The sequence below is a fragment of the Dactylosporangium sp. McL0621 genome (genome assembly GCF_049995355.1).
GTDB lineage: Bacteria > Actinomycetota > Actinomycetes > Mycobacteriales > Micromonosporaceae > Dactylosporangium.
Genome location: NZ_CP188259.1, coordinates 6048137 through 6105807, shown reverse-complemented (window position 1 = coordinate 6105807; position 57671 = coordinate 6048137). Strand labels below are relative to the sequence as shown.

At 71.9% G+C, this 57671-nt stretch carries 50 protein-coding genes (1 of these 50 cut by a window edge); 20 read left to right on the top strand and 30 right to left on the bottom strand.

All coding sequences use genetic code 11. The features are described 5' to 3' along the window. The first annotated feature begins 839 nt into the window (after positions 1–839). The 3 genes from ACPPVO_RS28920 (at position 840) to ACPPVO_RS28910 (ending at position 7439) form a co-directional block, all read left to right on the top strand. Positions 840–2138, top strand: a complete 1299-nt coding sequence (locus tag ACPPVO_RS28920) for a glutamate-cysteine ligase family protein (RefSeq protein ID WP_426514292.1) — start codon at positions 840–842, stop codon at positions 2136–2138. A gap of 29 nt (positions 2139–2167) precedes the next feature. Continuing rightward, the gene (locus tag ACPPVO_RS28915; RefSeq protein WP_426514291.1) at positions 2168–3106 is read left to right on the top strand and encodes a ribose-phosphate diphosphokinase; all 939 of its coding nucleotides are present in this window, start codon (positions 2168–2170) and stop codon (positions 3104–3106) included. A 529-nt stretch (positions 3107–3635) separates the two neighbouring features. Beyond that, positions 3636–7439: a BTAD domain-containing putative transcriptional regulator gene (locus tag ACPPVO_RS28910; RefSeq protein ID WP_426514290.1), complete on the top strand. Its 3804-nt coding sequence runs from the start codon at positions 3636–3638 to the stop codon at positions 7437–7439. 16 nt (positions 7440–7455) lie between these two features. On the opposite strand, the gene ACPPVO_RS28905 is transcribed toward ACPPVO_RS28910, so the two are convergent. Both ACPPVO_RS28905 and ACPPVO_RS28900 read right to left on the bottom strand, forming a co-directional pair. Then, positions 7456–8103, bottom strand: a complete 648-nt coding sequence (locus ACPPVO_RS28905) for a hemerythrin domain-containing protein (RefSeq protein ID WP_426514289.1) — start codon at positions 8101–8103, stop codon at positions 7456–7458. 83 nt (positions 8104–8186) lie between these two features. Further along, a complete protein-coding gene (locus tag ACPPVO_RS28900; RefSeq protein ID WP_426514288.1) occupies positions 8187–8585 on the bottom strand; it encodes an SRPBCC family protein in 399 nt (132 codons plus the stop codon). Positions 8586–8651: 66 nt separating this feature from the next. Here ACPPVO_RS28900 and ACPPVO_RS28895 point away from each other — a divergent pair, with 66 nt between their 5' ends. Beyond that, the gene (locus ACPPVO_RS28895) at positions 8652–10016 is read left to right on the top strand and encodes a cytochrome P450 (protein ID WP_426514287.1); all 1365 of its coding nucleotides are present in this window, start codon (positions 8652–8654) and stop codon (positions 10014–10016) included. 4 nt (positions 10017–10020) lie between these two features. Here the strand turns inward: ACPPVO_RS28895 and ACPPVO_RS28890 are convergent, their stop codons facing one another. The 4 genes from ACPPVO_RS28890 to ACPPVO_RS28875 all read right to left on the bottom strand — a co-directional run bounded on the left by ACPPVO_RS28890 (position 10021) and on the right by ACPPVO_RS28875 (position 12748). Then, complete coding sequence (locus tag ACPPVO_RS28890; RefSeq protein WP_426514286.1) at positions 10021–10620, bottom strand: hypothetical protein; 600 nt, start codon at positions 10618–10620, stop codon at positions 10021–10023. A gap of 70 nt (positions 10621–10690) precedes the next feature. Further along, complete coding sequence (locus ACPPVO_RS28885) at positions 10691–11047, bottom strand: tetratricopeptide repeat protein (RefSeq protein ID WP_426514285.1); 357 nt, start codon at positions 11045–11047, stop codon at positions 10691–10693. Between the two features lie 201 nt (positions 11048–11248). Beyond that, on the bottom strand, positions 11249–12079 hold the full coding sequence (locus ACPPVO_RS28880; protein WP_426514284.1) for an alpha/beta hydrolase: 831 nt from the start codon (positions 12077–12079) through the stop codon (positions 11249–11251). A gap of 282 nt (positions 12080–12361) precedes the next feature. Further along, complete coding sequence (locus tag ACPPVO_RS28875; RefSeq protein WP_360371122.1) at positions 12362–12748, bottom strand: VOC family protein; 387 nt, start codon at positions 12746–12748, stop codon at positions 12362–12364. A gap of 50 nt (positions 12749–12798) precedes the next feature. On the opposite strand from ACPPVO_RS28875, the gene ACPPVO_RS28870 reads away from it, so the two are divergent. Both ACPPVO_RS28870 and ACPPVO_RS28865 read left to right on the top strand, forming a co-directional pair. Next, complete coding sequence (locus tag ACPPVO_RS28870) at positions 12799–15159, top strand: hypothetical protein (protein ID WP_426514283.1); 2361 nt, start codon at positions 12799–12801, stop codon at positions 15157–15159. Positions 15160–15773: 614 nt separating this feature from the next. Next, complete coding sequence (locus ACPPVO_RS28865; protein ID WP_426514282.1) at positions 15774–17261, top strand: FAD-binding monooxygenase; 1488 nt, start codon at positions 15774–15776, stop codon at positions 17259–17261. A 163-nt stretch (positions 17262–17424) separates the two neighbouring features. On the opposite strand, the gene araA is transcribed toward ACPPVO_RS28865, so the two are convergent. From araA to ACPPVO_RS28830, 7 genes are read right to left on the bottom strand one after another with little or no spacing between them, the layout of a single operon-like run. Then, the gene (araA, locus tag ACPPVO_RS28860; RefSeq protein WP_426514281.1) at positions 17425–18909 is read right to left on the bottom strand and encodes an L-arabinose isomerase; all 1485 of its coding nucleotides are present in this window, start codon (positions 18907–18909) and stop codon (positions 17425–17427) included. Then, on the bottom strand, positions 18906–19565 hold the full coding sequence (locus ACPPVO_RS28855; protein WP_426514280.1) for an L-ribulose-5-phosphate 4-epimerase: 660 nt from the start codon (positions 19563–19565) through the stop codon (positions 18906–18908). The genes araA and ACPPVO_RS28855 overlap by 4 nt, the downstream gene beginning before the upstream one ends. Then, the gene (gene araB, locus ACPPVO_RS28850; protein ID WP_426514279.1) at positions 19562–21175 is read right to left on the bottom strand and encodes a ribulokinase; all 1614 of its coding nucleotides are present in this window, start codon (positions 21173–21175) and stop codon (positions 19562–19564) included. The genes ACPPVO_RS28855 and araB overlap by 4 nt, the downstream gene beginning before the upstream one ends. Continuing rightward, positions 21172–22179 (bottom strand): galactofuranose ABC transporter, permease protein YjfF, encoded by a 1008-nt coding sequence (gene yjfF, locus ACPPVO_RS28845; RefSeq protein ID WP_426514278.1) that lies wholly within the window; start codon positions 22177–22179, stop codon positions 21172–21174. The genes araB and yjfF overlap by 4 nt, the downstream gene beginning before the upstream one ends. Then, positions 22176–23201 carry an ABC transporter permease gene (locus ACPPVO_RS28840; protein ID WP_360371104.1) on the bottom strand — a complete coding sequence of 342 codons (1026 nt, stop codon included), beginning with the start codon at positions 23199–23201 and terminating at the stop codon, positions 22176–22178. Before ACPPVO_RS28840 ends, yjfF begins: the two co-directional genes overlap by 4 nt. After that, complete coding sequence (locus ACPPVO_RS28835) at positions 23198–24700, bottom strand: sugar ABC transporter ATP-binding protein (protein WP_426514277.1); 1503 nt, start codon at positions 24698–24700, stop codon at positions 23198–23200. Before ACPPVO_RS28835 ends, ACPPVO_RS28840 begins: the two co-directional genes overlap by 4 nt. A 16-nt stretch (positions 24701–24716) precedes the next feature. Beyond that, the gene (locus ACPPVO_RS28830) at positions 24717–25712 is read right to left on the bottom strand and encodes an ABC transporter substrate-binding protein (protein ID WP_426514276.1); all 996 of its coding nucleotides are present in this window, start codon (positions 25710–25712) and stop codon (positions 24717–24719) included. A gap of 306 nt (positions 25713–26018) precedes the next feature. Here ACPPVO_RS28830 and ACPPVO_RS28825 point away from each other — a divergent pair, with 306 nt between their 5' ends. The 3 genes from ACPPVO_RS28825 (at position 26019) to ACPPVO_RS28815 (ending at position 28824) form a co-directional block, all read left to right on the top strand. Continuing rightward, positions 26019–27005: a LacI family DNA-binding transcriptional regulator gene (locus tag ACPPVO_RS28825; RefSeq protein WP_426514709.1), complete on the top strand. Its 987-nt coding sequence runs from the start codon at positions 26019–26021 to the stop codon at positions 27003–27005. 27 nt (positions 27006–27032) lie between these two features. After that, complete coding sequence (locus ACPPVO_RS28820) at positions 27033–27428, top strand: carboxymuconolactone decarboxylase family protein (protein ID WP_426514275.1); 396 nt, start codon at positions 27033–27035, stop codon at positions 27426–27428. A gap of 502 nt (positions 27429–27930) precedes the next feature. Next, positions 27931–28824: a phosphotriesterase family protein gene (locus tag ACPPVO_RS28815; protein WP_426514274.1), complete on the top strand. Its 894-nt coding sequence runs from the start codon at positions 27931–27933 to the stop codon at positions 28822–28824. Positions 28825–29591: 767 nt separating this feature from the next. Here ACPPVO_RS28815 and ACPPVO_RS28810 read toward each other — a convergent pair. Next, on the bottom strand, positions 29592–30626 hold the full coding sequence (locus ACPPVO_RS28810; protein WP_426514273.1) for a LacI family DNA-binding transcriptional regulator: 1035 nt from the start codon (positions 30624–30626) through the stop codon (positions 29592–29594). Between the two features lie 317 nt (positions 30627–30943). On the opposite strand from ACPPVO_RS28810, the gene ACPPVO_RS28805 reads away from it, so the two are divergent. Beyond that, entirely contained in the window at positions 30944–32227 is a 1284-nt protein-coding gene (locus tag ACPPVO_RS28805) for a hypothetical protein (protein ID WP_426514272.1), read from the top strand. Between the two features lie 18 nt (positions 32228–32245). On the opposite strand, the gene ACPPVO_RS28800 is transcribed toward ACPPVO_RS28805, so the two are convergent. The 10 genes from ACPPVO_RS28800 to ACPPVO_RS28755 form a co-directional block, all read right to left on the bottom strand. Beyond that, positions 32246–32842, bottom strand: coding sequence for an HIT family protein (locus ACPPVO_RS28800; protein ID WP_426514271.1), 597 nt, complete (start codon positions 32840–32842; stop codon positions 32246–32248). Positions 32843–32850: 8 nt separating this feature from the next. Further along, the gene (locus tag ACPPVO_RS28795; RefSeq protein ID WP_426514270.1) at positions 32851–33756 is read right to left on the bottom strand and encodes a formylglycine-generating enzyme family protein; all 906 of its coding nucleotides are present in this window, start codon (positions 33754–33756) and stop codon (positions 32851–32853) included. 2 nt (positions 33757–33758) lie between these two features. Next, positions 33759–35165, bottom strand: a complete 1407-nt coding sequence (locus ACPPVO_RS28790) for a sulfatase family protein (protein ID WP_426514269.1) — start codon at positions 35163–35165, stop codon at positions 33759–33761. Next, positions 35149–36651: a sulfatase-like hydrolase/transferase gene (locus ACPPVO_RS28785; protein WP_426514268.1), complete on the bottom strand. Its 1503-nt coding sequence runs from the start codon at positions 36649–36651 to the stop codon at positions 35149–35151. Before ACPPVO_RS28785 ends, ACPPVO_RS28790 begins: the two co-directional genes overlap by 17 nt. Continuing rightward, positions 36648–37637 carry an aliphatic sulfonate ABC transporter substrate-binding protein gene (locus ACPPVO_RS28780; protein WP_426514267.1) on the bottom strand — a complete coding sequence of 330 codons (990 nt, stop codon included), beginning with the start codon at positions 37635–37637 and terminating at the stop codon, positions 36648–36650. Before ACPPVO_RS28780 ends, ACPPVO_RS28785 begins: the two co-directional genes overlap by 4 nt. Beyond that, a complete protein-coding gene (locus tag ACPPVO_RS28775; RefSeq protein WP_426514266.1) occupies positions 37634–38404 on the bottom strand; it encodes an ABC transporter ATP-binding protein in 771 nt (256 codons plus the stop codon). The genes ACPPVO_RS28780 and ACPPVO_RS28775 overlap by 4 nt, the downstream gene beginning before the upstream one ends. Then, entirely contained in the window at positions 38401–39117 is a 717-nt protein-coding gene (locus tag ACPPVO_RS28770) for an ABC transporter permease (protein ID WP_360371069.1), read from the bottom strand. The genes ACPPVO_RS28775 and ACPPVO_RS28770 overlap by 4 nt, the downstream gene beginning before the upstream one ends. Before the next feature lie 235 nt (positions 39118–39352). Next, positions 39353–40498 carry an ROK family transcriptional regulator gene (locus ACPPVO_RS28765; RefSeq protein WP_426514265.1) on the bottom strand — a complete coding sequence of 382 codons (1146 nt, stop codon included), beginning with the start codon at positions 40496–40498 and terminating at the stop codon, positions 39353–39355. A gap of 125 nt (positions 40499–40623) precedes the next feature. Continuing rightward, positions 40624–41748 (bottom strand): LCP family protein, encoded by a 1125-nt coding sequence (locus tag ACPPVO_RS28760; RefSeq protein WP_426514264.1) that lies wholly within the window; start codon positions 41746–41748, stop codon positions 40624–40626. A gap of 161 nt (positions 41749–41909) precedes the next feature. Next, complete coding sequence (locus ACPPVO_RS28755; protein ID WP_426514263.1) at positions 41910–43034, bottom strand: hypothetical protein; 1125 nt, start codon at positions 43032–43034, stop codon at positions 41910–41912. Between the two features lie 88 nt (positions 43035–43122). On the opposite strand from ACPPVO_RS28755, the gene ACPPVO_RS28750 reads away from it, so the two are divergent. Continuing rightward, positions 43123–44742 carry an MFS transporter gene (locus ACPPVO_RS28750; protein ID WP_426514262.1) on the top strand — a complete coding sequence of 540 codons (1620 nt, stop codon included), beginning with the start codon at positions 43123–43125 and terminating at the stop codon, positions 44740–44742. Between the two features lie 489 nt (positions 44743–45231). Continuing rightward, the gene (locus tag ACPPVO_RS28745) at positions 45232–45921 is read left to right on the top strand and encodes an FhaA domain-containing protein (RefSeq protein WP_426514261.1); all 690 of its coding nucleotides are present in this window, start codon (positions 45232–45234) and stop codon (positions 45919–45921) included. A 101-nt stretch (positions 45922–46022) separates the two neighbouring features. Here the strand turns inward: ACPPVO_RS28745 and ACPPVO_RS28740 are convergent, their stop codons facing one another. After that, a complete protein-coding gene (locus tag ACPPVO_RS28740) occupies positions 46023–47348 on the bottom strand; it encodes a M20/M25/M40 family metallo-hydrolase (RefSeq protein ID WP_426514708.1) in 1326 nt (441 codons plus the stop codon). A gap of 222 nt (positions 47349–47570) precedes the next feature. Between ACPPVO_RS28740 and ACPPVO_RS28735 the strand changes: the two genes are divergently transcribed. Continuing rightward, a complete protein-coding gene (locus ACPPVO_RS28735; protein ID WP_426514260.1) occupies positions 47571–48401 on the top strand; it encodes a hypothetical protein in 831 nt (276 codons plus the stop codon). Between the two features lie 580 nt (positions 48402–48981). Here ACPPVO_RS28735 and ACPPVO_RS28730 read toward each other — a convergent pair. Continuing rightward, positions 48982–49818 (bottom strand): EcsC family protein, encoded by an 837-nt coding sequence (locus ACPPVO_RS28730; RefSeq protein ID WP_426514259.1) that lies wholly within the window; start codon positions 49816–49818, stop codon positions 48982–48984. A 94-nt stretch (positions 49819–49912) separates the two neighbouring features. Here ACPPVO_RS28730 and ACPPVO_RS28725 point away from each other — a divergent pair, with 94 nt between their 5' ends. The 3 genes from ACPPVO_RS28725 (at position 49913) to ACPPVO_RS28715 (ending at position 52758) form a co-directional block, all read left to right on the top strand. Beyond that, entirely contained in the window at positions 49913–50719 is an 807-nt protein-coding gene (locus tag ACPPVO_RS28725; protein WP_426514258.1) for an SAM-dependent methyltransferase, read from the top strand. A 61-nt stretch (positions 50720–50780) separates the two neighbouring features. Then, complete coding sequence (locus tag ACPPVO_RS28720) at positions 50781–51221, top strand: MarR family winged helix-turn-helix transcriptional regulator (RefSeq protein WP_360371039.1); 441 nt, start codon at positions 50781–50783, stop codon at positions 51219–51221. Between the two features lie 94 nt (positions 51222–51315). After that, positions 51316–52758, top strand: coding sequence for an MATE family efflux transporter (locus ACPPVO_RS28715; RefSeq protein ID WP_426514257.1), 1443 nt, complete (start codon positions 51316–51318; stop codon positions 52756–52758). A 20-nt stretch (positions 52759–52778) separates the two neighbouring features. Here ACPPVO_RS28715 and ACPPVO_RS28710 read toward each other — a convergent pair whose 3' ends face one another. Beyond that, complete coding sequence (locus tag ACPPVO_RS28710; RefSeq protein ID WP_426514256.1) at positions 52779–53285, bottom strand: hypothetical protein; 507 nt, start codon at positions 53283–53285, stop codon at positions 52779–52781. Between the two features lie 45 nt (positions 53286–53330). Here ACPPVO_RS28710 and ACPPVO_RS28705 point away from each other — a divergent pair, with 45 nt between their 5' ends. Then, a complete protein-coding gene (locus ACPPVO_RS28705) occupies positions 53331–54092 on the top strand; it encodes an NAD(P)H-binding protein (protein ID WP_426514255.1) in 762 nt (253 codons plus the stop codon). On the opposite strand, the gene ACPPVO_RS28700 is transcribed toward ACPPVO_RS28705, so the two are convergent. Continuing rightward, complete coding sequence (locus tag ACPPVO_RS28700; RefSeq protein WP_426514254.1) at positions 54073–54837, bottom strand: class I SAM-dependent methyltransferase; 765 nt, start codon at positions 54835–54837, stop codon at positions 54073–54075. The two genes, ACPPVO_RS28705 and ACPPVO_RS28700, sit on opposite strands and share 20 nt — an antisense overlap. 61 nt (positions 54838–54898) lie before the next feature. Further along, positions 54899–55420 carry a GNAT family N-acetyltransferase gene (locus ACPPVO_RS28695; protein WP_426514253.1) on the bottom strand — a complete coding sequence of 174 codons (522 nt, stop codon included), beginning with the start codon at positions 55418–55420 and terminating at the stop codon, positions 54899–54901. Between the two features lie 105 nt (positions 55421–55525). Here ACPPVO_RS28695 and ACPPVO_RS28690 point away from each other — a divergent pair, with 105 nt between their 5' ends. From ACPPVO_RS28690 to ACPPVO_RS28680, 3 genes are all read left to right on the top strand, one after another. Further along, positions 55526–56563 (top strand): serine hydrolase domain-containing protein, encoded by a 1038-nt coding sequence (locus ACPPVO_RS28690; protein ID WP_426514252.1) that lies wholly within the window; start codon positions 55526–55528, stop codon positions 56561–56563. Positions 56564–56692: 129 nt separating this feature from the next. Continuing rightward, positions 56693–56974 (top strand): hypothetical protein, encoded by a 282-nt coding sequence (locus ACPPVO_RS28685; RefSeq protein ID WP_426514251.1) that lies wholly within the window; start codon positions 56693–56695, stop codon positions 56972–56974. Next, complete coding sequence (locus ACPPVO_RS28680) at positions 56967–57551, top strand: flagellin (protein WP_426514250.1); 585 nt, start codon at positions 56967–56969, stop codon at positions 57549–57551. Before ACPPVO_RS28685 ends, ACPPVO_RS28680 begins: the two co-directional genes overlap by 8 nt. 61 nt (positions 57552–57612) lie before the next feature. Here ACPPVO_RS28680 and ACPPVO_RS28675 read toward each other — a convergent pair whose 3' ends face one another. Then, positions 57613–57671 carry the 3' end of a DNA-3-methyladenine glycosylase family protein gene (locus ACPPVO_RS28675; RefSeq protein ID WP_426514249.1) on the bottom strand. It continues 799 nt past the right edge of the window, so 59 of the gene's 858 nt are visible here — the last part of the coding sequence; its start codon lies beyond the right edge, outside the window; its stop codon occupies positions 57613–57615.

Sequence of the window (57671 nt, the reverse complement as noted above, 5' to 3'; positions counted from 1 at the left end):
GCCGCAGCCCGCTCCGCCGTAACCCGCTCCGCCGTAACCCGCTCCGCCGTAACCCGCTCCGCTGCAGGATGCTCCGCTGCGGGACTGCCCGCTTCAGCACACCCGTCGCGGCCCACTGCGCTGGGCACCTTGCATGGCCGCCGTCCCCAGATCCGCGGTATCGCAGGGCGACTCTCGGCACGAACGCCCCATCCACGATCCACCGGGGCTACCTGCCGCACCGCTCTCCGGTCCCGTACGAGACCGCAGCCATGATCGGCGCAACAGGGCGTCTCCCACACCGTGCACACGCGGTGCCACCGACAGTTATCGCGGCGAGAGCGGCGGCGACGAACGCGGGCCGATTCTCTGAGTACTGAGGTCGGCACGGTCCGCGATCAGTGCCGGAATTGTCGGCCGAAATGCACCAGGCTCCAACGTTCAACCATTTCCCTGGCGCAATCCTTTCGGCGCTTTCGTGGTCGGGCGACGCAGGGGCGGTACCAGAGTAAACGCTTTTAGAAATCGGATTCTTCAACCGATCTCCATCGATTCGCCGCAAACTCGGGGCATGTTTGCACAGGGAGCGCAAGATCTGGCGCACCCGCGGGTGGGGGCACAGATCTTGTTGACTTCCAGCGGCTTCCCATCCAGAGTTCACCGCGCGTTGTCCTCGAAGGCTGGACAGATCGCCCGAACGACCGCCTAATTGAATGCACCTCGCCCGGCACCCGCCGCCGGCCGAGCCCGCCGCCGCACCGCGCACCGCCCCGCCACTCAGCACGTCACGCCTGAACGATCACTTTTCCCATCCGCAACACCACTCTGGGTAGCACGCACCCTTCTTCCGGGAGGCCGCCGTGAACGACACGACACCCGCCATCCTCCTTACCGAGACCACCGCCTCGGCTTATGTCGCTGCCGCCGGATTCCGGGTGGGGCCGGTCGGCCGCGTCGGGGTGGAACTCGAGTACTGCGTGCGTGACCATGCGCGACCGCTGCATCGCCCGGCGCCGGCGCGACTCCTGGAGCTCCTGGCCCATCTGGGCAACCCGCTGCCCGGTGGCAGCGCGGTCACGATCGAGCCGGGCGGCCAGCTGGAGCTGTCCAGCGCCGTGGGTGCGTCGCTGACGGAGTGCCTGAGCGCACTCACCGGCGACCTGGCGCTCGTGCGGGCGACGCTGGCCGAGCACGGGCTGCATCTCGACGGGACCGGCCTCGACAAGCTGCGCCGACCACGTTTGGTGACGGATCACCCGCGCTACGTGGCTCTGGCCGAGTACCACGACCGGTCGGGCGCCCGCGGACGCACCGTGATGACGAACTCCGCGTCGATCCAGGTGTGCCTTGACTCGGGTACCGATGCATCGGGGGCCGACACCGACGACTGGTCCCACTTTGCGCGGCGCTGGTGGCTCGCGGACGCCATCGGCCCCATCATGATGGCCGCGTTCGCCAACTCCCCGCACGTCACCCGGGCCGGCCGCCGCTGGGCGTCCTACCGCCAGGCGCTGCGCTTCGGCACCGACGCCAGCCGCACGCGCGCGCCGCGGCGCACCGACGACCCCCGCCAGGCCTGGGCCCGGTACGCCCTCGCCGCGAAGGTCGCGATGGTCGCGCCGGCCGAGGACGACCCGACCGCGGAGCCGGGCGCACGCTGGCACGTGCCGAGCGGCCTGACGATGCGTGACTGGCTGCGAGGGCACGGTCCACGCCCGGTGACGCTCACCGACCTGGAGCGGCACCTCGGCACCCTGGTACCGCCGGTGCGACCGCGCGGTTACCTGGAGTTGCGAATGATCGACCAGCAGGCCGGCGACGACTGGGTGGTGCCCGCGGCCGTGGTCACCGCGCTGCTGGACGACCCCGAGGGCGCGCAGGCTGCCGTCGACGCCACCGAGCACCTGCGCTCACCGCTGCGCCGGCACCGCGACTGGCTCGCGGCCGCCCGGGACGGGCTCACCGATCCGGCCACCGCCGCCGCCGCGCTCGCCTGCTTCACCGCGGCCCAGGCCGTTCTCGCCCGCAGTGACGCACCACTGACGGTACGTGATTCTGTCGCACAGTTCGTGGACCGCTACGTACTGCGAGGACGGTGCCCGGCCGACGATGCGCCGCAGGAGCGGACGCGCCGAATGGGTGTGGTATCAACGGGATGACCAGCCCCCGGCTTCGAGGAGTCCCGCTCGTGCGTGACATCGCCGTGTTCAGTGGTAGCGCGCATCCCGAGCTCGCGGAGGAGATCTGCGCGCAGCTTGAGGTGCCCCTGCTACCCGTCCGGGTGGATCGATTCGCCAATGACTGTCTCGAGGTACAACTGCAGGCAAACTGCCGCGAACGGGACGTGTTCCTGATCCAGCCGCTCGTGCCGCCGGTGCAGGAACACCTCGTCGAACTGCTGCTCATGCTGGATGCCGCGCGCGGCGCGTCGGCGGCGCGGACCACGGTGGTCATGTCGCACTACGCGTACGCGCGATCCGACAAAAAGGACGAGCCGCGCATCTCGATCGGCGGCCGGCTCGTCGCCGACCTGCTCACGGCCGCGGGCGCGAGCCGCGTGCTCACGCTGACCCTGCACTCCCCGCAGGTGCACGGCTTCTTCTCGGTGCCGGTCGACCACCTGCACGCGCTGCGCGAGCTGGCCAAGCACTTCCGCGGCCACGACCTGTCGAACGCGGTCGTGGTGTCGCCCGACCTGGGCAACGCGAAACCGGCCTCGGCATTCGCGCGCCTTTTGTCGGTACCCGTGGCAGCCGGCGCCAAGCAGCGCTTCTCCGACGACCACGTGGTCATCAGCACCGTGATCGGCGACATCGAGGGGCGCGACGTCATCGTCCTGGACGACGAGATCGCCCGCGGCAGCACCGTGTTCGAGCTCATCGACCGGCTCCGCGAGCGGGGCGTGGCGAGCATCCGGGTGGCATGTACGCACGGTCTCTTCACCGGTGACGCTCTGCGACGACTTCAGGAGCAGGACGACGTCCTGGAGATCGTGTGCACGAACAGCGTCCCGCTGCCGAAGGAAAAGTGGGTCCCGAAGCTCCGGGTGCTGTCGATCGCGCCGGCGATGGCGGAGGCCATGCGCCGCATCCATAACGGCGAGTCCGTCAGTTCACTGTTCCACTGAGCGGTTCGCCGCCCGTTCCTCGCGAGCCCAACCGGGGTGGCGCGCCGTACCCCCCACGGCGAGCCATCCCGTTCCTCGCCGTTCCGGTGCTTGCCGCTCCGACCGGGGTGGCGCGCTGTATCCCCCATCGGTTCGCCGCCCTGTCTCACGGTCTCGCCGCCCGCTATTCAGCGGGCGGCGAGACTTTTGCCGCTTCACAGGTGGGTGAATCTCCATCGCCTGAACGGTCGCGGCCGGCGTCCGCGTTCCGAATCGCCTGACCCATCTCCAGCCCTCGGCTCTCCCCGCCCGGGCACTGACCGACGTCCGAGCGGCCTCAGCACCCAGAGGTGTCCGATCTCCGCGGATTGGTTGTACGCCCCTTTCGATCATGATCAGATGCCGGAAGATCCCTGGACCGTGGGAGAGCTCCCGATGTTTGTGACGATCCGTGGCTGAGGCGGCACGGAGTGGCGATGGCCGCGGCAACGCGGTAGCCGCCCGCAGCGCTGACACCTTCGGTGATGGCGCCAATACAGTGCGCGTCGGCGTGCTGGGGCCGCTGTGGATAGAGGTCGGCGGTGTCCCGGCCGACGCCGGTGGGCCTCGGCAGCGTGCGGTGCTCGCCCGGCTCGTGGCTGCCGGCGGGCACGTCGTGCCGACGGACCGGTTCATCGACGACCTGTGGCAGGGCGAGCCGCCGCCGAAGGCGCTCGCGGCCCTGCAGGTGTACATCTCCAACCTGCGCCGAGCGCTTGAACCCGGCCGGGCGCCGCGCACACCGGCGGCCGTTGTGGTGTCGGTGGCGCCCGGGTACGCGTTGCGGCTGCCGGACGAGCGGGTGGACTCGTGGCGGTTCGAGGCCCTCCTGCGGCAGGGCAGCGACGTGGCCGAGTCGGACCCGCGCACGGCGGATCGGCTGCTGCGGGCGGCCCTCGACGTCTGGGCCGGTCCCGCGTACGCCGAGTTTGCCGACGAGGCCTGGGCCGCCCCCGAGGCGGCCCGCCTCGAAGGGCTGCGCCTGGCCGGCGTCGAGGCCGCCGGGCGGGTCGCGCTGCGGCTGGGCCGGGCGGCGCTGGTCGTACCGGAGCTGGACCGCCACGTGCAGGAGCACCCGCTGCGTGAGGAGGCCGTGCACGTGCTGGCCAGCGCGCTGTACCGGGCGGGGCGGCAGGCCGACGCCCTCGCCGCGCTGCGTCAGGCCCGCGAGCGGCTCGCGGACGAGCTGGGCGTCGATCCCGGCCCAGCACTGCGCGCTCTCGAGGCCGATGTCCTCGCGCACGCCGAGTACCTTTCCGCTGACACTCCGATACCGCCGTCCGCCGCGGAACCGTCTCCAGCCTCGAACACACAGCGTGACGCGGTCACCACATCGAACTCCTCGTCCGGCGCCGGACGTGGCGCCGAGGCACTCGGGCGCGACGAGGAGCTGGCCAAGCTGTCAGCCGCGGCCGAGGCGGCGCAGCGTGACGGCCTCCGCATCGTCTGGGTCGGTGGCGAGGCGGGGGCCGGCAAGTCCACGCTGGTGCGGGCGTTCTCGATGGCGATGGCGGAGCGTGGCTGGCAGGTCGCCTGGGGTCGCTGCCCGGAGGTTGACGGGGCGCCACCGGCGTGGGCGTGGACGGAGGTTCTGACCGGCAGCGGCGCGGACCTGTCCTCCTTCGCGCCGGCGCCCGCCTTTGCGGCCGTTCCGGCAGATCACGCTAACGACACCGAACACGTTCGTCAGTTCGGCAACGGCGGCTTTGAGGGGAGCACCTGGCGCACGGCCGACACCACGGACCAGCGGGGCGACGGGGGCCATTTTCACCTCGCGCAGGCCGTCGGGGAGCGGCTCGGGTCGGGCGGGGCGCTACTGGTTGTGCTCGATGACGTACACCGTGCCGATGGCGAGACGTTGCAGGTGCTGCGGCACGTGGCGGTTGCGCTGGGTGGGCGTTCCGTGCTGGTCGTGGCCACGTTCCGTACCGGGGAGGACAACCCGCAGCTCGGGGCCGCCCGCGCCGCGCTGGCCGGGCCCCGGTCGATGGAGCTGTTGCTCGGCGGGCTCGAGCCCGACGCGGCGGCGCGGGTGCTCGCCGGGCACCTCGGGGCTCCGGTGGAGGCCGAGGTTGCCACGGTGGTGCACGAGCGCACCGGCGGCAACCCGTTGTTTCTGGCTGAGATCGCGCGGTTGATCTCGGCGGAGGGAGCCGGCAGTGCGGTCCGGGCCATTCCGGCCGGGATCGGGCACGTCCTGCGGCGGCGGCTGGCCCGGCTGCCCGCGCCGGCGCAGACGGTACTGCGGCATGCCTCGATCCTTGGGCGTGACGTGGACATCGACGTGCTGGCCGAGGCGTTCACCGAGGACGAGGATGCGGTGCTCGACGGCCTCGAGGCCGGAGTGCTGGCCGGGCTGCTGGAGGAGCCCGGGCCCGGACGCGTGCGGTTCGGTCACGCTCTGTTACGGGATGTGCTCTACGACGACATGCCGCAGCTTCGTCGCCGACGGTTGCATGAGCGGGTACTGAACGTGTTGGAGCGGGCGGCGCCCGATGACGTCGCGGCGCTCGGGCACCACGCGCTGGCCGCCGCCACCCCGGCAAGTGCGGTCCGGGCGGCTCGGCACGGCGCCGCGGCGGCCCGGCAGGCGGCGGGGATGTTCGCGCACCGAGAGGCGGCGCAGCTGTACGGGGCGTCGCTCGACGCACTCGGTCTACGGCGGCCGGGCTCCGCTGAATCCGGTGACCACTCGGCCACGCTTGCCCTCGATCTGCTGTGCGGGCTGACGTCGGCGCGGGCGAACTCCGGCGATGCGATGGGGGCGCGGGCGGCGCGCTGGGAGGCTGTCCGGGCCGCGGCGCAGTTGACGGGCATCGACCTGCGCGCATTCGAGGCCGATACGACGGGCGGCACCGCGCGCGGATTTGAGACCGATACGACCGGCGGCACCGCGCGCGGATTTGAGACCGATACGACCGGCGGCACCGCGCGCAGACTTGAGACCGATACGACCGGCGGCACCGCGCGCACGCGCCCCGCTGATGCGAGAGGCGCCGCCGAACACACACGCGGCATCGATGCAGCCGGCCACGCGGCGGGTGCACTCGTGGACGACGCGACAGGCAACGCCACAGGCACATTCGACGCCATTGCCACGGGCGGCGCCGCTGCGACGGGCGGCGCCGAGAATGGAGCGAGGCGGCACCCCGGCGCGGCCGCGCCGGCGGTGGCCGGTGTCGGCAGGCCGCACACCCTGAACGTGGCGGACGCCACCGGGCTTGAGAACGTCGTCGACGTCGAGCCGCTCGCGCGTGCGCTGGCCGCGTTCGATGCGCCTGTGGCGTGGTCGATTCGCGTCGCACGGTACATCGACTGGCCGCTTGTCGGGTTGCTGGAAGGGGTTCTTGCGCGCGCCGACGTCCCCGCCCGGTTGCGTGGGCGGATGCTCGTCGCGCTCGTCTACGAGCTCGAGGGCGACGAGCTCGCCCGGTGCGCCGAAGCCAGCGCGGAGGCGTTGCGCATCGCTCGGGCCGAAGGTGACGCGCTGTTGTCGTGCCAGGCGCTCAACGCACGGTACTTCGCGGTGCTCAATCCCGAGCGCCGGCATGAGCTGCCTGTCGTCGGGGCGGAACTGCTCGAGGTCGCGGAGCGCGCCGGGCTGCTCGGGTTTCAGGCTCAGGCGCATCACGTGCTGTACCAGGCGGCGCTGGAGCGCAACGACCTGCGTCTCGCTCAGGAGCACCTCGACCGGGCGCTCGAGCGGTCGACCGCCGGGCAACTCGGCGTGACGCTCTCCGTGATGGCGATTCTCGGCGCGATCCGGGCCTTGTTCGCCGGTGACCACGCGACCGCGGAGCGGATCTACACCGAGCTCGGCGAGCGGATCGAGGCCGCCGGGCAGCCCAACGCCACCCTGGTCGGCATCGTCGGGGTGTTCTTCATCCGGCTCACGCAGGGTCTCGGGCACACCTGGCTGCCGGTGCTCGAGCCGTTGCGCGACCTGCCCACCGCCGAGGCGGAGGCCGGGGAGTTCATCGCCCGTGCGCTCGTCGACGCCGGGCGGCTCGACGAGGCCCGCGCGGCGTGGAAGCCGCACCTGCCGATTCGCGAGGACTACTACTGGCTGGCGATCATGGGGCTGCGCGGTGAGAACGCGGCCGCGCTGGGTGACGTGGCCGTGGCCGCCGAGTGTTACGAGCTGCTGCGGCCATGGGCCGGTCAGTTCGTGGGCCTGGCCAGCGGTACCGTGCCCGGACCTCCGGTCGACCTGGTGCTCGGGCGGCTGGCGATCGCGCTCGGGCAGCCCGCGGACGCCCACTTCGAGGCCGCGAAGGACCTGGCCACCCGGACCGGTGCGACGCCCTGGATGTAGCTCGGGGCGGATTGGATCAGCCGAAGATCAGGCGTTCGCGGCGCAGGAAGCCCGGGCGTACCGCGGCCAGCATCAGGCGCAGCACCGGTCCGGCCAGGCGGTACAGCTCCTCGAGCTCCCCGGCCGTTGCGTACCGCTCGATGCGCGGCAGCTCGAAGCCCATCTTGCCGCCCTTGCGGACCGCGTCCTCGACCTTCTGCCATTGGTCGCCGGAGACGTACCGGCGGATGACCGGGAAGATCGTGCGCTCCTCGTCCTCGATGTGCTCGTCGAGGAGGTCACGCAGCGTGGCCAGCGAGTCGGCCAGGCTCGCGGCCGCATCACGGTCACCGGGCGTAGTGGCGAGAGCGGCGGACTGTATGCGGATGCGGTCGAGCAGCGGGTCGAGCTGGGCGTGGTCGTCGGTGAGCTCGCCGAGGTCGACCTCGGCGCCGGCGGTCGCGCGCAGGACCGGCCACAGGACGTCGTCCTCGGCCTGGTGATGGTGGTGGATGCCGGCGCAGAGGTCGGTCAGGTAGCGGTGGATGGCCTTGGCGCGACCCGGAGTGCCGGCAACGCCACCCTCGGCGATGGCGCGGGTCACCTCGGCGAAGCGGCGGGCGTCGCCGCGCATCGAGCGGTGGTTGATGGTGATGCCGAGGAGGTTGGGTTCGGGGCTCTTCATGCCGTACAGCAGACGACGACCCGATTGGCGGGCACTTAAAGGCGGCTTGGCGGTGGCGGCAAACGCACGATGGCGTTGCCCGGTCAGCGCGCCTCGACGATGCGCTTCAGCGCCTCCAGGTCGGCCCGGACCAGGCCGCTGTCGCGGGCAAAGTCGGCGTCCGACATGCCGGCCTGCCGGCGCAGCGTGAAGACGAGCTCGCTGCCGTCGTCGTGCGGGACGACGCGCAGCGGGTTGTGGAACACCTCGCCGGTGGGGAGGTGGACGGTGTGGTCGAGGACGCCGAGCGGGTTGTCCGGGGCGAAGGTGAGCTCGATGCGGTCGTCGCCGGAGATCGCGTACCAGCGGTCGCCGTCGCGCTCCACGGCGCTGCACAGGCCGGGCGCCCACTCCGGGAGGCGGGCCGGGTCGGCGGCGTACTCGTAGACCTCGGCCGGGGGCCGCGCGATGTGCACGCTGATGTGTCTCGACTCGCTCGCCACGCCCGCCATCCTGCCACGATCGGGTCGGCGATTCCGGCCGCCCCGCTGATTGGTTACCGTTGATGTGTGACGGTGCAGATGCAGTTCACACAGGAATTCTGGAACAACCCCCATCCCGTGTACGCGCAGCTGCGGCAGGAAGCGCCGGTGCACCCGGTGACGCTGCCGAACGGCATCGAGGTCTGGCTCATCACGCGGTACGCGGACTGCAAGGTGGCGCTGGCCGACCCGCGGCTCTCGAAGCGCCAGGGCGCCGGCGACAACGCCCGCCAGCTCGCGCGGCCGGTGAGCACGCCGCTGACCAGGCATCTGCTCGCGAACGATCCGCCCGATCACACCCGGTTGCGGCGGCTGGTGTCGAAGGTGTTCACGGCGCGCCGGGTCGAGGAGCTGCGCCCGCGGATCGGTGAGCTCAGCGCCGCCCTGATCGGGTCGCTGCGCGCGAAGGGCGGCACCGCGGAACAGGACGGCACCGCGGAACAGGACGGCACCGCGGAACAGGACGGCACCGCGGAACAGGACGGCACCGCCGAACAGGACGGCACCGCGGAACAGGACGGCACCGCCGAACAGGACGGCACCGCGGAACAGGACGGCAAGGGCGGCGCCGCGGCGCTGCGCGCCACTGGCGGCTCCGCGGAACTGGTCGAGGATTACGCGGTACACCTCCCGATCCAGGTCATCTGCGAACTGCTCGGGGTGCCGATCGAGGACCAGGCCGACTTCCGGCGCTGGACCGGCGTGATGGTGTCGGCGTCGGCGGGCGGGCCCGGAGTTCCCGAGGCGGCCGCCGCGTTCGTCGGCTACCTGCTGGGGCTCATCGAGCGCAAGCGGTCGGCTCCGGCCGGTGACCTGCTCAGCGCGCTCATCGCGACCAGGGACGAGGGCGACCGGTTCAGCGAGGACGAGCTGACGTCGATGGCGTTCCTGCTGCTGCTGGCCGGGCACGAGACGACGGTGAACCTGATCGGCAACGGGATGTACACGCTGCTGACCCAGCCGGAGGCGTACCGGCGGCTGCGGAAGGACCCGTCGCTGGTGCCGGCCGCGGTCGAGGAGTTCCTGCGGCTGGAGAGCCCCGTGGAGACGGCCACGTCACGGACCGCCACCGAGGCGGTCACGTATGGCGATGTGACGATTCCGGCCGGCGCGATGGTGGCGATCTCGCTGCTCGCGGCCGACCGGGACCCGGAGCGCTTCCCGAACCCCGACGCGTTCGATCTGGATCGGGCCGACAACCAGCATCTGGCGTTCGGGTACGGGATCCACTACTGCCTCGGGGCGCCGCTCGCGCGGCTGGAGGCGCAGATCGCGTTCACGGACCTGCTGACGGCGTTCCCGGACATGCGGCTGGCGGTTCCGCCCGCGGAGGTGGCGTGGCGGACGGGCGTGCTGATCCACGGGCCGAGTGCGTTGCCGGTAACGCTGTAAGAGCTCAGTCGTCGGGCATGTGGCCGCCGGCGCCCAGGAAGAACGCCGAGAGGCCCAGCACCGCCACCACCAGGGCGGCCAGCTTGGTGAAGCGGCCCGTCGGGTCGGCGATCGTGACGTTGAACCAGCCGCGGGGGTCCTTGCGGACGCGTACCGTGTCGCCGACCTTCGGCTCCGTGCTGAGGAACCGCAGCCGGCCCAGGTTCTCGCCCGTCGTGCGGTCGGCGACCTGGTAGGCCGGGAAGCGCTTCTCCGAGACCTTGCTCACGGCGCGCACGACGTGGGTGACCTGGGCGTCGGTGGGGACGCCCTCGCGGGACATGTACGCCGGCAGGACCAGCAGCGCCCCCAGGACCGACGCGAACGTCAGGACCAGCAGCATCACCACGCGGTTGCCGGCCGAATGGTCGGGGGCGCCGAGGCGGTAGAGGAGGTATCCGGGCACGGCCGCGAACAGCGACAGGGCCAGCCCGACCGCCAGCCACGTGAAGCTGGGACCGCCGGCCAGGATGCCGGTCACGATGACGAACGCGGTCGTCAGGACCAGGGCCACCAGCGTCCGCCAGATGCCCTTGATCAATGCGCGCCACGGATAGTGCCTCACGAGTGGCCACCGTAGGCGATCAACGGGCGGAGCGCTGCCCCCGGGTCGGCATCAATTCGCCGGCCCGGGATCAGACCGTGCCGGCCACCCGCTGTACCGCCGCCGAATAGTCGGGAACGGCGGACATCGCCGCGGCCAGGCGCAGGAACGGCAGGGCCTCCCGGGGGCGGCTCTGGCGTTCGAGCGTGCGGCCCAGCAGGTGGCAGGCGTAGTGGTCGCTCGGGTCGCGGTCGACCAGCGTGCGCAGGTGCGTCTCGGCGCGGTTGAGCTGCGCGGAGGCGAAGTACGCACGGGCCAGCCACAGCCGCACCTCGGCGTTGCCGGGCTCCTCGTCCAGCACGCTGGACAGGATCTTGGCGGCCTCGATGGGGTCACCGGCGTCGAAGTAGAGGACTCCCCTGCGGTACTCGGCGATCACGTCGTTCATGGGTATCCACAACGCACGGCGGGTACCGATTGATTCCTAGGGGCTGTATCGAAGTGGATGGCCGGGCTGCGGCGGACTCAGACGCCGCCGGAAACCGTAGCGGTCACACCCCGATACAACCCCGGTATCGGGGCGCGCCCGGCGCGGCCCCAGCCGACGCCTGAGCCTCGCCTCGCTCCGACCCCCACTTCGACACAGCCCCTAGTGCGCCTTCAACCACCCGATCAGGTCGTCGAGCACGCGCTCCTGCTCCGGCTCGTTGTACACCTCGTGGTGCAGGCCCTCGTAGATGTGCAGGGTCAGGTCGGACGAGCCGGCGCGCGCCGCGATCAGGCGGCTCGACTCGGCGTCGACCAGGCCGTCCTCGGAGCCGTGCAGCACCAGCGTGGGCAGCGTGAGCTCGGGCAGGCGGCGCTGGAACACGGCCATCTGCGTGAGCATCGCGCCGCCGAGGCCGGCCGGGACCTTGCCGTGGTGCACGAGCGGGTCCGCGTCGTACTTCGCCACCACCGCCGGGTCCTTCGAGATCAGCTTCGACGGCAGCGACTGCACCGGCGCGCCCGGCGCGATGCGGCCGAGCACCTTCGCGACCGCGATGGCGGGCTTCGGAATACCCTTGCCGGGCACCACCGGCGTGCCGGACAGCACCAGCGCGCGCAGCCCGGCCTGGTGGTCCAGCGCGTACGCGAGCGCGATCATGGCCCCCATGCTGTGCCCGATCAGGAACGGTACCTGCCCCGGATGGCGCTCCCGCACCTGCGTGAAGAGCAGATCCAGATCCCGGGTGTACTCGCTGATGCTCCGCGCCAGCAACCGTTTACCCTCGGAACGTCCGTGCCCGCGATGGTCGGGCGCGTACACGGCGAGCCCGATGTCACCGAGCCGTTGCACCACGTGGTCGTAGCGCCGGGCGTGCTCTCCCATCCCGTGCGAGAGCACCACGACCCCGGTCGCGCCGCCCTCGGGCCGCCACACGTCGTAGACGATCCGGACGCCGCCGCCACCGGTCAGAGCGAGCTCTTCACGCTGCATGGCTGCATGGTCCGCCGCACGCCCGCGCTCCGCAAGGAGGCTCACGGCGTTCGTGACGAACTGGCCACCGCCCGTCACGTTCTCGCCAGCGCCTCCGCCGGCGTGAGGCGAGCCGCCCGGCGGGCCGGATAGGAGCCGGCCACGGCGCCCAGGGCGACCGCGGCGACGATCCGGGCGGGCAGGACCAGGGGCGGCGCATGAACAGGGCGTACCCGATGGCGGCGGCCAGGCCGAAAGCGCGCTCCCGGCCCCTCCCGATGTCCGCCGTGGGTCACGAACATCTCACTCTGTGCGCTCGGCGGCCGATCTCTCGATGCAGAACTCGTTGCCCTCGGGATCGGTGAGCACGACCCAGCCGGTACCGTCTGGACGTCTGAAATCACCGATACGAGAGGCGCCCAGGGCAAGCACCCGCTCCACCTCCTCGTCGCGGGTCGCATCCAGCGGCTGGACATCGAAGTGGATGCGGTTCTTCACGCTCTTGGGCTCGGGGACGCGGATGAACAGCAAGCCGGCGGAGCCGTCTGGGGCAAGGATGAGCGCCTGATCATGCGTGGGCAGGTTGGGGTCGTTGGGTTGTTCCTCGTAGCCGGTAATCGCACTCCAGAAGAGGGACAAGCGGTACGGATCGGCGCAGTCGATCGTGATGTGCCTGATGCGGACGGTCATTGCGTCAAGGTATATGTGACAACGGTGTTGCCGCCGAGAGGAGCCGAAGGTTGCTGACAGCTGGCCCGGCGTGGACGGCCCCGGCCGACCGCCCGCAGACGCCCGCACCGCTGCTGAGCGGCGCCGAAGAGGTGCTGGTCCTGACCGGCGCGGCCGACCTCGGGTTCGCCGAGGCCTGCCTGCGCCAGGCCCGGGCCGCCGGCGCCCGCACCACCGTGCTGTACGACGCGCGCGCCGGCGCTACGGTGGGTGACGGCTCGGCCGCGGTACGCGATGTGCTGCCCATCCCCGTCCTGCCCCGCTCCGGAGGCGCCTTCCGGGCACGCGTGGTGATCGCGGCGTCACCGAGCGCGGCCACGGTGTCGATCGGCTCCGGCGACGCCACGCCCGGCGGCTGGGGGCGCGACGCGGAGGTGTGGACGCACCTGACGGCGGACGGCGCGACGGTACCGACACTGATCACCGACCTCGCGGACTGGCTGCGGCGCCTGCCCGGCCTGCTGTGGATCGAGGCCCTGGGCGTGGAGCGCCTCGAGGCGGTCGCGGCGCTGCTGAGCGCCCGCCCGCACGCCGCCGAGCCCGACGAGCCGCTCCTGCTGGTCAACGACCAGGTGCCGATCGTGGAGCAGCTGCCGTTCGCGGCAGGCGCGGACCGGCTCGGGGTCGCGACGAGCGCGTTCGACCCGGCCGGGCGCGCGTTCGGCGAGATCGCCCGCGCGGTGCGCGCGTTGCAGGTGAGCCTGCTGGTGCCGCCCGGGGTGCGCTGCGACGTGGCCGGGCTGACCGGCGCGCTCGACGAGGTCGGCGGGTTCGACGAGACCGGCGAGGTGCTCGTGCAGACGCCGGCGGGCGGACGGTACCGCGGCGCCGGGCTCGTCGAGTGGTGGACCGGCGACGCCGGCGTGCTCGTCACCGGCGGCCTGGAGTGCACGCCCGAGTCACTGCTGGTGACGGCGGCCGACCCGGGCGGCAACTGCGAGCTGGCCCTGCTGCAGGAGGTGACCGCGTCGCTGCTGGACGAGCTGGAGGCGCGCGACATCACTCTCGGCGATGGTTCGCTCGCCGTCCGTACCCCGGAGCCGGTGCCGCCCGCCACGACCCGCGTGCTCGCGGTGCGTGTGCACGCCGACCGGGTCGAGGCGAGCCTGGTCGCGGCCGGCTCGACGGCGCCCGACGGGCTCGTGGTGACCGCCGGCGAGACGTCGGTGAAGCTGCCGTGGAGCGGGGCGGAGGAGCGGTTGCACACGTACGTGGCGGAGGACGTGCGGCTCGGCGGCCGCTCGGCGCAGGTCCGGGCCGCGGACGGTACGCAGCTGGGCACCGCCGTCGTGAACGACGTCGCCGTGGCCGTGACCCGCTACAGCCACGCGTCGCCGCTGGAGTTCCGCGAGCTGGCGAGCGTGTTCGGCGACGCCTCGGACCTCGACGCGCTCTTCGCCGCCGTCGCCCAGCTCGCCTCCGGGCGCACCCCGCGCCACGGCGTGCCCGTCGCCGAGCGCCGCGCCGCCGAGGAGGAGCGGCTGCAGGGCATCGTCGGCCCGGCGCTGCTCGACTTCGCCTTCGGCCGCGCCGCGGTGGACGCCGCCGACGAGCTCGGGATCGCGGTCATGGGCATGGACGCGGGCCAGATCGAGCGCCTGCGCCAGCAGGTGCTGCGCCTCGGCGGGGCGGCCGCGGGCTGGCCGCTGCCGGCCCGGCTGGCCGCGTTCCGCATCGTGCTCGTGCTCGCCGCGGCCGGCCTGTGGCCCGCGCCCCAGGACTGGACGCCGCTGGTGGCGGCCGGCCTCGACTCGCTGGTCGCGGCCGACGACGAGGCGTTCGCCGCGGAGCAGGCCGCGCTCGCGACGGTCGGCATCGCGGCGGTACACCACGGTCACCTCCTGTCACCGCTCGGCGGCTTCGAGGAGCTGCGCGCCCAGGTCCGCCTGGACGAGGCCCCGCCCGCCGAGATCGTCGCGCGCTACGCGAACGGCCTGGCCGGCGACGTCCTCGGCCCCGAGTTCCGCGCCGAGGACATCGCCGCCGACGCCGGGGAGCTGCTCGTGCGCTCCGCGTTCGACGACGCGGTCGACGCGATTCCGGAGTCGATCGGTACCGTGCAGCGCTCCGACGCGGGCGGCGTGCTGGTCGACACCTCGAAGGACCCGCGGCGCACGGCGCTGCTCGTCCTGGACCTGCTGCGCGACTTCCCCGACACGCACGTGACCGTCCGGGGCGCCGCCGGCACCGATACCCACGGCTGGTGGAACGGCCGCCGGCTCGTGCTGCTGCAGCCGTTCGGCGGGCGGTGGCGGGGTTCGCTGTGGCCGGGCCTGATGACGGGCATCGCCACGTACGCGAAGGGCGCCTCCCCCCTCCCGACCGCGTCCCGCACCTGGATCACGGAGGTCGCCGAGATGGGCGAGGGCTGAGACCCGCCGGATTATCGAATTACGATTATCGGCAATCCCCCGACGATAATCCGCCCACCTTCCCCCGATTACGGTGCGATCACTGCTCGGGGTCGCAAGGCCGACGATCGAGGACGAGGCCGGGCGGGCCGCATTCGGTCAGCGCGGCAACCCCGTTTCCCGGCCCTGGGAGCTGGCGACGACATCTCGCGCCGCGGGCCGGGGCCGCAAGGCGCGAAACATCTGGGCGCCGTCCGACCGGTATCGCCAATGCACAACGGCGGGGGCACGGCGCAGTGGTCACGAATGGGCAGACCGGCGACCAGCTACCGACATCTGGCAATTCGGCGCCAGGCACCGGGCTCCCAGCACCCGGGACCCGGCACCCAGCATCGCCCACGCGCAACGGGGCGGACGCGGCGCCGTTCGGACGGACGGGCGGGCGGCGACTGGCATCCGATATCCGGTATCGCCCGCGCGCGTCGACATGGCCCTGGCTAAGGCCGGCGACACCTGCCCCGAGGAGATCTCCGCGGGCTAGTGGCACCAGCGCGGCGCAGTAGTGACGGATAGGCGGCTCCAGCAGGGCGTACTTGTACGCAGACGGCGCCGGTGCGGCGCTGCACGCTGCGTGCATGAAGCACAACGCAGTCGTCCTCGGCGGCAGCGTCGCCGGGCTCCTCGCGGCGGCCGCACTCGCGCCGCGGTACGACACCATCGAGATCATTGAGCGGGACGTTCTCCCGGCCGGGCCGCAGGCTCGGCGGGGGGCGCCCCAAGGGCGGCACGTGCACGCGATGCTGCCCCGCGGGCTCCAGGCGATCGAAGGCCTGCTGCCCGGAATCACCGAGCGGCTCGAGGCGGCCGGCGGGATGCGCGGCGACGTGCTCGGCAACGCGCGCTGGCACCTCAACGGCCGGACCTTGCGCCGGCGGGACATCGGCCTCGCCGCGATCACCGCCAGCCGGGCGCTCATCGAGGCCACGATCCGGGCCGCGGTCCGGGAACTGCCGAACGTCACCATCACCGACGGTCACGACATAGTCGGTTTTGCCGCGGGCCGGGCCGTGCGCATCACCGGGCGGCACGGGCAGGGCTCGCGGGTCGTGCCGGCGACGCTCGTCGTCGACGCCACCGGGCGCGGTTCGCGCATGCCGCAGTGGCTCGTCGCGCTCGGCGGGGCGGCGGCGCCGCGGGACGAGGTGCCGATCGACCTGCGGTACGCCTCGCGCGTGTTCGAGGGCGACCTGCTCGGCGACGCCCTCGTGGTCGTCACCGCGCGGTACCCGGGGCAGCGGCGCAGCTCGGTGATGCAGCGGCTCGAGGGCGGCCGCGTCCTGGTGACGCTCGCCGGGGTGCACGGGGAACGGCCGCCGGGCGATCCGGCCGGGTTCGCCGCCTACGCCGACACGCTCGCCGTCGCCGACACCGCCAAGGTCATCGCCGAGGGGCGGCCGGTCGGCGACGCGGTCCCGTTCCATTTTCCCGCGTACGTGCGGCACCGGTACGACCAGGCCGAGCTCCCGCCGGGCGTCGTCGTGATCGGCGACGCGGCGTGTGCGTTCAACCCCGTGTACGGGCAGGGCATGTCGGTGGCGGCGATGTCGGCCGAGCTGCTGCGCGAGGACGACGACCCGCGGCGCTTCCACGCCGGGCAGGCCCGGCTGCAGGAGGCGCCGTGGACCCTGGCCGTCGGCGCGGACCTGGCCCTCGACGGCCCGCCCGCGACCGGACCGTCGGCCGGACCCGCAACCGGACCATCGACCGGACCGGCGGCCGGACCCGCAACCGGACCATCGACCGGACCGGCGGCCGGACCCGCAACCGGACCGTCGACCGGATCGGCGGCCGGACCCGCAACCGGACCGTCGACCGGATCGGCGACCGGATCGGCGACCGGGCCCGCAACCGGACCGTCGACCGGGCCCACGACCGGGCCCGCCGCCGGGCCGGCGGCGATGCTCCGGGCGCTGCAACTGGCCGCGGTCGAGGACGCCGACCTGGCCGAGGCGTTCATCCGGGTGACGTCGCTCGTCGACCCGCCGTCGGCGCTCGGCGCGCCCTGGATCGCGCAGCGTCTGCAAGCAAGGCAGCGACCGCCGGAAGAGCAGAAGACCGCCTAGCGATCACGCGAAAAACAGAAAAACAGAAAAGCGAGCAGAGACCAGCACACCGCCGGCCCGCCACGGCGTTTCGCGCGAGACGGGCAGGCACGACTGTGTAGGCAGAAAGCACAGCGGCCGGCGTCCTAGGAACGGACGCCGGCCGCGCAACGAGCAGCAGGGCTCAGAAGCCGCGCGCCAGCCGGTAGTAGGCCGCGTTCCAGCGGACCTCCTTGGCGAACTGCCGCGCCGTGGTGTTCTGGTCGATGACCAGCAGCTCCGTGCCCACCATCTCCGCGAGGTCGTGCAGCTCCTCCACCCCGACCGCCTGCGACAGCACCGTGTGGTGCGGGCCCCCGGCGGTCAGCCAGGACTCGGCCGAGGTCGCGAGGTCCGGGGCCGGCTTCCACACCGCGCGGGCCACCGGCAGCTTCGGCAGCGGGGCCGACGGCGGGACGACCTCGATCTCGTTGGCCACCAGGCGGAACCGCTCCCCCAGGTCGGCCAGGCCGAGCACGACCGCCGGGCCGGGCGCGGCGTCGAAGACCAGGCGGACCGGGTCCTCGCGGCCGCCGATGCCGAGCGGGTGGATCTCGCACGACGGGGTGTCGGCCGCGATCGACGGGCAGACCTCGAGCATGTGGGCGCCGAGGATGACCTCCTGGCCGGGCGTGAGGTCGTACGTGTAGTCCTCCATGAACGACGTCCCGCCCCCCGGGACCATCGCCTTGAGGGTGCGCACGAGCACGGAGGTCTTCCAGTCGCCCTCGCCGCCGAAGCCGTACCCGTCGGCCATGAGGCGCTGCACGGCCAGGCCCGGCAGCTGCCGCAGCCCGCCGAGGTCCTCGAAGTTCGTCGTGAACGCCTTGTACCCGCCCGCCTCGAGGAACGAGCGCAGGCCGAGCTCGATGCGGGCGGCGTACCGCAGCGCGTCGGCCCGCTCCCCCAGCAGGGCCGACGCCACGCGGTAGGTGTCGGCGTACTCCTTCACGAGCCGGTCGACGTCGGCGTCCAGCGACGCGTCGACAGCCTCGACGAGGTCGTTGACGCCGTAGGTGTTCACCGAGACGCCGAAGCGCAGCTGGGCCTCGACCTTGTCGCCCTCGGTCACGGCCACGTCGCGCATGTTGTCGCCGAAGCGGACGAGCTTGAGCGAGCGCATCTCGGCGTAGCCGGCCGCGGCCCGGGCCCAGGCGCCGATGCGCTGGGCCACGCGCGGGTCGGACACGTGCCCGGCCACCGTCTTGCGGGGGACGCCGAGGCGGGACTGGATGTACCCGAACTCGCGGTCGCCGTGCGCGGCCTGGTTGAGGTTCATGAAGTCCATGTCGATGTCGGACCACGGCAGCTCGACGTTGGCCTGCGTGTGCAGGTGCAGCAGCGGGGTGCGCAGCGCGTCGAGGCCGGCGATCCACATCTTCGCCGGGGAGAACGTGTGCATCCAGGCGACGACGCCGACCACGTTCGGGTCGGCGCCGGCCTCGAGGCACACCCGCAGGATGTCGCCGGCCGAGGTGAGCACCGGCTTCCACACCACCCGCGGGCCCACGGCCGGCGACTCGTCGAGGGTCGCGGCGATCTGGCGCGACTGCGACGCCACCTGCTCCAGGGTCTCCGGTCCGTAGAGCCCCTGGCTACCGGTGAGGAACCAAATCTCGTGCGTCGTCATCGTGCGCCCTTCTGGCCGTAAACGTTCTGGTATCGGTCGAACAGGGAGTCGACGGCCTCGGCGGGCAGCCGCTCCACGGGACCGAGCTGACGGGCGAGGTGCATGGTGCGGGCCACGTCCTCGCACATGACGGCCGCCTTGACGGCGGCCTTGGCGGTCTTGCCGATGGTGAACGGCCCGTGCTGGCGCATCAGGACCGCCGGCGAGCGGTGCCCCTGGAGGGTCTCGACGATGCCCCGGCCGATCGCGTCGGAGCCGATGAGCGCGAACGGCCCGATCGGGATGTCCCCGCCGAACTCGTCGCCCATCGCCGTGATCGAGCACGGGATCGGCTCGCCGCGGGCGGCCCAGGCGGTCGCGTACGGGCTGTGCGTGTGCACGACCCCGCCGACCTCGGGCATGTGGGCGTAGACGTACCCGTGCGCCTCCGTGTCCGACGACGGCGCGTGGCGCCCCTCGACGAGCTTGCCCGAAAAGTCGGCGACGACCATGTCGTCCGGGGTCAGCTCGTCGTAGGAGACGCCGGAGGGCTTGATGACGAGCAGCTCCTCGCCCGGCACCCGGGCCGAGACGTTCCCCGCGGTCCACGTCACCAGGCCCCAGCGGGTGAGCTCGGCGTGCAGGGCGCACACCTCCTCACGAAGTCGCCGGATCACCGGGCGACCTCTTCCCGCAGCGTCCGCAGCCGGTGCAGCACGTCGTTGGTACCCCTTCCGAAGTAGTCGTGCAGGGTCACGTACTCGGCGTAGAGCCGGTCGTAGACGTCCGCCGCCGAGGAGTCCGGAACGTAGACCGCGCGCGAGACCTTGCCCATCGCCTCGGCCGCGGCCCGGATGTCGGGGTAGACGCCCGCGGCGACCGCGGCGTGCATCGCCGAACCGAGCGCGGGGCCCTGCTCCGAGCCGATGATCGAGATCGGCCGGCGCAGCACGTCGGCGTAGATCTGCATCAGGAAACGGTTGCGCAGCAGGCCGCCCGCCGCGATGAACTCGACGACCGGAACGCCCGAGGACTCGAGCGTCTCGACGATGGTCCGGGTGCCGAAGGCGGTCGCCTCGACGAGGGCGCGGTACACGTCCTCGGGCCGGGTGTGCAGCGTCTGGCCCACGATGACGCCGGACAGGCCGTGGTCGACGAGGACCGACCGGTTGCCGTTGTGCCAGTCCAGCGCCACGAGGCCGTGCTCGCCGGGCTTCTGGGCCGCGGCGCGCTCGGTGAGCTCGTCGTGGGACAGGCCGCCCGAGAGCAGCGTCTCGACGTACCAGCCGAAGATGTCGCCGACGCCGGACTGGCCGGCCTCGAAGCCCCACAGGCCCGGGATGATGCCGTCCTGCACGACGCCGCACATGCCCGGCACCTCGCGCAGCTCGGCGCCGCTCATCACGTGGCAGGTCGAGGTGCCCATGATGGCCACAAGCTGCCCGGGCTCGACCGCCTTGGCGGCCGGCGCGGTCACGTGCGCGTCGACGTTGCCGACCGCGACGGCGATCCCGGCCGGCAGCCCGGTCCAGGCCGCCGCCTGCTCGGTGAGCCCGCCGGCCCGCCCGCCGAGCGGGGCGAGCGGTCCGTCCACCTTGGACACCCAGTCGCCGAAGCCGGGGTCGAGCGCCTCCAGGAACGCCTTCGACGGGTAGGCGCCGTCCTGGTAGACGCCCTTGTACCCGGCCAGGCCGACCATGCGCGTCTCCACGCCGGCCAGCTGCCAGACGATCCAGTCGGCGGCCTCGATGAAGCGCTCGGCCCGCGCGTAGACGTCCGGCGCCTCCTCCAGCACCTGCAACGCCTTGGCCAGCTGCCACTCCGAGGAGAGCTTCCCGCCGTACCGCGAAATCCAGGGCTCCTGCCGGGAATGGGCGAGCTCGTTGATCCGGTCGGCCTGCCCCTGTGCGGCGTGGTGCTTCCACAGCTTCGGATAGGCGTGCCGGTCCGCCGGCAGCACCTCGCACAGCGGGGTGCCGTCGGCGAGCACGGGCAGGAACGTGCACGCGGTGAAGTCGGTCGCGATGCCGACGACGTCGCCCGGGTCGATGCCGGCCGCGGCCACCGCCTGCGGTACCGCGGTGCGCAGCACGTCGATCCAGTCCGACGGTATCTGCAGTGCCCAATGTGGAGGGAGGGGGTCCCCGGTCGCCGGCAGGGTGCGCTCGACGGCGCCGTGCCGGTACTCGTGGACGGCCGTGGCGACCTCGGCCCCGTCATCCGCCCGGACGACGAGTGCGCGCCCGGACAGGGTGCCGAAGTCGACGCCGACTACGTATTGGGTCATCTGCTACTCCGTGCGGTCTGTTTCCTGGTCACCGTCCGCTGCAGCACGATGAAGACGAACAGCAGCGCACCGATGAAAATCTTGGTCCACCACGAGCTGAGGGTGCCCTCGAACGTGATGATGCTCTGGATGAGCCCGAGGACGCCGATGCCCAGGACGGTGCCGAGCACGTAGCCGGACCCGCCGGTGAGCACCGTGCCGCCGATGACGACGGCCGCGATCGCGTCGAGCTCCATGCCCAGCGCGTTGAGGCCGTAGCCCGAGGGCGTGTAGAACGTCAGCAGCACGCCGCCGAGTGCGGAGCACAGCCCGCTGATGGTGTAGACGCCGATCCGGGTACGCCCGACGGGAAGACCCATCAGCAGCGCCGACTGCTGGTTGCCGCCGAGGGCGTAGACGTTACGGCCGAAGCGGGTGTACGCCAGGACGTAGGCGGCCACCGCGACGACCAGCAAGGCGATGACGACGCTCCAGGAGACGTGGAAGCCGCCGAAGCGCACCTTGTCGGAGGCGATCTCGTTCCAGAACTCGTTCGTGATCGGGATCGAGTCCGTGCTGATGACGTAGCAGGTCCCGCGGGCCAGGAACATGCCGGCGAGGGTCGCGATGAACGGCTGGATGTCGAAGAAGTGGATGATCGCGCCCATGCCGAGGCCGATGAGGCCGCCGACGGCGAGCACCACGACGAACACGACGCCCGGGTTGACGCCCTTCTCCAGCAGCGACGCGGCGATCATCGTGGTGAGCGCGACGACCGCGCCGACGGACAGGTCGATGCCGCCGGTGAGGATCACGAACGTCATGCCGACCGCGACCACGAGCAGGAACGCGTTGTCGATGAAGACGTTCAGCACGATCTGCGTGTCGTCGAAGCCCTCGTAGCGCACGACGCCCGCGCCGTACATGACGCACAGCAGGATGCCGGTCGCCATCGCGGGCTTGCGCAGCCACGCGGCCACGACCTGCTGCCAGTCGCGGCCCTTCACACTGTCCACTGTGCTCATGCCCCGACCTGCACCTTCTCGTCGGTCCGCACCGTCAGCGGGGCGGGGCGCCGGCGCTGGAACTTGGCGCGGAACTTCGGCGACTGCGCCAGGCACAGGACGATGACGACGATCGCCTTGAACAGCAGCGTCACCTCTGGCGGTACACCCACCGTATAGATGGTGATGTCGAGGGTTTTGATGATGACCGCGCCGAGCACCGTGCCGGCGATCGAGAACCGGCCGCCGGACAGCGAGGTGCCGCCGATGACCACGGCGAGGATCGCGTCGAGCTCGATGAGCAGGCCGGCGTTGTTGCCGTCGGCGCTGGAGACGTTCGAGCTGATCATCAGCCCGGCGACGGCGGCGCAGACCGCGGCGAAGACGTACACACTGAGGATCAGCCACCGCGACTTGATGCCCGCCAGCCGGGACGCCTCGGCGTTGCCGCCGACCGCCTCCAGCAGCATGCCGAGCGCCGAGCGGCGCACGAACACGGCGGCCAGCGCGATGACCGCGGCGGCGATGAGCACGCACACCGGCAGGGACAGCCAGTAGCCGGCCCCGATCATCTTGTACGGCCCGCTGTTGACCGTGATGATCTGCCCGTCGGTGATGAGCTGGGCGAGGCCGCGCCCGGCGACCATGAGGATCAGCGTGGCGATGATCGGTTGAATACCGATCGTGGCCACGAGGAACCCGTTCCATGCCCCGAGCACCAGTGCGAGGACGATGGCGACGGCGACCGCCCCGAGTACCCCCGCGACGCTGCCCTGGTCGCCGAGGTCGCTGATGCGCAGGCACGCGATGGCGCCCGCGATGGCGACGACGGCGCCGACGGACAGGTCGATGCCGCCGGTGGCGATGACGAGCGTCATGCCGAGCGCGACCAGCGCGAGCGGCGCGGAGTTGCGCAGGATGTCGATGAGGCTGCCGTAGAGGTGCCCGCCGCGCAGCTCGACCTTGAAGAACGTGTGCGAGAAGAAGACGTTCGTCACGAGCAGGATGACGAGCACGGCGATCGGCCAGATGAAGCGCTTCATGCGGTACCGCCTCCCTCGGCGATTGCGGCCATGAGCCGGTCCGTGTCGACGTCGTCGGTGTTCGCCAGCTCGGCCACGATCCGCCGGTCGCGCAGGATCGCGATCTTGTGGCTGAGCCGGAGCACCTCCTCGAGCTCGGCGGAGATGAACAGCACCGCCATGCCCCCGTCGGAGAGCTCGGTGACCAGCCGCTGGATCTCGGCCTTGGCCCCGACGTCGATGCCCCGGGTGGGCTCGTCGAGGATCAGCAGCCGCGGCTCGGTGATGAGCCAGCGCGCGAGCAGCACCTTCTGCTGGTTGCCGCCGCTGAGGTTCCGCACGGGCAGGTCGGGGTTGGCCGGGCGGATGTCGAGGGCCTTGATGTACTTGTCGACGAGCTCGTCCTTGCGCTGCCGGGACAGCGGCCGGGACCAGCCCCGCGCCGCCTGCATGGCCAGGACGATGTTCTCGCGCACCGACAGCTCCTCGACGAGGCCCTCGGTGCGGCGGTTCTCGGAGCAGAACGCGATGTCGTGCTCCATCGCGGTGCGCGGGCCGTGCATGGCGACCGGCTTGCCGTCGATGCTGAGCGAGCCGCTGTCGGCCTTGTCAGCGCCGAAGAACAAACGGGCGGCTTCGGTACGTCCTGAGCCGAGCAGTCCCGCCAGCCCGACGACCTCACCCTTGTGGATCGTCAGGCTGAACGGTGCGATGGAGCCGCTCCGGCCGAGCGCCTCGGCCTCGACCACCGGCTCGGCGTTGTCGAGGCGCCGCTTGGGCTGGTCCTCGAGGCGCTCGAGGATGGCCAGCTCCTTGCCGATCATGAGGCTGACCAGCTCCAGCTGCGGCAGGTCGGCGACGACGTGCTCACCGACCAGCCGGCCGTTGCGCAGGATCGTCATCCGGTCGCAGATCTCGTAGACCTGGTCGAGGAAGTGCGAGACGAACAGGATCGCCATGCCCTCGTCCTTGAGCTGCCGCATGATGCGGAACAGCTGCTTGACCTCGCCGGCGTCGAGACTGGAGGTCGGCTCGTCCAGGACGAGGACCTTGGCCTCGACGTCGATGGCGCGGGCGATGGCGACCATCTGCTGCACCGCGATCGAGTACTGCGACAGCGGCGCCGAGACGTCGATGTCGAGCTCGAGGCGGTGCAGCAGCTCGGCCGCCCGCTTGCGCATGGTGCCCCAGCGGATGTGGCCGAAGGTGCGGGGTTCCCGGCCGATGAAGACGTTCTCGGCGACCGAGAGGTTCGGGCAGAGGTTGACCTCCTGGTAGACCGTGCTGATGCCGGCCTGGGTGGCCTGCAGCGGCCCGGTAAAGCTCACCGGGGTGCCGTCGAGGACGATCTCGCCCGCGTCGTTGCTGTAGACCCCCGTGAGCACCTTGATCAGGGTGGACTTCCCGGCGCCGTTCTCGCCCATGAGGGCGTGGACCTCGCCTGGCAACAGGCGGAAGTCCACGTCCTGCAGGGCCATGACACCCGGGAACTGCTTGGTGATGCCGGTCATGGTCAGCATGGTTCAGTCAGACTCTTTAGTACTTGCGGTCCGGGAGGGCGGCCTTGGCCTGCTCGGGCGTGAACTCGCTCTCCACGGTCAGGATGCGGGGCTCGACCGACTGGCCCGCGACGACCTTCTTGGCGAGGTCCATGAGCTGAGGGCCAAGCAGCGGGCTGCACTCGACGATGTGGTTGATCTTGCCGGCGGCCAGGGCGGTCATGCCGTCCTTGACCGCGTCAACCGAGATGATCTTGATGTCGGTGCCGGGCTTCTTGCCGGCCGCCTCGATCGCCTCGATGGCGCCCAGGGCCATGTCGTCGTTGTGCGCGTACAGCACGTCGATCTTCGGGTTGGCCTTCAGGAAGGCCTCCATGACCTCTTTGCCCTTGGCCCGCGTGAAGTCACCGGTCTGCGACGCGATGATCTTCAGGTTGGGGCTGCCCTTGATCGCGTCGGCGAAGCCCGACTTGCGGTCGTTGGCCGGGGCCGAGCCCGTCGTGCCCTGCAGCTCGACGATGTTCACCGGGTCGGTCTTGCCCTTGTACTCGTTGACCAGCCAGTCGCCGGCCTTCTTGCCCTCGACGACGAAGTCGGAGCCGAGGAATGTCTTGTACAGCGTGGTGTCCTTGGAGTCCACCGCGCGGTCGGTCAGGATGACCGGGATCTTCGCGTCCTTGGCCTCCTTGAGCACCGTGTCCCAGCCGGACTCGACGACCGGCGAGAACGCGATGACGTCGACCTTCTGCGCAATGTAGTTGCGGATGGCCTTGATCTGGTTCTCCTGCTTCTGCTGCGCGTCGGAGAACTTCAGGTCGATGCCCGCGGCGGCCGCGGCATCCTGGATCGACTTGGTGTTCGCCGTGCGCCAGCCACTCTCGGCGCCGACCTGCGCGAAGCCCAGGACGATCTTCTTGTCAGCCTTGGGAGCGGTGCCGCCACCGGCATCATCGCTCTTCTCCCCGCCGCACGCGCCGAGCGCGCCGAGCAGGAGTACGCCGCCGACTACGGCAGCGGACCATCTCTTCAGCACTGCGTCTGTCCCTTCGGAGATAGCGTTAACGTTCACATCTACAGGCAGATGGCCACACGCCAGGGGTGTTCGGCGGTGACCCGGTGCCGCTTGTGGCCTGATTGCATTGGCCGTCGCGGTTGTATTTCGAGAGTGTTAGCGTTCTCATCCCGGGCGTCAAGTAGCGGCGACCGAGATGTTGCCGGAAGGAGACACTCCGTGGCTGCAGCTGTCATCGGGCCGGACCGCGGCCGGCGTGGTCCCGTTGCGCACACCGGCGCCGGTCCTGACCTGGACGCCGTCGACCCGCCGCTGCGCAAGGTGGGCATGCGCGACGTGGCCCGGCTGGCCGGCGTCTCGCACCAGACGGTGTCGCGGGTCCTCAACGATCTGCCGAACGTCAGCGCGGCCACGCGGGAGCGGGTGCTCGACGCCGTGCGGGTGCTCAACTACCGCCGCAACCTGGCCGCGCGCACGCTGGTCACGTCCCGCTCGCGCACCATCGGCCTGATCGGCTTCGAGACCACCCTGGCCGGCCCGGCGTCGATGATCTACGGCATCGAGAAGGCGGCGCGCGAGGCCGGCTACTACGTCAGCATCGCGACCGTACGCTCGCTGGAGCGCCACGCCGTGCTGGACGCGGTCGAGCAGCTGTGCGCGCAGGCCGTCGAGGGCATCATCGCGATCGCGCCGAAGAACTCGGTGGCCGACGCGCTGACCCAGGTACCGCTGGGCACGCCGGCGGTCGGCGTGGGCGGCGCCGACGACGGGTACGTGCCGATGCTGCGCGTGGACAACGTGCGCGGCGCCTGCATGGCCACGAGCCACCTCCTCGACCTCGGCCACGAGACCGTCCACCACGTGCCGGGCCCGGCCGACTGGCCCGAGGCGCGCGACCGCATCGACGGGTGGCGCCAGACCCTGCACGCGGCGGGCGCGCCGGTGCCGCCGATCGAGCCGGGCGACTGGAGCGCGCGGTCGGGGTACCTGCGCGGCCAGCACCTGGCCGCCGACACGCGCGTGACGGCGGTCTTCTGCGGCAACGACCACATCGCCCTGGGCGTGCTGCGCGCGTTCCACGAGGCGGGCCGCGCAGTGCCGGCGCGGGTGAGCGTGGTGGGCTTCGACGACACCCCGGAGTCGGGCTTCTTCCTGCCGCCGCTGACGACCATCCACCAGGACTTCGCCGAGCTGGGCCGGCGCAGCGTGGAACTGCTTGTCGCCCAGCTGACGGGCGCGCAACCATCGCAACCGGGCCCGGTTCACCTGTCGCCGCACCTGGTCGTCCGCGCTTCGGCCAACGCCGCCCCGTGAGTCGTTTGTACCTACTAGTATGTACGGATGAGCTTCGGATCTGAGCTGCGGCCCGCCGTATTCGACCGCGAGGCGGGCCGGCGGCTGCTCGCGGAGATGCAGGACGACGAGACGTACGAGGCGGCCATTGCGCCGCTGGAGGAGCTGGCGCCCGGCTTTCCCGACTGGATCGTGACGAGCCTGTTCGGGGGCACCTATCAGCGCCCGGGCCTGGAGCTGCGCGATCGGCAGATCGCGACCTTGGCCGCGCTGGCGGCGCTCGGGTCGGTGGAGCCGCAGCTGGTCGGGCATGTGCGTACGGCGCTGCGGATCGGGATGAGCCGCGAGGAGGTGGTGGAGGTGTTCGTGCATTTGGCGCCGTACCTCGGCACGCCGCGCGCTCTGGCCGCCTTGCGGTGCGTGCGGACGGCCTTCGAGGCATGACCACGACGATCCGCACGGCGGGCGCCGTCGCCCCTTGGTGGAGCACGGCGCGCGCCCACGCTGCTGTGCCGTCCGCGGCACACGCCCACGCTGCTGTGCCGTCCGCGGCACACGCCCACGCTGCTGTGCCGTCCGCGGCACACGCCCACACCGCTGTGCCGTCCGCGGCACACGCCCACACCGCTGTGCCGTCCGCGGCACACGCCCACACCGCTGTGCCGTCCGCGGCACACGCCCACACCGCTGTGCCGTCCGCGGCACACGCCCACACCGCTGTGCCGTCCGCGGCACACGCCCACACCGCTGTGCCGTCCGCGGCACACGCCCACACCGCTGTGCCGTCCGCGGCACACGCCCACACCGCTGTGCCGTCCGCGGCACGCACACACGCCGCTTTGCGGTCGGCGGCACGGGCCGCCGCCGCTTTCTGGTGCACGGCGCGCGGACTCGGCACACTCCGCGCCCTCGCCCCCTTAGGGTGCCCACGGACGGCGTCCGACGCATGACCGCGACGATCCGCACGGTGACCGGCGACGTGCCCGGACTCGGCATCACGGACGCCCACGACCACCTGTTCTTCCGCAGCCGGGCACTACCGGGCCAGGAGCTCGACGACATCGCCGCGGCGCGCGGAGAGCTGACCGCGTTCGCGACCGCAGGCGGATCTGCCATGGTCCAGTGGACCCCGCTGGGCCTCGGCCGCGGCGCCGAGTCACTCCCGGACCTGTCGCGCGAGACGGGGGTACGGATCGTGGCCGCGACCGGCCTGCACCGAGCCGAACACTACGCACCGGAGCTACTGACCCGAGTCATGCCCCGCCTGGCCGAGCTGTTCACGACCGAGCTGACGACCGGCATCGGCACCACCGGCGTACGAGCGGGCCTGATCAAGGTGGCCGGCGGCTTCCACGGACTCGACACGCACGCACGATCAACCCTGCACGCCGCGGCCGCCGCGTCCACGGCCACGGGGGCGCCGATCGCGGTACACCTGGAGGCCGGCACCGCCTCAGCCGAGGTACTCGACTTCCTAGATGTAGCACCGTCAAAGGTAATCCTGGGCCATTTGGAACGATTCCCGGACGTATCGACCGCGGTGGAGGCGGCCGCGCGCGGCGCATTCGTCGCCCTGGACGGCCCGTCGCGAGCGAACGCGGCAACCGACTGGCGCCTGCGAGACCTGACAACGGCCATAATCGAGGCGGGCCACGCCGACCAGCTGCTCTTCGGCGGCGACACCACAACCGCGCGAGCGCGCGGCTCGGCGGAGGGCCCCGGCCCGGTCTGGCTGCTGGAACGCCTACGCCCGTGGCTCGAACACCGCTTCGGCACCGACATCGCCGAGGCGGTTTTCGTGACAAACCCGTCCCGCGCCTTCGCTGCCGAGTGGCCCTGACCGCCGCATGCCGTTCCGTGCGCGCGGCAGCTGACCGCCCCACGCGCCCCACGCCGTTCCGCGCGCGTGGCCCTGACCGCGCGCACCGCTCAACGCAGCGCGGCCGTGGCCGTCGAAGCCGTTCAATGCGGCGGAGCCCTGGCCGTCCAGGCCGTTCAATGCGGCGGTGCCCTAGCCGTCCACGCCGTCCACGCCGTTCAACGCGGCGCGGCCCTAGCCGTCCACGCCGTTCGACGCGTGCAGCTCTGACCTCCCAGGCGTTCAACGCGGCGGGGCCGTGACCGCCGCGGAGTTCGCCGCGCCGCGGAGTTCGCCCCGCCGCGGAGTTCGCCCCGCCGCGGAGTTCGCCCCGCCGGGGAGTTCGCCCCGCCGGGGAGTTCGCCCCGCCGCCGGGTTCGCCGCGGCGCGGTCGTCCGATGCGACAGTCTTCGCCGCACTGTGACCATCGTGGGCGTTCGGCGTGTCGTGGCGATGATCGTCCTGGCGCGTTCGTCGTGGCGTGGCCTTTGACCTGGCGCGTGTGAGTCGACGTGCAAGTTTCACGTCGACTCGGGCTGAGACCCGCGCGTCGCTCGCTCTCGTCGTCACATCGGGCTGTCGGCGCTGGCTCGTGATGTGGCGGCCGTCCCGGGAAATTACGAACCCCCGGGGCCGGTGGCGTTCCGCTTTATTCACCGTACACCCCGCAACCTAACCGATCATGCCCCCCAACACGAGCGGCGAAGATCCCGGCGCGCGCAGTGACCACGAGCCAAGACAGCGTCATTCTACGCGCGCGGCGCTGCTGTGCTTGCGCGCACGATCATTGTCGGAGCTACCCGCGGGTCCGGGGACGGGCGGTCCGGGCCCTCCGGCAGGTCGGCCTCGATCAAGCGCAAGAGTGCCGCGATGCACCGCCGGCCCACCTCGTCGAAGTCCTGGCGGATCGTGGTCAGCGGCGGTGACAGGAACTCGGCCTCGGGGATGTCGTCGAAGCCGACGATGCTCACGTCGTCCGGCACGCGTATGCCGCGTTCGTGGAACGCTCGCATCAAGCCCAGGGCCATCTGGTCGTTGCCCGCGAAGACGGCTGTCACGTCGTCGCGCGTTGCCAGTTCCAGGCCTGCCTTGTAGCCGGACCGCGCGCTCCAGTCGCCCGTCATGAGCGTCGGCGCGGGCAGGCCCGCCTCCTCGAGCGTGATGCGCCAGCCCTCGATGCGGCCGTGGGTCTCGAGCCAGTCGCGCGGGCCCGAGAGGTGCCAGACCTTCTCGTGGCCGAGCTCGATGAGGTGGCGTACCGCCATGCGCGCGCCCGTCACCTGGTCGACCGAGATCGCAGGGACCTCGCCGCCCACGGCGGACTCGACGGCCACGGCGGCCATGCCCAGTGGCATGTTGTGCAGGGCCGCGGCCGCGGCGGTCTGGGGCGCGATGACCACGACGCCGGCCACGGACTGGTCGGCCAGGGCGTTGAGCGCCGAGACCATGCCCGCGTGGTCCACGCGCTCGAGGGTCACGATGCTCACGCCGTAGCCGGCGGCCCGCGCGGCGCGTTCGATGCCCAGCAGGGTCGAGGCGGGGCCGTAGAGGATGGTGTCGAACGAGACGACGCCGACGACCCGGGACCGGCGGCCGGCGAGGCCGCGGGCCATGGCGTTGGGGCGGTAGTTCAGCTGCCGGACGGCCTCGAGGACCCGCTCGCGGGTGGCGGGGCTGACGCTGGGGTGGTCGTTGAGGACGCGCGACACCGTCTGATGTGAAACGCCCGCGAGCCGCGCTACGTCGTTCATCACGGCGGCCCGGTTGTGGCTGGTTGCGCGCATGTCCCTCCCCCGATGTTGATGTTAGCGCTGCCACGATATGCCCGTGTGACACCGGTGGCGTGGTGCCGGTCACGGGTTTGCCCGTTCGGCTGATTCACTGTGCCGCCTTCCCACACCACCCAACGAAATGCCCCGCAAAACGACAGGAATACCCGGCAACCCCCCCAAGCCGAAAAGTTTTCGTCGATGTAAGGTTCATCGGTTGCGAGCACGGAGCACTGACCTGCACACATAGAACGTTGACAATCGATGGCGGCCCTGCCAGCGTCCCGAAAAGGTTTTCGCGACCCAAGAAGTGACACAAGGAAGGAGAAGCCATGCGACTACGCAGCCTCGCCGTCGTCGCCGGGGCGCTGGCCGTGCTGGTCGGGACTCCCGTCGTCGCGCACGCGGCGCCCGGGCAGGGCGACAACCTCGCCCGGTCGGCGACCGCCACCGCGTCGTACACCTCCCCCTGGGAGAGCGTCGCCGCGGTCAACGACGGCATCGACCCGGGCTCGTCCAACGACACCGTGAACCGCCGCTGGGGCACCTGGCCCAACACGGGCGAGCAGTGGGTGCTGCTCACCTGGGGCAGCGCCCAGACCCTGCGCTCCGCCGACGTGTACTTCTTCGACGACAACGGCGGCGTGCGCGTCCCGGCGTCGTGGCGGCTGCAGTACTGGACCGGCTCCGCCTACGCCGACGTCGCTGGCGCGAGCGGCTACCCGGTCGCGGCGAACAGGTACAACGCCGTGAACTTCAACCAGGTCAGCACCGGCCGGCTGCGGGTGGTGCTGCAGAGCGGGGCGGCCTCGGTCGGCCTGCTCGAGGTGCGCGCCTACGCCTCGGCGATCGGCACCACCGACCCCGGCAACCCGTCGGGCTGGAACCCGCCGGCGAACCTGGTCCAGCCGCTGAGCGAGGTGTGGACGCACGAGGAGACGACCTACAACGACCTCTACGGCTTCCGCAACTACGCCTGGGACCAGATCTTCGCCAACCACGGCAGCATCAACTACTGCGTGCGGTGGGACTCCGGCGCCTCCGTGAGCGCCGCGCTGCGCGACCGGATCCAGGCGACGCTGCAGCGGCAGTTCAAGAAGTGGATCGACGTCATGGCGGGCCACAACGGCTGGCCGTACCAGCAGGTGCCCGTCAAGGTCGTCGGCTGGGCGGTGCGCGACCGCGCGCAGCTGCAGTGGACGGACAGCTCGGTCGACGTGTACGTCAACAACATCCGCGAGAACGCGCCCCAGTGCGGCGAGCCGTGCGGGCGCTTCTTCAACCAGAGCGGCAACTACCCGAACTGCCCGGGCGGGGCGTCGCACCACTACGACATGTCGCTGTGGCTCACGTCGGGCTTCGGCGGCGGCGCGGGCGGCGACTGGGGCCAGCGCATCGGCAGCGAGTACTACGTCGGCGCCCTCGACGCCGACAACGTCCACATCCTGCTCCACGAGATGGGGCACAGCTTCGGCCTCGACGACTTCTACGACTGGACGCCGACGGGGCAGTGCTGCTTCCTCATGAACGCGGGCTCGGCCACGCAGATCACCGACTTCGACGCCTGGATGCTGCGTGACTGGTGGCGCCATTTGAAGAACCGCTGGGGCTACTGAGAGCCGGGGGCACGGTCCTCAGGGGATGTGGACCGTGCCCCCGTCGGCGGCCAGGTTGAGAGCCACCTCCCGCAGCACCGAACGCCACTGTGCTTCCGGCTGCTTGGGCAGCACGTCGTCCCACATCACCAGGCAGGATCCCCGCAGCTGGGTCAGCCCCGAAGGCCGCGCCACGAACCACCAGTGCAGGTGCCGGGCCCCGTCGCCGACCTTCGAGATGTGCACGCGGGCGATTCCGCCGAGCGCGTGGATGGCCCGCTCGATGCGCTGCTGCAGCGGCCCGAGCTCCGCGGCGAGGCCGGCGGGCAGGTCGTCGAAGTCGTAATGGCCGCGGGGGCAGAGCAGCAGCACCACCGGGATCGCGCTCGGCTCCCCCAGGTGGCGGAGCACCCACCGCTCGTCGGACCAGATCGCCTGGCCCGTTGGGTCGCGGCACACGGAACAGTCCTCGGGACCCGACTCCCCGGACCGCGCCGGCTCGGGTACGACCGGCGGTTCCAGGGTCTTGACCAGCAGGTCTCCCTCGAAGGGGAAGATCTCCCAGCCGGGGATGCCGCCTTCGAACGGCACGGGCGGTTCGCCGATGGGCAGGTGCGCGAGGAAGCGATCGGTCATGCCGAGGATCATGCCACCGTGCGGAACCCGGCGTTGCCCATCGACGAGTCGGGGGTGTTCGAGGAGCGGGCGGCGTTACGGTACCGGTTGCAGTACGAGTCATGGCACAGGTACGACCCGCCGCGCAGCACCCGGGCCGAGCCCGACGCCGGGCCGGCCGGGTTCTCCAGCGGCGACCGGGCGTAGTAGGCGGCGTCGAACCAGTCGGCGCACCACTCCCACACGTTACCGACCGGCTGCCACAGCCCGTACGCGTTCGGCTCGTAGCTGCGCACCGGCGCCGTCGCCCCGAAGCCGTCCTCGAGCGTGTTGTGCACCGGGAACGTCCCCTGCCAGATGTTGCAGCGCACGCCGTCCAGCTCGTCGCCCCACGGGTAGCGCAGCCCGGCCTGGCCGCCGCGCGCGGCGCACTCCCACTCGGCCTCGGTCGGCAGCCGGCGCCCGGCCCACGCGCAGTACGCCTGCGCGTCGTGCCACGACACGTGCACCGCGGGATGATCCTCCGACGCGGTGGAGCCAGGCCCGAACGGATGCGCCCAGTCGGCCCCGCGCACCCCGAGCCACCACGGCGTCCGCGCCGGCCGCCCCAGGATGTCGGCCGGATCCCCGGGAAAGAACAGATGGAACACGGCCGAGTACCCGAACGTCTCCGCCTCCGTGCGGTACCCGGTCGCCGCCACGAACCGCGCGAAGTCGGCCACGGTCACCGGCGTGGCGTCGATGCTGAAGGCTTCGAGGTGTACCGCGTGGACCGGTGTCTCGCCGTCGAGCCGCGCGCCGTCGCCGTGGGCGTCGCCCATCGCGAACGTCTGGGCCGGGACGAGGGCCTGTTCCAGGAGGTGCACCCCGCCGCCGGGCACAGTGGACGGTACCGGCTCGCGCGCCGGGCCGGGCGGCTGGCAGCAGGCGGACATCGTCACACCCCCGCCGGCCGGGGCTGCGAGGGGTGCGGCGCGTCGCCGAGCCGGGCCTGCTCGCGCCACATGGCCGCGGTCAGCTCGGCGCGCACGGCCCGGTAGGCGGGGTCGTGGTAGACGTTGTTCGTCTCCGAAGGGTCGGCGGCGAGGTCGTACAGCTCCCACTCCGGCGGATAGGTGAACGCCCCGGTGCCGGGCAGCCCGAGCCCGTCGTTGTAGAAGTAGATGAGCTTGTGCGTCGCGGTGCGGTACCCGTAGTGCGCCGGCGCCTTGTGGAACACGTCGTCGTGCTCCCAGTACCGGTAGTACATGCCGCTGCTGGGCGGCGGCGCCGGCGCGCCGAGCAGGTCCGGCCAGAAGCTGCGGCCCTGCATCCGCGGGTGGTGTGCGACCCCGGCCGCGTCCAGGATCGTCTGGGCCCAGTCCACGTTTGTCACGATCTCGCCGAACACCCGGCCGGCCGCGAGCTTGCGCGGGTACGACAGGACCAGCGGCATCCGCAGGGACTCCTCGTACATGAACCGCTTGTCGAACCAGCCGTGCTCGCCCAGGAAGAAGCCCTGGTCGGAGGCGTACATGAGCAGGGTGTCGGCGAACCGGCCGCGGGCGCGCAGCCAGTCGACGACCCGGCCGACGTTCGCGTCGACGGACGCGACGCAGGCGAGGTAGTCGGCCATGAACCGCTGGTACTTCCACAGCGCCTCGTCCTCGTAGGACAGTCCCGGCGGCGGGTCGGCCTTGAGGTCCTCGCGGCTGAGGTGCTCGGCGATGCGCATCGCGGCGCGGCGGGCCGAGGAGGAGCGGGTCGCGTAGTCGTCGAAGAACGTCGCCGGTACCGCCACCGGGTCCGCGGCGACGGCGCCGGGCGGCTCCCACGGCCGGTGCGGGGCCTTGTGGTAGATGAGGACGCAGACCGGCGCGTCGTCCACCGTGGACATCCAGTCCAGGGCGAGGTCGGTGACGATGTCGGTGGCGTAGCCGGGCACCGTGCGCAGGCCGTTGCGGGACAGCAGGCGCGGGTTGTGGTACTCGCCCTGCTCGATGAACACGTCCCAGTAGTCGAAGTGCTGGGGGTCGTGGCCCGGCCCGTCGCCCATGTGCCACTTGCCGACCATGGCGGTGCGGTACCCCGCCGCCTTGAGCTGCGACACGAACGTCGGCTGGCTCGCGTCGATCGGGGTCACCAGGGTGGTGACGCCGTTGACGTGGCCGTAGGTGCCGGTCAGGATCGACGCCCGGCTCGGCGAGCACAGCGCGTTGGTGGCGAAGCAGTGCTCGAAGCGCCAGCCGAGCCGGGCGATCTCGTCGATGCGCGGGGTGGCGTTGACGACCGAGCCGTACGCGCCGATCGCGTGGGCGGCGTGGTCGTCGGTCAGGATCATGACGATGTCAGGCGTTGCCGGCATAGCTCGACTCGTCCAGGCCGCTCAGCGTCGGGTCGTGGTCCAGCTCCCCGACGTCGTACATCGAGGCCATCCAGTGGTGGAAGTTGTCGCCCCGGTCGCGCAGGAGCGTGTACAGCCGCCGCAGCAGGGCCGAGCGCACCGGCTCGAGCTCGGGCAGCGTGTACACGTTGAGCAGTTCGTCCGGGTCGAGCTCCAGGTCGTAGAGCTCGTTTGTCGAGTCCGGGTTCACGACCAGCTTGTAGCGGTCGGTGCGCAGCATCCGCTGCGGGTACGGGAAGTGGTGGCCGTGGAACTCGGCGACGACGTCCGGCGGCCACTCCGGCGTCTCGCCCTGCACGAGGGGCAGCAGCGAGCGGGAGTCGACGGGCTCGCCGGCCGGGATGCCGGCCAGTTCCATGATTGTCGCGGTGCAGTCGGTGAGGCTGACGAACTCGCGGCGCACCTGGCCGGCCGGGGCGCCGGGTACCCGGATGAGCCCGGGGGTGTGGTAGATGTCCTCGTACATCGCCGGGCCCTTGTCGTGCAGCCGGTGGGCGCCGGTGAACTCGCCGTGGTCGCAGGTGAAGAAGACCGAGGTGTCGTCGGCGAGCCCGAGCTCGGCCAGCGCCGCGAGGACCCGGCCGAGCTGCTCGTCGATGAGCGTCACGTAGCCCCGGTAGACGGCGATGAGCTTGCGCGTCACCTCGATCGGCATGGTGTCGAACGTCCAGTGGGCGCTGTAGTTGCGCTGCACCGGCGGCTTGCCCTGGAACGTCTCGGCGACCGAGCGCGGCAGCTCCACTGTGGACGGGTCGACGAGGTCGAAGTACGCGTCGGGGACGATGTAGGGCAGGTGCGGCCCGAAGAAGTGCAACGCCAGAAAGAAAGGCGCGCCCTGCACTGTTCTTTTGTGGGCGTACCGCCGCAGCATTTCGATCGTCCGGGTGGCCAGGTAGTGCTCGAAGGTGGCCTCGACCGGCTGGTGCAGGCGGGCCGCGAGCAGGTTCCCGGGCTGGCCGTTGGGCAGGGTGCCGCGGATGCGGTCGCTTATCGCGTACGGCGGCAGGCCCCGCTCGGCCAGGTAGCCGAGGTAGTCCGGGTGGTCGACCGGGTTGTGCCAGCCCGGCAGGTGCACGCCGTCCAGGCCGTAGTCGGCCGGGGTCTTCTCGGTGCCGGCGTGCCACTTGCCGACCAGACCGCAGTTGTACCCGTACGAGCGCAGCGCCTGCGGGAAGGTCCACGTGCCGTCGGGCAGGTCCTCGCTGTAGCCGACGTTGCGCTCCTGGTTCGCCAGGAGCTTGTGGCGGAACGGGGCCTGCCCGGTCAGCAGGCTGGCCCGGGCCGGGGTGCAGATGGCGGTCGGGGTGTACCACCGGTCGAAGCGGGTCCCGGTGCGGGCGAGCTCGTCCAGCACCGGGGTCCGCGCGAGCGGGTTGCCGTAGGCGCCGAGCGTGTCCACCCGGTGCTGGTCGGTCATGAGGAACAGGATGTTGCGGGGGGAACTCACTTGGCGGCCGTCCACTGCTCGCCCAGGTAGTAGGTCTTCGGGTCGGCCTTCTCCTTGAGCTTGCCGGCGCTGACGAAGAAGTCGCCCATGGCCGTGAGCCACTTGCCGACGGTGCCGTCGGCGGTCTGCTGGTCGAGCTCCTGGCTGGTCATCGCCTTGTTGAGGTCGGCGTCGGCCTTCACCGCGTCGGCGGGCTGCTTGGTGAGCTCGGCGACGGCGGCGATGACCTCGTCGCGGTGGGCGGCGCGGTAGTCGGTGGCCTCGCGCAGCACCTGGACGACCTTCTTCACGACGGCGGGCCGGTCGGCGACGGCCTTGTTCCCGGCCACGTACGCGTTGGGGAACTGCACCTTGTCCTTGAACGTGTCGTCGTCGGCGAGCTCGACGAGGTTCGGCACGGACTTCTTGATGGTGGCGATCGCCGGGTACCAGAAACCGGCGCCGTCGATCTGCTTCGACGAGAACGCCGAGGCGAGGGTGGCGGCATCCATCGGTACACGCTGAATGTCCTTGTTCGTCAGCCCCGCGGCCTGCAGGGCCAGGGTGAGGATCATGTCGCCGGAGGTGCCCTCGGGCACGCCGACCTTCTTCCCGCGCAGCTGCCCGATCGAGGTGATCCCGGACTGGGCGATGACCCGGTCGGCGCCGCCCAGGGTGTTTATCGCGATGATCTTCGCCTGGCCCGAGGCCGGTAGCCAGAAGGCGCCGGGGCCGATGTAGCCGAAGTCGAGGTCGCCGGTCTGCATGGCCTGGATCTGCACCGGGCCGGTGGTGAAGACCTTCAGCGTGGCCTCGAGCCCGTGCTTCTGCCAGAGCTTGAGCTTGTTGGCGATGGCCGGCAGGCTGCTGCCGTTGTAGTCGCCGATGTACCCGAAGGTGACCTTGTCGGTGCCCCCGGTCTCCTCCTGCTTGTCGTCGCCACAACCGGCGAGGGTGGCGACGGCGGTACCGGCGAGCAGTCCGACGAATGCGCGGCGAGTGATCACTTCGTTCCTTCCTGATGGTGGACCGCGCTCCACACGCGGTTGCGCAGGGCCGCGAACTCTGGGCCGAGCCGGACGTCCTCGGTGCGCGGGTACGGCAGGCCGACGTCGACGATCTCGACGATGCGGCCCGGGTTGGCGGCCATGACCACGACCCGGCCGGCGAGGAACACGGCCTCGTCGACGTCGTGGGTGACGAACATGACGGTGCGCTGGTCCCGGCTCCACGTCTGCAGCAGCTGCTCCTGCAGGCGGACCCGGGTGAGGGAGTCCAGGGCGCCGAACGGCTCGTCCATGAGCAGGATCTGCGGGTCGACGGCGTAGGCGCGGGCGATGGCGCAGCGCTGCTTCATACCGCCGGACAGCGTCTTGGGCAGCGCGTCGGCGAACCGGCTCAGGCCGACGAGGTCGATGAAGTGCTCGGCCCGGGCCCGCCGCTGGGCCCGCGGCACGCCGGCGGTGCGCAGCCCGAACTCGACGTTCTTGCGCACGGTGAGCCAGGGGAACAGCGCGAACTGCTGGAAGATGACGCCGCGGTCGGGGCCCGGGCCCGTGACCGGTTCGCCGCCGACCCGGGCCTCGCCGCCGCTCGGCCGCTCCAGCCCGGCGACGATGTTGAGCAGCGTGCTCTTGCCGCAGCCGGACGGCCCGACGATCGCCACGAACTCGCTCTTCGCGATCTCGAGCGTGATCTCGTCGAGGGCCACGAACTGCCGCCCGTCGAGGGGGAAGACCTTCGCGACCGCGCGGATCGAGATGTCGGTGCTCATCGGCGCTCCTGCCAGGACGTGGCCCGCCGCTCCACGAGCAGCAGCACCCGGTCCATGAGCAGGCCGAGGACGCCGATGCAGATGAGCGCGGCGAAGATGGTGGGCCGGTCGACGTAGATCTGGGCGTTCTGCATGCGGTACCCGAGGCCCTCCTGCGCGGCGACCAGCTCCGCGGCGACGAGGGTGCCCCACGCCGAGCCGAGCCCGACGCGCATGCCGACGAGGATGTACGGCATCGACGCGGGCACGACCACCCGCGCGAAGATGGTCCGGGTCGGCGCGCCGAGCACCCGGGCCGCGTTGATCAGGGTCCGGTCGACGTCGACGACACCCTGGAAGGTCGCGATGACGCAGGACAGGAACGCGGCCACGTAGATGACGAAGATCTTCGGCTCCTCGCCGATGCCGAGCAGCACCACCACGAGCGGGATGAGCGCCAGCGGCGGTACCGTGCGGAAGAACTGCACCCACGGCTCGAACACGGCCCGGGCGACGGCGTACCAGCCCATGAGGAATCCGACCGGGACGGCCACGGCGCAGCCCAGCGCGAAGCCGATGAGCACCCGGCGGAGGCTGGCGAGGATGTCGGCCTCGAGGGTGCCGTCGGCGAAGAGCTCGCCCATGCGCCGGGCCACCTCGACCGGGGTCGGGACGTTCTCGGCGGTGGCCGACCAGAGCCACCACACGCCGAGGCCCGCCACGGCCGAGGCCACGTTCAGCGCGAGCAGCGTGGGTTTCCGCTTTTTCGGCGTGGCTTCTCGCTCTTTGGGCCCTTGGGGCGCGGGCTCTCGCTCTATCGGCGCGGGTTCTCGCTCTGTCGGCGCGGGCTCCCGTTCTTCGGGCTTGGGCTCTCGCTCTTCGGGCTTGGGTTCTCGCTGTATCGGCGCGGGTTCTCGGTTTTTCGGCGCGCTCATGTAGCTCCTTGCCGGGGCGGGGTGATGGGAGGCCTCAGCGGACGGGCTCGGGGTAGCCGTCCAGCAGCGGGGACTGGCGGAACAGCGCGGCGATGGCGCCGAGCGCGCCGTCGTCGTCGCCGAGGCGGGCGGCCCGGACCGCGGGGCGGGCGCCGCCGACCGGACACAGCTCGCCGGCGAGGATCTCCTCGACGCGGCGTACGAACGCGGGCGCGCGGCGCGGCAGGCGCCCGCCGATGACGACCTGGGCCGGGTCGAGCACGAGGGCGGCGGTGGCCACGACCCGCCCGACGGCCGCGGCGGCCTCGTCGAGCACGGCGTGGGCGGCGGGCTCGCCGCGGCCGAGGGCCGCCTCGAACTCGTCGATGGTGCGTACGGGTACGCCCCGGCTCGTGCAGCTGCGCAGCACCGCCGGGATCGACGCGACCGTCTCCAGGCAGCCCCGTTTGCCGCAGCGGCAGGGGTCGCCGCCGGGCCGGGCGGTGACGTGCCCGAACTCGCCGGCCACCCCGCCCGCGCCGGCGACGAGCCGCCCGCCGACGACGAGGCCGCCGCCGATGCCGTCGGAGAGGCGGATGTAGAGCACGTCGTGCACGTCCGGCCCGTCGGTCATCGCCTCGGCCAGCCCGGCGAAGCGCGTGTTGTTGTCCACCACGACCGGCGCGGCGAACCGCTCGCCGAAGGGCGCCGCGAGCTCGGGCGCGGCGGGCCGCGGGCCGGCCACCCCGACGCCGACGCCCTGCAGCGCCCGGAAGCTCACGCCGGTACGGGCGGCGACGCGGTCGATGAGCGCGAACGCGGCGGCGAGGCGCTCGTCCCACGTCGACTCGGCCGGGTAGGCGGCGTGCCCGGCCGCGATGATGTCGTGGGCGGCGTCGGCGACCGCGATGCGGACCCGGGTGTGGCCGAGGTCGACGCCGAGGAACTGTCCGGAGCTGGGGTCGAGGGTGAGCAACTCGGCGGGGCGGCCGCTGCCGGCGCGCTTGGCCGCGTCGGTGTCGACGACGACCACGGCGCCGCGGGACAGCAGGTCGCCGGTGATCTCCGACAGCGTGGTGCGGGACAGCCCGACCTTTGTCGCGATCTGCCCGCGGCTCAGGGCGCCGTGCTCACGCAGCACGCGCAGGACGCGCGCCTCATGCGTGCGCCTGACCAGCGCGTGGACTCCCTGAACGGACACGCCGACACCGTAGGCTCACGCGAATTTTTCCGTCAACACTCCGACAGAATTATTCCCTTCTAATGTGATTGGTTATACATGATTTGGGGTCGAAAAAGAGCCCCGCCCGAAGGCGGGGCTCTTCCCTAGTTGCCCTGGGACGGCGCCGTTGCCGGGGTGGCCGCGTCGTTGGCGACCATCTCCGGATGGCCGGCGACGAACTGGGCCACGTTGTCGCTGCTGTACGCCTTGAGCAGGTCCATCGCCGACTGGTCCAGGACCTCGAACGACTGGCCGTTGATGATCTCGGTCTTGAACTGCCCGTTGTTGGTGCGCAGGGTCATCATGCTGTCGGGGTTGACGCCCTTGAGCGTGAAGATCCAGTCGGCCAGGGAGACGTTGTTGTTGTAGAACGACACCGCCTTGCCGACCGAGCCCAGCACCTCGTTGACCTTGATCGGGTTGGCGAGCACGCCGGCACTCATCGCCTTCTTCGCCATAGCCTTGATGAACTGTTGCTGGTGGCGCTGGCGGCCGTAGTCGCCGTCGTTGTTGGCGAGCTTGTCGCGCTGGCGCACGTAGTCCAGGGCCTCCCACGCCGCGAAGTCGCGGCAGCCGACCTCGTAGACCATCGGGCGCATGCCGGGCTTGAGGCTGGTCGGGATGCCGTCGGCGTTGAAGTTGTACGGCACGCCCTCGGCCCCGGTCTTGGTGTTCCAGCCGGTGTGGATCGAGGTGGTCTTCTCGTCGACGCACATGTAGACGCCGTCGAGCGCCTTCACCAGCCCGGAGAAGCCGTCGAAGTTGACGATCGCGGCGCCGTTGAACTTGAGGTTGCCCCCGGCCAGGGCGCTGACCGTCTCGGCCAGCAGCGCGAGGCCCCCGTCGCGGCCGCCGCCGTTCTGGTACCCGAACTGGAAGGCGGCGTTGATCTTGTCGGTGCCGCCGTTGTACTTGGTCTTCTTGTTCGCCGGGATCCCGACCTTCGTGTCCCGGGGGATCGACATCAGGTAGAGCGCGTCGTGCGAGGCCGGCACGTGGGCGACGATGATCGAGTCGGCCCGCGCCCCCATCTCCTCCTTCTGCACGCGCTCGTCGATGCCGACGAGGAGCAGGTTGATCGGCCCGTCGATGGTCGCGCCGGCCGCCGCCGCATCGCCGAGGCCGCCCTCATGGGTGATCTGGTCGCTGTAATGATTCAGCAACAGATTGCCACCGACGAGCGAGCCCCCGCTGAGCAGCAGCAGAAATGCCCCTCCGATCAGGGACAATCGCGCCCACAACGGGTCTTTCTTCCCACGCTTCTTGGCCATACCACTCCCCGCCACCAACTGTCCCTCGGCGGGCCACAATATCCCCCCGAAGTGTGCGTCCGCGTTTCGTACCTGAAGACGGATTCAGGACAGTGGTTGGTTGCAGTTTCAGCCGATTCTCAGAAATTGCCGTCCAGCAGGGCCACGCCGAGGTCTGTGCACAGGTAGTACACGGAGCGTCCCTGGCGGTTGCGCTCGATCAGCCGGGCCGCGTGGAGCAGGCCCAGCTGCTGGCTGACCGCGCCGATGGACAGGCCGGTGCGGTGCGCGAGGTCCGAGGTGGTGCCGGGGGCGCGGAGCAGGTCGAGGAGGCGGGCGCGGGCCGGGCCGAGGACTCCTCCCAGCGCCGCGGCCCGCTCGCCCGCTCCGAGCGCCGCGCTCCGCGCCCCCGCTCCCAGCGCCGCGCTCCGTGCCCCTGCCGCCAGCACCGCGCCCCGTGGCCCTGCTCCCAGCGCCGCGCCCCGGGCCCCCGTCCCGGCCCGGCGCTCTCCCGCCATCGGCCGGCCCATCCCCTCCCAGAGTGTGCCGATCGCGCGGGCCGGGTACACGGCGCCGGGGGCCGACTCGTCCGAGCACGAGATCAGCGGCCCCTTGTCGGCGAAGACCGACGGCATGAGCGGAAAGCCACGCCCACTCACCGACAGTGACTGCGTCCACCGGTCGGCGATGACGAGCCGGTCCCCGTCCCAGCGCGCCGTCGGGTGGAGCGTGTCGAACAGCAGCCGGGCACCACCGGTGGCGAGCTGGCGCGCACGGTACGCGATGTCGGACTCCAGCAGCGCCCGCATCCGCGGCCAGTGCGGCCCGATCGCCGCGTCGTGCCAGGCCCGGGCCGCGTCGACGAGCCGCGGGAGCATGACCTCGGGCTCGTCGGCCAGCCGCTGCGCGAGCGGGTCGAGCGCCCGCGACTCGGCGGTGACGAGCACGTCGCGGCGCACCTCGGCGGCCGGCGTGGCGCGCACGGCCTCGAGCTCCTCCCCGATCGCGACGAGCGGCGAGCCCGGCGGCGGGGTCAGGAAGTCCGGCAACCACGAACGCGGCCGCGCGAACGCGCAGAGCAACTGGACGTGCACCGCGAGCTCCCGCCGCCGGGCCATTCCCCGGGCCACCTTGATCCACGGCAGGTGCAGCGCGTGCCGCCCGGGCTGCGCCAGGGCCCACAGACTGGCGACGGTCTCCCACAGCGGCGACACGCAGAACCGGATCTCCGCCACATCGGCGACCTCGAACCGCACCTCCGACACGCGCGTCCCCCCGTCCGTCCACATGCGACCTTTCGGCCATGCCGAAAACCTTCGCAGTTGTACCGCGGGAGCCGCTGAACTGTCACCCATGAACTTCCTGCCACCTCGAGGCATCGCCCGGTCACTCTGCGTGCAGTCGCTCGTCTGGGCCACGGGCAACGGCGTCTTCGCTACGGGCAGTGCCGTGTTCTTCCTCAACGTGACCGGCCTGTCGCCCGTGCAGGTGGGCATCGGCCTGTCGGTGGCCGGAGCCCTGGCGCTGGCCGGTGCGGTGCCGCTGGGGCGCGTGGCGGACCGGATCGGGGGGCGGCGGGCCTGGCTGTGGGGAGTGCTCGGGGAGGCGGCGGCCCTGGCGCTGTACCCGGCGATCCACGGCTTCGCGGCGTTTCTGGCGCTGGTGGCGTTGCCGGCACTGGCGGAGGCCCTGGCGGGGGCGGGCCAGCTGGTGTACCAGACCGCGGTCCTGCCGCGCTCGGAGCGCTTGCGGACGCTGGCGTTCGTGCGCTCGGCGATGAACGTGGGCTTCTTCGCGGGCGGCGGCCTGGCGGCGGTGCCGTTGGCGATCGGGACGCACTGGGCCTACCGGTGCATGGTCCTGGCCGCCGCTCTAGGCCTGCTGGTCAATGCCCTGTTGATCGCCCGCTTGCCCGCGCCCCCGTCTCCGCCCAAGCCCTCCTTTCCGCCCGCTCCCCCGTCTCCGCCCGCGCCTTCTTCCCTGCCCGAGCCTTCTTCTCTGCCCGAGCCCACCTCTTCAACCGCACCTGCGCCTCCAACCGCACCTCCGTCTCAATCCGCACCTCCGTCTCCAACGGCACCACTCTCCCAGCTCGCACCGCTCTCCCAGTTCGCTCCACTCTCTCCACCCGCCGCTTCTTCTGCGTCCGCCCCTTCCCCGTCTGCAGCTTCTTCTGCCCCGGCGCACCCCGCCAGGTCTCCGCTCGTGGCCGCGCCCGCCTCTTCAACCCGGGCCGCCTCTTTGCCCACATCTCCGCCCGCCTCCTCGCCCTCGACCGCCTCTTCGCTTGCGTCTCCGCCCGCCGCTCCACGCCGGGCCGGGGTGTGGCGGGACCGGCCGTTCCTGGCGCTGGTTGCGCTGTGCAGTCTCCTGGCCTCACATGCGTCACTAACCACCGAGGTGATCCCGCTGTGGCTGACGGCCCGCACCGACGCACCGAGGGTGATGCTGGCCGTACTCTTCGCAGTCAACACCGCGATGTGCGTGGCACTGCAGGTACTGGCCAGCCGAGGCGCCGACACGCCGGCCGGCATCGTGCGCGCCCTGCGCCGCGGAGGCCTGGTGTGCGCCCTGGCCTGCCTCCCCCTCGCCTTGGCCGGCGCCACGACGGGCGGCATGACGATCGCCCTGCTCCTGACCGGCTCCGCCCTGGTCACGCTGGGTGAACTGTGGCAGTCAGCCGGTTACTGGGGCCTGACCACGGAACTCCCCCCGCCGACCGCGCGCGGCGAGTACGTCGGCGCCGCGCGCATGTCGTTCGGCCTGCAGAGCATGCTGGGCCCGGCATCGCTGACCTTCCTGGCGATGCACGGGGATGGGCCCGGCTGGGCCGCAATCGCGGCCGCGTTCGTCGCCGGGGCGGTCCTGACCGCCCCGGCGATGCGCTGGGTGACGTCAACACCACGCGCCGCGGCCGTGATGCCGACTCCAGCACTCGCCGACGCTGGCACACGCTCCGTCGCCGCGCGATGACACCAATCTGTCGTGGTTTGCCGTGACCAAATGTTGGGGTCGTGGTCGGCCGTGAATCGTGCGGGGGTCGTGGTCGGCCGTGGACCGCGTTCGGGGTCATGGCGGTGGCCGGCACGCGCACGGCTCACGGCCAGCCACGAACCCCGCACACAGTTCACGGCCAGCCACGAACCCCGCACACAGTTCACGGCCAGACACGACCCCCGGCACACGATTCACGACTGGTCACGGCCCCCGCCCCTGCGCACCCCGACCCCCTGCGCGCGAGCCCCAGGCGGCCTCGACCCCCGCGCCGACGATTTCGGCCTTGGTACCGCCGGGAGAGATCAATCAGGGGCGCGGCGCCCTCGCGACAAGGCGTCCACAGGTCGCCGCGACACCTCGCGCCCCCGGCCCCCGGGCCGCGATGACATCGATCACGGGCGCGGCGCGCGTCGCGCTCACGACTGCGGGTGTACAACCGGCGTGATACACAGTTTGTGCCGGATCATGTTGGAGGGGGACGAGTTGGGCGCGCTGCAGCGGTTCGAGAAGCGGCTGGAAGGCATGGTGGAGGGCACCTTCGCCAAGGTCTTCAAGGGCGTGGTGCACCCGGTCGAGATCCTCAACGCTATGCAGGGCGAGGCCAACGCCAACCAGTCGCAGATGACCGGGGGGCGGATCCTGGTCCCGAACCGGTACATCATCGCCCTCGCACCGGCCGACCACACCCGCCTGGCGCCGTTCGCCGCCGCGCTCGCGCAGGAGCTTGCGCAGTCCCAGGCCGAGTACGTCGGCGAGCAGGGCTGGGCCGTGTACGGCGACATCGTGGTGGAAATCACGCGCGGTGACGACCTCGACACCGGGCTGTTCCGCGTCGCCGCCCAGGTGTACACGGGCGGGCAGGTCACGCCCGGTGAGGGCATCGGCGTACGCCTGGTGACGGAGGACGGCCAGAACTACCCGCTCACCGAGGGCGCCATCATCATCGGCCGCGGCGAGCAGGCATCGCTGCGCCTGGCCGACGTGGGCGCGTCGCGGCAGCACGCCCGCGTCGAGTACGACGGCAACCGCGCCATCTTCACGGACCTGGGCTCGGCCAACGGCTCGGTGGTCAACGGCCGCCGCGTGGACACCGTGATCCTGCACCCGGGCGACGAGATCGTCATCGGCACGACGCGCCTGTCGTTCCGCGTCTGACCCGGGGCGGCACGCTCCGCCGCTCTCGGGCTGCCGCTCCGCACGCTTGTGGGGCCGGCGCGCTTCCCGGACACCACCAACGTCGTCGCCGGATGCGCAAGTCAGCAGGTTCGCAGGAGGCGGTCCAGGACCCGCTCGCCGAACTCCAGGCCGTCCAGCGGTACGCGCTCGTCGATGCCGTGGAACAGCGCGGTGAAGTTCAGGTCCGGCGGCAGGCGCAGCGGGGCGAAGCCGAAATGGCGGATGCCCAGGCGCTGGAAGGACTTGGCGTCGGTACCGGCCGAGAGCATGTACGGCAGGAGCCGAGCGCCCGGGTCCTCGGCGTCGATCGCCGCCGCCATCGCGTCGACCAGTCGGCCGTCGAAGGTGGTCTCGACCGGGGGCAGCATGTCCCAGTCCATCTCGACGTCCGGGCCGAGCACCTCGGCCAGTTCGCGCTCGAAGGCGCGCTCGCGGCCCGGCAGCATCCGGCCGTCCACGGTCGCCTCGGCCACGGACGGTACGACGTTTGCCTTGTACCCGGCCTTGAGCATCGTCGTGTTGGCGGTGTCACGCAGCGTGGCGCCGATCATGCGGGCCAGTGAGCCGAGGCGCGCGACCGCCGCCTGGGGGTCGTCGGGGTCGAAGGCGACGCCGGTCAGGTCGCTCACGCCGGCCAGGAAGTCGCGTACGGCCGGGTGCAGGACCTGCGGGAACTCGTGGGACTCGAGGCGGGCCAGGGCCTTGGTCAGCTTGGCCACGGGGTTGTCGGTGTGCAGCATCGAGCCGTGGCCCGGCGTGCCGCGGACCTTCAGCCGCAGCCACATGACGCCCTTCTCCGCGGTCTCGACGAGGTACGCGCGCACGTCGTCACGCACCGTGTACGAGAAGCCACCGACCTCGCTGATCGCCTCGGTGACGCCGTCGAACAGGTCGCGGTGCTGCTCGACGAGCCAGCCGGCGCCCTGCCGCCCGCCAGCCTCCTCGTCGGCGACGAACGCGAACACCAGGTCGCGCGGCGGGACGATGTTGTCGCGCTTGAACCGGCGCGCGACGGCCAGGGCCATGGCGACCATGTGCTTCATGTCGATGGCGCCGCGGCCCCACAGGTACCCGTCGCGGATCTCGCCGGCGAAGGGCGGGACGGACCATTCGGACGCGTCGGCCGGTACCACGTCGAGGTGGCCGTGCACGAGCAGCGCGCCCCGGCTGGGGTCGGCCCCGGGCAGGCGCACGACGACGTTGCCGCGCTTGGGGGCCGACTCGAGGTACACCGGCTGGAATCCCGCATCGGCGAGGCGCTCGGCGACGAACTCCGCCGCGGGCCGCTCGTTGCCGGTCGCTCCGTCGTCGCTGGTGTTCGTGGTGTCGTACCGCACCAGTGCCCGCGCGAGATCGACAACTTCGCTCATCGGGTAACCGTATTGGCATTCACAGCCAGTTGGCAGGTCCACGTGATTGCGCGCACAGCCCCGCGGTGCACGGTCGTCGGGACAGGTCCGACTTCCCCAGGAGTACGCGCGATGAGCTCAGCCCACGACGACCCGGCCACCACGCCGGAATCCTCGCCCGCTGCGGGTCCGGCGTCTCCGTCCGGCGCCTCCGCACCCACGGCCCCGTCGGCAACGCCGTCCGGAACGCCCGCCACGCCCGCAACGACGGCGGGTGCCGTGGAGCCCGCCACGGCCGCAGCAACGGCGCCGACCATGCAGCCGGCCACGCCCGCAACGTCTTCGATCCCACCCGCCTCGACCCCCGCTTGGGCCGATGCGACGGCCGGGCAGCCGATCTCCGGCCCGCCCGGTGCGTACACCGCGCCGGCCTGGGCCTCGACGGCTCCGGCCGCCGGCGGTACCCCGGCCCCGCAGCGCTCCTCCCGGCTCAAGCTCGGCATCGTCGCGGCCGTGTCCGCGGTCATCGTGATCGGCGGCGGCGTGGCGGTGGCACAGGCGGCGAGCGACAGCAACAACACGCAGAACGGCCCCGCGGCGGGGCGCGCACCCGGTGGCGGTCAGGGCTTCCCCGGCGGCCAGGGCAACCAAGGCCGAGGCAACCAAGGCCAGGGCCAGGGATTCCCCAACAACCAGGGCCAGAACGGCGGCGGCGGAGCCCAAGGCTTCCCCGGCGGCGGCTTCGGCCGCGGCGGGATCAGCGCGCTCGGCGGCGCCCTGCACGGGGACTTCGTGGTGAAGGACGGCAACGGCCAGTACGTGACGCAGCGCCTCCAGACAGGCGCCGTCACGGCCGTCAGCGCCACCTCGATCACGGCGAAGAGCGAGGACGGGCACGCCACCACGTACGTGGTCGGGGACGGCACGAAGGTCGACAACGGCGCCGCGAAGATCGCCGATGTGAAGAGCGGCGACACCGTCACTGTCATCGGCACCGTCTCCGGCGACACCGCGACGGCGTCCGAGATCACCGACACGGCCCTGATGCGCCAGGGTAATGGCGGTAACGGTCAGCGCCCGGCGAACCCCCGGCCGACCAAGACCACCTGATTACCGATTACTGGATTACCGGTAATCGTAATTCCGGTAATTCGGCGGCGGTTACAACGCGTGACGAGGGCTCGGGGGGCCAAGCCTAGGTCAGGCTGGAGCGGATCAGCACGAGCGCGACCACGACGAGCACGACCAGCAGCTCGCCCGCGATCGCGGACTCCAGCGTGACGAGGCGGCCGACGGTGGCGTCGACCTCTTTGAAACTGACGGCGACCGTGATCTTCGTCCGCAGAGTGCGGCGCGGGTGCTACCTGCCCGGCGGAAGCTGCCGAGGCGGGTGGAAGGCCAGCGGCGCGCGGGTGCTACCTGCCCGGCGGAAGCTGCCGAGGCGGGCGGAAGGCCAGCGCGGCGCGGGTGCTACCGGCCCGGCGGAAGCTGCCGAGGCGGGCGGAAGGCCAGCGCGGCGCGGGTGCTACCGGCCCGGCGGAAGCTGCCGAGGCGGGCGGAAGGCCAGCGCGGCGCGGGTGCTACCGGCCCGGCGGAAGCTGCCGAGGCGGGCGGAAGGCCAGCGCGGCGCGGGTGCTACCGGCCCGGCGGAAGCTGCCGAGGCGGGCGGAAGGCCAGCGCGGCGCGGGTGCTACCGGCCCGGCGGAAGCTGCCGAGGCGGGTGGAAGGCCAGCGGCGCGTGGGTGGCCGGCAGCGCCTGGGTGGGCAGCGGCGCGTGGGCGGGCATCGGCGGGCGGCGGTACAGGCCGATCGCCCGCCCGCCCAGGGACCGCGTCGCGGTGCCGTTCGTGACCCCGCCCAGGATGATCGCCAGGCCGGGAATGACCTTCGCGGCCATCTTCTTCACCGCGCGCACGCCGGCCATCTGGGCGAGCTTGAGGCCCAGCCGCATGAGGACCTTGCGCATCTCCGGGCGGTCCGCCGGCAGCAGGGCGCCGACGCTCTCGCGGCCCCGGGCGACGGCCAGCGCGGTGCGGGCGGTCTGGGTGTACTTGTGGATGCCCTGCAACACCAGCAGGTCCACGGCCCGGTCGGGGTGCGCCGGGTCGAGGCCGTAGTTGGCCGCGAGCATCAGCACCATCCGCGCCTGTGTCCAGGCCAGCACGCCGACGTCGAGCAGGGCGCCCGCGACCGGGACCGCACCGCCGACGGCGCCGGAGAGGCGGGACTGGTTGACGTACCGGTAGACGATCATGTCGGCGAGCGCGTCGGCCGGGGCGCCCGGGTTCTGGCCCTTGAGTTTCTGCAGCTCGGCGGACATTCGCGGGCCCAGCCGGGTGACCGCCTCGAGGGCCAGGTGCTCCGGGGCGAACTCCGGGTCGGCCTTCATCTTCGCCCACAGCCCCGGCGGGGGGCCCTCGACCCGCGGCGCACCCGGGTCCGTCAGGTCCTCGCCCGGATCAACCGGCGGGGCGGCCGGGTCAGGCGCGGCAAGGGAGGGTTCGGCGGAAGCGGGCTCGGTCGTCACGCGTCAACGGTAAAGACAACGTGCCACGTCATGGAGTCCGGAAGCCGTTCGCCATGAGATCGTCATATTTACACCGCCGGGTACCCTCGATCATGTGAGTCTGCCGGAGTGGGCGCCCGACGGCGTCGATGTGACCGTTCCCAACGCGGCCCGGGTGTACGACTACGGCCTGGGCGGGTACCACAACTTCGCGGTCGACCGCGAGTTCGCCGAGCAGCTCATCTCCGCGTGGCCCGGCATCCTGCAGGTCGCGCACACCAACCGGGCGTTCCTCGGCCGCGTCGTGCGCTGGCTGGCGGCGCAGGGCGTGCGGCAGTACCTCGACATCGGCTCCGGCATCCCCACGCGCGGCAACGTCCACGAGGTCGTGCAGGCGATCGATCCGCAGGCCACGGTGGTGTACGTCGACATCGACGACGTCGCCGTCTCCCACGGCCAGGCGATCCTCGCCGGTAACGCGCGCGCCGCGGCCATCGGCGGCGACCTGCGCCACCCGGCGCGCATCCTCGGCCACGAGCGGGTGCGCGCCCTGATCGACCTGGAGCGCCCAGTCGCGGTGCTGCTCGTCGCGGTCCTGCACTTCCTGGGCGACGAGGACGAGCCGCCGCGGCTGGTGCGCGAGCTCGCCGCCGCGCTCGCCCCGGGCAGCTACGTCGCCGTCTCGCACTTCACCGCGGTCGATGATCTCGGGCCGGAGCACGCGCAGATCACGAAGTTGTACGACCGGACGCCCACCTCGGTTCGCACCCGCACCCCGAAGCAGGTGGCGGAGATCCTCGGCGACCTCGAGCTGGTCGAGCCGGGCATCGTGCCGGTCACGAGCTGGCACCCGGACCCCGGCGAGCCGGTCGAGCAGGAGCAGCGCTCCGTCCTCGGCGCCGTGGCGCGCAAGCCGGTGTGATCCCGGTTGCGGGACAGTTCGACCTTTGACAGTTAGACCTCTAACCTTTAGAGTTCTAACCATGGACGCACCCGAGTTCACCACCCCCGTCGACCTGATCCGCTGGATCGGGTGGGCGCTGCAGAAGGCCGGCGAGGACTGGATCCGGTCGCGCGAGCTCAGCTTCGCGCAGGCCTTCGCGCTCGGGTACCTGGTCAAGACCCCCGGCGCGATCCAGCGCGACATCGCCGACATCACCCGCACCAGCGCCGCGAGCGTCTCCAGCCTCCTGCAGGGGCTCGAGCGCCGCGGGCTCGTCGAGCGCCGCGCCGAGAGCGGCAACGAGCGCAGCAAGCAGGTCTACGCGACCGCGGCCGGCGAGGAGCTCATCGCCGGGTTCGACACCGCGATGGCCGAGGCGCAGGAGACGATCCTGGCCCCGCTGGACGAGGCCGAGCGCGCGTCCCTGCACGCCCTCCTGACGAAGATCACCGCGGAGCTGCCGCGCCCGACGCGGTCATAACCGTCAAATCCTGACAGAAGCCCCACCACGCGTCGGCGACCGCCGCCGCGCGATCAAGCCTGCCCGCAATCAACTGCCCCGGTGAGGAGCAGCCATGAGCACCGCTACCCTCGAGAACCCGACGGCCGACGCCGCCGGCACCAACCGCTGGTACCTGTCCGCGGCCCCGATCGCCCGCGCCCTCGTCCACCTCTGCGTCCCGATGGCCGCCGCGATGATCGTCGGCGCCGTCTACAACGTCATCAACGCCGGCTTCATCGGCTCGCTGCACAACACCGCCCTGCTCGCCGCGATCACGTTCGGCACCCCGCTGCTCGGCCTGGTCATGGCCGTCGGCAGCGTGTTCGGCGTCGGCGGCAGCGCGCTCATCTCCCGGCTGCTCGGCGCGTCGGAGCACGAACCCGCCAAGGCCGGCGAGATCAAGCGCGTCTCGTCGTTCGCCCTCTGGGGCGCGGTCGGCGCCGGGGCGTTCTTCGGCGGTCTCGGCCTGCTCTTCCTGCACCCGCTGGTGGCCCTGCTGGGAGCCGACGACGCGGCGGTACCGGCGACGAACGACTACGTCATCGTCATGCTCGCCTTCGTGCCGGTACTGGCCGCGGCGTTCTGCCTCGAGCAGCTCGTGCGGGCCGAGGGCGCCGCCCGCCAGGCCATGATCGGGCTGATCGCCTCCACCGTCGCCAACCTCGTCTTCGACGTGCTGTTCATCCTGGTCCTGCCCTGGGGCGTGGCCGGCGCGGCGCTGTCGGTCGGCCTCGCGAACCTCGTCAGCGTCGCCTACTTCGCCTTCTGGCTGCAGCGGCACAGCGAGCACGTGAACCTCGCGCCGCGCTGGTTCACGCTGTCCCCCGCCGTGCTCAGGCCGGTCTTCGGCGTCGGCGTCGGCGAGCTGCTGCAGGCCGCCTTCCTCATCGTCACCAGCCTGGTGCTCAACCGCCTCGCGGTCGCGTACGGCGACGGCCCGCTCGCCGCCATGGGCGTCGCGGTGCGCATCGCCCAGGTGCCGGAGTTCCTGGTCATGGGGGTCACGATCGGCGTGCTGCCGCTGCTGGCGTACTCGTACGGCAAGGGCGACCGCACCCGTCTCACGGCCGCCCTGCGCGGCTCGGCGTTCACGGTCGGCGCCATCGTGCTGGTCTTCTCCACGGCGGTGTTCGTCTTCCGCGAGCAGGTGCTCACCGCGTTCCTGGCCGACCGCTCGGCGCTCGGCATCGGCGTCACGATCCTGCTGGCCCAGCTCGTGGCCATGGTCGTGAACGGCTTCCGGGGCCTGATCACCTCGCTGTTCCAGGCGACCGGCCGCGCGGTACCGGCGATCGTGATGTCCACCGCCCAGGGCGTGCTGTTCATCCCGATCGTGCTGCTGGGCAACGTCTGGTTCGGGCTGCCCGGCATCATCTGGGCCCTGACCGTCACCGAGGGCATCGTCTTCCTGGTCGGCGCCGTCATGTGGCTCGCGTCCCGCCGCGCGATCGACCGCGGCCTGGCCGAGGGCAGCCCGGAGCGCGCCGAGGCGGTGCTGGAACAGGCCGAGGCCTGATCAAATGACGCCTGAACCGGTCACCCGATCGCGATCGTGCCGCGGGCCGGACGGCGGGCGGCGACGAGCAGCAGGCCGCCCGCGAACTTCGGGGGCTCGCCGAGGTCAGGAGCGCCCTCTCCGGCCGGGGCGAGGGTGTCGACCGGCAGCGGGGCGCCGTCGCGCAGGGCGAAGCGGGCGGCCGCACGGCCCTCGCGCGGGCGGGTGCCGGCCGGCGCCGCGAGCCCGAGCGCGACGAGGAGCAGCCCGGTCACGACGGCCGGCCAGAACGGCCCGGCGGCCGGGTCCGCCGCGACGAGCCAGCCCAGCACCGCCGCGACGACCGCGGCCCCGGCCAGGGCCCGCGCCAGGCGCGCCGACCGGATGCCCTGCGCGTCGCGCCACACCACGATCAGGACCACCGCGGCGGCCGCGACGGGCCACAGCGGCCCGGACGGGGCCCGACCGCCGCTGTCGGCCGTCAACCAGATGGTCGCGACCAGCAGGAAGGCTCCCCCGACCGCGACGGACCGCCCCAGTACCGTCACGGCGCCCAGGGTAAAACGCGTTGACAAGCATGTGAATCTTGGCGCGTGACGACGGACATCATCGCGGTCACCGGCGCGACGGGCGCCCTGGGCCGGCTCGTGCTCGAACGGCTCCGGGAACGCGTCCCGCGCGAGCGGATCGTCGCAGTCGTGCGCGACCCGGGCCGCATCGACGGCGTCGAGGCGCGCCGCGGCGACTACGACGAACCGGAGAGCCTCGCGGCCGCGTTCGCCGGCGTCGACCGGCTGCTGCTCATCTCCTCGCCGGAGCTGGACCCGGCGCGCCGGGTGGCCCAGCACCGCAACGCGATCGCCGCGGCCGGTCACGTGAAGCTGCTCGCGTACACGAGCCTGCTCGGGGCCGAGCGAGCCGGGCCGGGCGTGACCGAGGCCCACCACGCGACGGAGGCCCTGATCCGCGCGGCCGGGGTGCCGTACACGATGCTGCGCAACCCGTTCTACACCGAGGCGTTCGCGCATCCCGGGCTGCGGGAACGGAGCGAGCTGAGCAGCGGTACCGGTGGCCGCGGCCTCAACACCGCGACCCGGGCCGACCTCGCGGAGGCGGCGGCCGCGGTCCTCACCGGCGACGGGCCCGGCGGCCGCGCCCACGACCTCACGGGTCCACTATGGACGTACCCGGAGCTGGCCGCGCTGCTCGGCATCCCGTACCGCGAGGAGCCGCCCGCGGGCCCGATGGGCTACCTGCACGGCCTGGCGAAGGCGGGCCTCCTGGAGCGGCAGACCGGCGATCTGCGGGCGCTGCTCGGCCGTGCGCCGACCGGGATCAGGGCCGCCATACGATGAGGTCGGGCGGCCCCATGCGCTCGGCGAACCGGCCCGCCGGCGAGGCCTCGGCCAGCCGGCGGCGCAGGTCCGACTCGAAGGCCGCCCGGCGCTCGCCGAACCGGGGCGGGGTCGAGCTCGACAGGGAGTACACCGCGGAGACCAGCTCGTCGGCGGAGCGCTCCACGACCTCGCCCGGCCACGGGGTGAGCCGGACCGGGCCCCGGTAGCCGGCCGCGCGCATCACGTCCTCCTCGCCGGCGCGGGTGGCGCCGCGCGGGCCCAGGTAGCTGCGCACCAGGTCGTCGATCGCGTCCCACGGCGGGCGCGGCCACGGCAGCTCGTCGTCGCCGTCGACGCCGCGGTGGGTGTTGCCGCCGACGTGCGCCCAGGCGCCGCCGGGCTCCAGCATGCCGCGCACCCGCGCGGCGACCAGGGGCTGGTCCATCCAGTGGAACGACTGCGCGAACGTGACCACGCGGAAGGTGCCGAGGCCCGCGGGCAGGTCCTCGCCGCGCAGGACGTGCCACTCGATCTCCGGGGCGCGGCGGGCCGCCTCGGCGATCATGCCGGCGTCGGGGTCGACCCCGACGGCCGCCGCGAACAGCGGGGCGAGCAGCGTGGTGAGCGAGCCGGGGCCGCAGCCGACGTCGAGCAGCCGGCCGGTGCCGTCCAGGCCCAGCTCGTCCCGCAGCGCCGCGGCGAACTCGTTCGGATACGGCCGCCGCCCGATCGTGTAATGCGGGGCCGCCCCATCGAAGTTCATGCGTCCTCCGCTTCGCTCCGGCCGCTTGAACTATAGGCCCCTCCGCTGCGCTCCGGACCGCTCACGCGACCTTCTTGACGAGCGTCTCGAAGGCGAGGTCCGGGCGGCGGGGCACGCCGAAGCGCTCGTCGCCGTACGGGAACGGGCTGATCTCGCCGGTGCGCGCGTACCCGTGCCGCTCGTACCAGGCGATGAGGTCCTCGCGCTGCACGATGACGGTCATGCGCACCTCGGCCGCGTCCCACTCGTCGCGGGCGAAGCGCTCGGCCTCGCCCAGCAGCCGCGCCCCGAAGCCGCCGCGCTGGCGGCCCGGGTCGACGGCGAACATGCCGAAGTAGGCGTACCCGTCCCGCTGCTCCAGCTGCGCGGAGGCCACGATCGCGCCGGCGTCGTCGAGCGCGAGGAGCACCGTGCTGCCCGGCTCGGTGATCGCCGCGGCGACCATGGCGGGGTCGGTACGCTGCCCGTCGAGCAGGTCGGCCTCGGTGGTCCACCCGGCCCGGCTGCTGTCGCCGCGATAGGCGGACTGGACGAGGTCGACGATCGCGGGCACGTCGGCGGCGTCGGCGGCACGAAAGGTCACACCCCATCATGGAGGGTCGGCCGGAAGTCACTACCGCTGGCCCTACCTTTCGGCGGCAAGCTGGCGGGATCGATCCGGGGCCCGGTCCGGTGCAGGCTGGTGAGCATGCGGGAGACCATCGCCGTCGCCGAACGGCACGACCTCGAAGCGGTGCTGCGGACGGCCCTCGACGACCTGTGCCGGCTCGGCGTCACGGGGGCGCAGGGGCAGGTGCACGCCGGCGGGCGGGACGTCGTCGCGTGGGCCGGGGCGGGGATGCCGGCCGCGGGGCGCTTCCGGATCGGCGGCGCGACGGCGGCCTTCACGGCGGCGGTGGTACTCCAGCTCGCCGCCGAGGGCCGCCTGTCGCTCGACGACGAGGTCGCGGCGCTGCTGCCCGGGGTGCTGACGGACCCGCGCGTCACGGTGCGGCACCTGCTGCAGCACACCAGCGGGCTGCCCGACTACATCGGGGCGCTCGCGGGCGGACCGCGGCTCGCCCACCACGACCCGGAGGCGCTCGTCGCGCTGCGCCACGGGCCGGCGGCGGTACCGGGGACGCAGTGGACCTACTCGCACACCGACTACGTGCTCGCGGGCCTCGTGGTGCTCGCGGTCACCGGCCGGTCCTGGGCCGAGCAGGTGCGCAACCGGATCGCCCGGCCGCTCGGGCTGCGCGACACCTACTTCCCGTACGACCACCCGTCGCTGCCGCGCTCCTCGGCCCGCGCCTACCAGCAGCTGGTGCCGGGCGGACCGCTGCTGGACGTCACCGAGCTCAACCCGACGGCGCTGGACGCGGCCGGCGGCCTGGTGAGCACGACCGCCGACCTGACTCGGTTCTGGTGCGCGCTGCGCCGCGGGGAGCTGCTCGGCCCGGACGCTCTCGCGGAGCTGGACCGGACCGTGCCCGCCGGGCCGTACCAGGACGTGCGCGCCGGCCTCGGGTTCGGGCTGGGCGCGTTCCGGGTGCCGACCGCCGGCGGCGGGTTCTGGTCGCACCCGGGCGACGTGCCGGGCACCGCCACCTGCAACGGGGTGAGCGACGACGGGTCGCGCTCGGTGGTGCTGTACCGCACGACGACCCCGGCCGATCCGATGCTGCGCGCGGAGCTTGACGCGCGGGCGCTGCGCCTCGTCGAGGACCTCCTGGCGCTGGACTAGCGCGGGTCCTGTCATCCGATCGGGCAGTTCGGCGGGCGTTTCCTCAGCTGGGAAACGGGGCGGGCGATGGCACTGGCAACGGCGGCCAAGGACGGCCGCCGGCCCGGACCCGCATCCAAGGAGGACACCATGGGTCTTCGCATCAACAACAACATGGCCGCGCAGAACGCCTACCGGAACCTGTCGGTCACCGACAGCCAGATGAGCAAGTCGCTGGAGAAGCTGTCCTCGGGCTACCGGATCAACCGGGCCGCGGACGACGCGGCCGGCCTGTCCATCTCCGAGGGCCTGCGCTCGCAGATCGGCGGCCTGAAGGTCGCCGTGCGCAACGCCCAGGACGGCATCAGCGTCGTGCAGACCGCTGAAGGCGCACTGACCCGAAACCCACTCGATCCTGCAGCGCATGCGTGACCTGTCCGTGCAGGCCTCCTCGACCGGTTCCCAGGACTCCGACGCCCGCTCCGCCGCGCAGACCGAGTTCTCGCAGCTCAACCAGGAGCTGGACCGGATCGCCTCGACCACCGCGTTCGGCAGCCAGAAGCTGCTGTCGACCGCCAGCGCGTACACGGGCGCGTTCCAGGTCGGCGCCAACGGCTCGACGTCCGACCAGATCAGCGTCAACCTGGGTACGGCCGCGTTCGGCAGCGTCACCGGCGTGACCGGGTTCGACTCGACCGGCCTCGGCGTGGCGTCGCTGGACCTGACCACGTCCGGCACGGCCGCGATCGCCGCGATCGACACGGCGATCAAGGGCGTCTCGACCGCCCGGGCGACGCTCGGTGCGTACCAGAACCGTTTCGAGCACACCATCAACAACCTCAACGTGGCGGTGGAGAACCTGTCCGCGTCCGAGTCCCGCATCCGTGACACCGACATGGCGCAGGAGATGGTGTCGTACACCCGCTCGCAGATCCTGACCCAGGCCGGCACGAGCATGCTCGCGCAGGCCAACCAGGCGCCGCAGAACGTGCTGTCCCTGCTGCGCTGATCCGGCGCGGGTGGCGGCGGGGGGAACGGACAACGAGGTCCGTTCCCCCCGCCGTTGCTGTTCAGGTCGTACTTTTTTGAGCCTGCCGTTCGCTCGCGTGCACGAGCACCGAGCACCACA

What these genes read in the sequence shown, in the direction of transcription:
- ACPPVO_RS28905 (WP_426514289.1), bottom strand. Translation starts at nt 8,103, where the DNA reads ATGAAGAGCCCCGAACCCAACCTCCTCGGCATCACCATCAACCACCGC.
- ACPPVO_RS28885 (WP_426514285.1), bottom strand. Translation starts at nt 11,047, where the DNA reads ATGAACGACGTGATCGCCGAGTACCGCAGGGGAGTCCTCTACTTCGAC.
- ACPPVO_RS28880 (WP_426514284.1), bottom strand. Translation starts at nt 12,079, where the DNA reads ATGCAGCGTGAAGAGCTCGCTCTGACCGGTGGCGGCGGCGTCCGGATC.
- ACPPVO_RS28875 (WP_360371122.1), bottom strand. Translation starts at nt 12,748, where the DNA reads ATGACCGTCCGCATCAGGCACATCACGATCGACTGCGCCGATCCGTAC.
- ACPPVO_RS28865 (WP_426514282.1), top strand. Translation starts at nt 15,774, where the DNA reads ATGAAGCACAACGCAGTCGTCCTCGGCGGCAGCGTCGCCGGGCTCCTC.
- araA (WP_426514281.1), bottom strand. Translation starts at nt 18,909, where the DNA reads ATGACGACGCACGAGATTTGGTTCCTCACCGGTAGCCAGGGGCTCTAC.
- araB (WP_426514279.1), bottom strand. Translation starts at nt 21,175, where the DNA reads ATGACCCAATACGTAGTCGGCGTCGACTTCGGCACCCTGTCCGGGCGC.
- yjfF (WP_426514278.1), bottom strand. Translation starts at nt 22,179, where the DNA reads ATGAGCACAGTGGACAGTGTGAAGGGCCGCGACTGGCAGCAGGTCGTG.
- ACPPVO_RS28840 (WP_360371104.1), bottom strand. Translation starts at nt 23,201, where the DNA reads ATGAAGCGCTTCATCTGGCCGATCGCCGTGCTCGTCATCCTGCTCGTG.
- ACPPVO_RS28835 (WP_426514277.1), bottom strand. Translation starts at nt 24,700, where the DNA reads ATGCTGACCATGACCGGCATCACCAAGCAGTTCCCGGGTGTCATGGCC.
- ACPPVO_RS28825 (WP_426514709.1), top strand. Translation starts at nt 26,019, where the DNA reads ATGCGCGACGTGGCCCGGCTGGCCGGCGTCTCGCACCAGACGGTGTCG.
- ACPPVO_RS28820 (WP_426514275.1), top strand. Translation starts at nt 27,033, where the DNA reads ATGAGCTTCGGATCTGAGCTGCGGCCCGCCGTATTCGACCGCGAGGCG.
- ACPPVO_RS28815 (WP_426514274.1), top strand. Translation starts at nt 27,931, where the DNA reads ATGACCGCGACGATCCGCACGGTGACCGGCGACGTGCCCGGACTCGGC.
- ACPPVO_RS28810 (WP_426514273.1), bottom strand. Translation starts at nt 30,626, where the DNA reads ATGCGCGCAACCAGCCACAACCGGGCCGCCGTGATGAACGACGTAGCG.
- ACPPVO_RS28805 (WP_426514272.1), top strand. Translation starts at nt 30,944, where the DNA reads ATGCGACTACGCAGCCTCGCCGTCGTCGCCGGGGCGCTGGCCGTGCTG.
- ACPPVO_RS28800 (WP_426514271.1), bottom strand. Translation starts at nt 32,842, where the DNA reads ATGACCGATCGCTTCCTCGCGCACCTGCCCATCGGCGAACCGCCCGTG.
- ACPPVO_RS28795 (WP_426514270.1), bottom strand. Translation starts at nt 33,756, where the DNA reads ATGTCCGCCTGCTGCCAGCCGCCCGGCCCGGCGCGCGAGCCGGTACCG.
- ACPPVO_RS28790 (WP_426514269.1), bottom strand. Translation starts at nt 35,165, where the DNA reads ATGCCGGCAACGCCTGACATCGTCATGATCCTGACCGACGACCACGCC.
- ACPPVO_RS28775 (WP_426514266.1), bottom strand. Translation starts at nt 38,404, where the DNA reads ATGAGCACCGACATCTCGATCCGCGCGGTCGCGAAGGTCTTCCCCCTC.
- ACPPVO_RS28750 (WP_426514262.1), top strand. Translation starts at nt 43,123, where the DNA reads ATGAACTTCCTGCCACCTCGAGGCATCGCCCGGTCACTCTGCGTGCAG.
- ACPPVO_RS28745 (WP_426514261.1), top strand. Translation starts at nt 45,232, where the DNA reads ATGTTGGAGGGGGACGAGTTGGGCGCGCTGCAGCGGTTCGAGAAGCGG.
- ACPPVO_RS28720 (WP_360371039.1), top strand. Translation starts at nt 50,781, where the DNA reads ATGGACGCACCCGAGTTCACCACCCCCGTCGACCTGATCCGCTGGATC.
- ACPPVO_RS28715 (WP_426514257.1), top strand. Translation starts at nt 51,316, where the DNA reads ATGAGCACCGCTACCCTCGAGAACCCGACGGCCGACGCCGCCGGCACC.
- ACPPVO_RS28700 (WP_426514254.1), bottom strand. Translation starts at nt 54,837, where the DNA reads ATGAACTTCGATGGGGCGGCCCCGCATTACACGATCGGGCGGCGGCCG.
- ACPPVO_RS28690 (WP_426514252.1), top strand. Translation starts at nt 55,526, where the DNA reads ATGCGGGAGACCATCGCCGTCGCCGAACGGCACGACCTCGAAGCGGTG.
- ACPPVO_RS28685 (WP_426514251.1), top strand. Translation starts at nt 56,693, where the DNA reads ATGGGTCTTCGCATCAACAACAACATGGCCGCGCAGAACGCCTACCGG.
- ACPPVO_RS28680 (WP_426514250.1), top strand. Translation starts at nt 56,967, where the DNA reads ATGCGTGACCTGTCCGTGCAGGCCTCCTCGACCGGTTCCCAGGACTCC.